Genomic DNA, 57,671 nt, shown 5'->3' with positions numbered 1-57,671 from the left:
TGCTCGCCGCCGCTCATTGTGCCAGCGGCCTGAGAATAGCGCTCTTTCAGACGCGGAAAACGCCCCAGAACCATTTCAAGCGTGTTGGCGATGTCTGCCTTTGCGGAGCGGGTGAAGGCGCCCATCAACAGATTGTCGCGCACGCTCATATAAGGGAAGACCCGTCGTCCTTCGGGTACCATTGCAATGCCCATTTCGACGATCCTATCCGAGCGTGTGCCATCAAGGCGGCTTCCCTCGAAGTAAATTTCACCCTTGCGCAATTTGTTGAGCCCGGTGATTGCCCGCAGAATGGACGATTTGCCTGCACCATTGGCACCAATCAGAGCAACAGTTTCTCCCTGATTGACGCTCAGAGACACGCCCTTCAACGCGTAGACGTGATCATAATAGAGTTCGGCATCGGTAACTTTCAGAAGCTCTGTCATGATCAGTATCCAATCGTTTCATCTTCTGCGCCGAGATAGGCTTCGATGACTTTTTCGTTCTCCTGGATCTCCTTCGGTGTGCCTTCTGCGATTTTCTGACCGAAATTGATCACGACGATCCGGTCCGAAATATTCATCACCGCAGGCATGTCATGTTCGACCAGAAGCACTGTGATGCCGCGTTCGCGAACTGCGCGCACCATTTCCACTGCCTTGACGGTCTCGTCATGGTTCATGCCTGCAAAGGGCTCATCCAGCAGCAGAACTTTGGGCTGTGTGGCAAGACCAATGGCAATACCGAGCGCGCGCAAGTGACCATGTGGAAGGTTTTGTGCAACCTCGTTACGCTGTAGTCCCAAACCGAGAAAATCCAGAATTTCGTCTGCCGAGCGTTCAAATGTTTGTTGGTCTTCCCGCGCAAGACTCGTTCCAATATAACAGCCGAGAAAGCTGGCCTTCGCGCGCAGGTGATGCGCGACGATGACATTTTCACGCACCGTCATGCCTTTGAAGATGGTGGTTTCCTGAAAGGTTCGAACCACGCCTTTCCGGGCAACGATATGCGGCGCAAGGCCGGATATGCGCGCACCCTTAAACAGAACCTCGCCTGTCGTTGGATTAAGGAAGGAGGCAATCAGCTTGAACAGCGTGGATTTGCCTGCACCATTGGGACCGATCACTGAAAGGATTTCTTTTTCTCTGACCGAAAACGAAACATCATTGACTGCGACCAACCCGCCGAAGCGCTTGGTAACGCCTTTGACTTCAAGAAGCGCACTCATGGCCGCGTTCCTTTCTTATTTGTCAGACGCAGGCTGAGCAGGCCATTTGGCAGGAACAGCATCAGGATGATCAGCAAGCTGGAGAAAATAAGGAGTTGGAATTTGCCGGTCTGGAAAAGAAAATCCCAGCCGAAATAGAGGACAAAAGTACCGATAATCGGTCCAAATACATAGCCAAGACCGCCAAGGAAGCAGTTAAGCATGAAGTTGACCGAGTCTGTCACCGTGAAGCTCGATGGATAGATCGACTGGGAGATGGCTACAAACATTGCGCCGCCCAGTCCTCCAAGGAAGGAGGAAATCGCATAGGCAAGCACCCGCAGATTGGTGATGTTGACACCAATGGAGGAGGCCAGCTCTTCATTTTGTTGCAAGGATTGGCACAAACCGCCGATGCGCGAATGGATGAGCCTGTAGAGCGCTGCAAAGCAGAGCACCATAAGAAAGACCGACACGAAGTAGAACGCGGCGCGCGGATTCTGCAATGTGGCGAAGTCCGGCAGGATTGTGAGGCCGAAGATCGAAATTCCACCGGGAGGCGGTATGTTGACCATGCCTTTAGCACCATTGGTGATGGGCAGTGCCATAGCAAGCAGGCGCGCAACTTCTGTGAGCACCAGCGTCACCATCGCAAAATAAACACCGCGAAGGCGCAGGATCGGCAGTCCGATCAAAACACTGGCAAAGGCGCAGAAAAGCCCCGCCAGCGGCAATGTCAGCCAGAAAGACACACCGTACTTGACCATGAGAATGGCCGACACATAGCCGCCCATCAGGGCATAGGCCCCTTGGCCGATATTGATACGGCCAATGTAAAAGGTGAGCCAAACACCCGCGCTGACAATGGAGAGCAATGCAACCGATGTCAGGGTGTAATAAAGATCGTTACGTCCTGTTATGCTGATCAGCAGTGGTATACCGATGAAAACCAGCGCGAGGAAAGCAACGACGCCGAGAAGTTTTGTTGTCTTTGTCATGTTTCCTCCCATCAACCCCAAGGTTTGCCCATAAGGCCGTTCGGACGCAGGCTGAGGAAGACCATCAGGCCGGCAAAGATTACGAGATAGGTGATGTCGCCGTAAGGTCTGAGCACCGTGAGGCCGACAGATTCCAGCATGCCGAGAATAAAGCCGCCGGCAATCGCGCCACTGACGACACCCGCGCCACCGATCATCACCATCATGAAGGCTTTGATCGATATTGCGCCACCTATGCCGGAATTGACCCCGGTAATGGCAACCAACAAACCACCAACCAGGCCTGCCAGCATTGCCCCCATTGCGAAGCCGATCATGGAGTATCGGTCGACATTCACGCCCATCAACTGCGCCGCTACGCGGTCTTGGGCGAGCGCGCGCATGGCGCGACCGGGTTTCGTGAATTGCATGAAAAGAACGAAGGCTGCGATGAAAACCACCGCCAATACGCCGATCAGAATACGATCATAAGGTATGATCAGCCAATCTGAGACGAAAACGCCATTTATGATCTTCGGCACACCGCGCTGCTTTTCGCCAAAAAGTAACAGTATGACAGCATCCAGAAAAAAGGCGACGGCAGCAGCAAGCAACATCGTACTTTCGTCGCGCAGACTGCGTTTGATAACGGGTCTGAACAAAAATTTTTCAATAAGTGCACCGACAATCATCAAAGTGAGCGCAGATGCAAACAGCGCCACCACGAAAGGCAGGCCTAGCTGGCCATAAATCGTGTAAGTGACAAACCCTCCGAGCACGTACATTTGGCCGTGTGCAAAATTGAGGACGTTCATCAGAGCAAAGATCAGTGTAAGACCCAGCGCAATCAGCGCATATTGTGATCCAAGATACAGCCCGTTGACTATGACTTGTTCCATGAAGGCAAACTCCCTCCTGCGGAGAGCGGCGCATGCCAAAGTCTCCGTGGCGATATATGACAATTGGGAGGCAGAAGCGGGCGCTTCATGCACCCGCTTCCCACAGTCTCAGGCTTAGTCGACCTGTCCGACGAATAAGGTTTCGAACTTGCCATCCTTATATTCGGTGACAACCATCGGAATGCCCAGCTGGCGCTTCTGTGTGAACGATGTCGTGCCAACATAATTCAACTTGGAATCGTCGCCTTTTACATAGGGGTTGGGTGCCGAGAATGTGTCGACGGTCTTCTTGAATTCTTCGACGTTATCGATTGCAGCAGGGTTAGCCTTCAATGTTTCGATAATGTATTCAAGTGCATAGACCTTGGTATTCGATTCATCATTATACTCGCCATAAGCTTTTGTATAACGATCAACGAATTCCTTCATGGTATCCGATGCAATCTCCGGCGTGGACGCGCCGCCCACAGAAATGAAGCCATTAGCGAGCTCTCCGGCACCTTCCTCCAGAACCTTCGCGTCTTGCGCCGTTTCCGTGGAAATGAGGCCTTCATAACCAAGTTCGCGTGCTGCGCGGATCAAGAGAGGTGCATTCCCCGGAGCAACACCTGAAAGAACCAGAAGGTCTGGTTTCTGCATAATGATCGGGGTGAGCACGGGCGTGAAGTCACGCGTATCGTTCTGATAGGCATCGCTTGTTGAAACCACGTCCAGACCGAGTGCCTTGGCGGCTTCAATACCGCTGTCGCGCTGACTCAAGGGGTCGGATTCATTGGCGGCAACAAAAGCGACAGTTTTAACGCCCTTGTTTTCCTTGAGGTATTTATAGATAGCTGGACCCGACTGATAATTGGCAATCATGCCAAGAATGGCATTGGATGCCGGCGGTGTATAAAGTTCTTTCGGGAAGGAATAAGGGAAATAGATGATCCCTTTGGCTTCGGCGACCGGACGCACGGCGGCTGCGCCATCATCGACATTTGGCCCGACGACATAATGGACACCTTCCTGCGCCATTTTCTCCATGCCAGCAATGGCGCGCTTCGGATCTTTTTGATCATCGAAGGTTACGATCTTAATTTTGTAATTGTCGTCGCCGATCTTTACGCCGCCCAGCTCGTTGAGCCAGTCAGCACGAACCTGCATGGATCGAACGTTGGATGTTCCCCATGCCGCTGCTGGACCACTTGTAACACCCACAAAGCCGATCTTGAGTTCTTTATCAGCCGCTTGGGAGGCATTTGCTGAGATAAGCGCAAAAAGTGAAACGGCGCCGAGCGCCGCAGTTTTTAAAACTGCGCGTCTGTTAAACATATCTATTCCCCTTGTTTGGTCACTGCTCCCTCGTTTGGTGGGGCGCAGCGAGCGGAATTGAACGCCAGATACATCGGATTGTCAACAATATTAATTTTTTTGGTTGACAATCGGAGGGTGCAGCCGCGTTCGTAAATGAATTGCTGACATGTCGCCGCGCGAAACTTATTGAGGGAATTGCCCTGAGCTATTGAATTTCAAGGAAAATCAGGGCAGTTTTCGAATATAGTAATAATCGATGAGTGATCATGTCTGTCCAGCGTGCGAGTTTTTATATCCTATTGGCATTGGTGACGGTCGCCTTTGCCTGGCTGCTGATACCTTATTATTCGGCAGTGCTCTGGGGCGTTATTCTCGCGCTTATTTTCTACCCGGTGCAACAACGATTGCTTCGTTCGTTGCGTGGGCGCAAAAATCTGGCGGCTTTCCTTTCGGTGCTGATGTGCCTTTGTCTGGTCATCCTGCCAGCGCTATTCATTTTTGGATTGTTGGCTCAGGAGGGAAATACCCTTTACCAGCGTCTGGCCACGCGTGAATTTGATCTCAACAGCTATCTCACACGTATTCTGGCAGCTTTGCCCGGCACTTTGGAAGAGTGGATGATACGCTTTGAGCTGGGAACTTTTGCGGAATGGCGCGCGCGCATTACTGGCGGGATACTGCAAGGCAGCCAGGTTTTCGCAAGTCGTTTGGTTAGCCTGGGGCAGAATACGCTTCAGTTCATTATCAGCTTCGGCATCATGATTTATCTGCTTTTCTTTTTGTTTCGCGATGGTGAGGAACTTGGAGAAAAGATTCGCCAGGCGATCCCTCTGAGCGAAGATTACAAAAATCAGTTTCTCGAGAAATTTGCTGCTGTTATTCGTGCAACAGTTAAGGGGAATATCATCATTGCGCTTATTCAGGGCACAATTGGCGGTGTCACATTTTGGTTGATCGGCATTGAAGCAGCATTGCTGTGGGGCGTTTTGATGACAATTTTTTCGCTGCTGCCAGTTGTCGGCGCATCTCTCGTCTGGGGGCCCGCTGCTATTTGGTTTGCCGTGAATGGAATGTGGTTCCAGACCTTTATACTGGTCTTTGTCGGTGTTCTGGTGATCGGGCTGATCGATAATTTGCTGCGTCCGCCGCTGGTGGGCAAGGGCACACGCATGCCGGACTTTGTCGTGTTGATTTCAACGATTGGCGGGATTTCTCTCGTCGGAATTAACGGGTTCGTTGTTGGCCCGATGATTGCCGCAATGTTTATTGCAGCATGGTCGCTTCTCGCGCAGGAGCAGAACAAGCAGCTCACGCCAAGCTCAAAACTCGATTAGAGCACTATCCAAAAAGTGTGAAACAGCTTTCGGACCAAGATGCGCGTCAAAACAAATATTTACAGCGCCGATCTGATTCAATCGGATCGAAAGCCGCTCGAAGCCGCGCTAATTTTCCAACGCTGAAAACAAGAACGCCCGCTGCACTGGGAGGAGGAGTGTGCAACGGGCGGATCTGGTAAGCGCGACTGGGAGGAGGAGTGCCGCGCTTCATGTTCAGTTTCTGGGAGGAGGAGTGAAACTGAACAACCTGAAAATAGGGTTGATGCTGGCGACTTACAAGGCATTATGCTGCAAGGCAGATATGCATTTTTGAATAGCTGAAATAAGAAACCGCCCCGCAGCGATAAACGCGCTGGGGCGGCTCTTTCCTCCTCCAAGTGGAGAAGAAAATAACCAGTCGTTTTTAAAAAGCAACCCCTCAATTGTCACAGTGAATTTTCAGTAATTACTGAAAAGAATGGATGATTATCACCCGATCACAGCAAGCGCTCAGCCGGAATACAAGTTGCGGTGATGATGAGGCGCTTGGTTTATTTCCAATGTCTTAAATTGCGTTAACGAATGAAATGAATATCCGAAAAATGGCTGATTTTATCTGACATCATACTTCGTTTTAAATCGATTATTTTCGACTGATCGGCTGCTGGAAAAAACCATAAAAAATTTCGTCATTTCCATGCTGTTAAAGTTGACTCTTAATATCATGATTAATATAGCCAGCAATTAATATGAGTCTTTTTGTCATCTTAATTATGCCGTTAATGCAGAATGGGGCTTGGAATGCTGTTGAGAACTGGACGCACGGGGTATCTGCTCGTGACAACAACGCTTGGTGGTGCTTTTTCTTTGATGCTGTTGGGAGCGGGATCCGCTCTTGCACAAACAGTCACCACCGAAAAGGCAGAAGATCAAGCAAAGCGCTCAGAGCAAGCATTGCAACTCGACACGATCACCATTTCACCCACGATTCAGAACCAGGCTGTCATAGATGCAATCGGATCGACCAGCATTATAACGCAGCGCGATATTGATCGTATTCAGGCAACAACTGCGGCAGGTCTTTTCAGGGCGACCCCCGGCGTTCACGCGTCCCTAAACGGTGACGATCCGGCAACCTCTATTAATATTCGTGGACTTCAGGAATATGGACGTGTTGCTGTCACGCTGGATGGTGCTCGTCAGGACTATTGGCGTGTGGGCCACGGTTCCGGTTCATTCTATATTGAACCGGAAATGCTCAAGCAGGTCACAGTCATTCGTGGCCCTGTTTCCAATGCATATGGTTCCGGTGGCATCGGTGGTCTGGTTGCCTTTGAAACGAAGGATGCCGGTGATTTCCTTCGCGACAATGAAACATGGGCTCTGAGTGAAAAACTGCGTTATGAAAGCAATGGCAAGGGCTGGATGACCAGCACTGTCGGTGCTTATCGCTTTCATGAAAATTTTGACGTGATTGGCAATCTGAATTATCGCGACAGCGATGCTTATAAGAATGGTGATGGTGATGTCGTTCGCTGGACGGGCGAGCGTGTCGTGAGCGGTTTGGGTAAAGTCACAATCCGTCCCGCCGAAGGGCATGAGTTGAAGGTTGGCTATTCACGCCAGAAATACAGCGATATCATGACTGGCAGCAGTGGATCGACGTCAGCAGTTCTGTCGCGCTACGACGCTGATACAATTGTGAGCAATTACACCGGCAATTATACCTACAAACCGGAAGACAACCCGTTCTGGAACTTGTCGGTCAATGCTTATTACACCGATACGGATAACGACCAGTACCAGATCTGGCCAAAAGCCAATATTGGCAAAACGCGTTATTATGATGTGTCGACGGCCGGGTTCCGTGCTTACAACAGCTCGCGATTTGAAACTGACGCCATGATACACACCATCACCTATGGTGTTGATTATTATAAGATGCGCGGCAAATCCGATACGGATAACTTTGGTAATGGCGATCAGCAGGCCTATGGCGGCGTCCTTCAGTGGCAGGGTGAGTACCAGAAGTGGCTGGAGCTGATCGGTGCACTGCGTTATGACGGCTACCGGCTTGATGGCACCACGAAGGCAACCAATCTGCTGCCGTCGGAAGACGTCAGCGCTGACGGTAATCGTCTCTCGCCGCGTCTAAGCGTCGGCATAACACCTTGGGATGGTGTGCAGTTTTACGGCCTTTATTCGCAGGGCTATCGGGTGCCGCATATGCAGGACATGTTCCGCCAAAATGGCGCGCATGGCTCTGGCTATGAGCCAAATCTGTTGCTGAAGCCAGAAGTCGCCACTTCCTTGGAAGCTGGTGTCAACCTTCGGCAGGACGGCATTCTGGATGCTGGTGATCAGGTGCGTGCCAAGCTGAATTTCTTCCATACCGATGTGAAAGACTACATCAATACCGTAAAGAACGGCAAAGTAACGACATCAGAGAATGTTGGCACAGCGCGTCTGCGCGGCGTAGAATTTGAAGGCACCTATGACAACTGGTGGGGATACGTCAATCTTGCCGCGTCTTATACTGACGCCGAGATGAAAGATGGTATCTACAAAGGGGATAGTCTGAGCAATACACCGCTTAATAATTTCAGCGCAACGCTGGGCCTGAAAGCTTTTGAAGAAAAGCTGGTTTACGGCGTAGAATATGAAAGCGTCGGCAAGGTTAATCGTGCTCTGACGACGGGTGGCGTGAAAGTCTATCCGCGTGTTGATCTGGTGAATGTATTCGCCAATTGGCAGGTGAACGATCATGTGAAGCTTGATTTCGGCGTCGATAATCTTTTCAACAAGGCTTACACGGACGCGCAAACGGGCTGGGCCACCAGCTCAGATATTGATCAGGCTAAAGGCAGAACCTTTAAGATCGCCATCACCGGCCGCATTGGCGGCTAATGTTCCGGATTGAAAGCAGACATGCTTTCAATCCTTTCTTGCACAAAGTTTTCCTTATTTAAAATTGACTGAGAAAGCCCGTGTCACAGCCATCTCCTGAAGTTTCCCGCGCATTATTGAGCCATGCAAGCATTCGATTGCAAAATGGCGGCATCTATTTGCCGAACATTATCGATCGTCTGAATTCCTACCAGGCGCAATATGATAACAGTGGCGACAACCACATATTCGAGTTCTCCTTTGGGCGGATTGAGATTGATAGTAAATTGCACGGCTACAGCGTCGCGCTGCATGCAGATGACGATACAGGTCTGCATCGATTAAAAGATATCGCAGCGGTTGCCATCGAACTCTACACAAAGGCGGAGGCCCCGAAGATTATTTGGCTGGGCGATAGGGCGGGAGAGCAGGCTCTTCCGCAGTTTCGCCTGATGCGCGTGCTTTCGTCCAATCTGTTCACGCCACATATGTTGCGGCTTCGTCTCATGGGAGAAGATCTCAAGCGTTTTGCATTGTTTGGAGCGATGCATATCCGTCTGCTTTTACCCACCAACGAGGTTCCGCAGCCCGTTTGGCCGATCATGGGGCCAAATGGATTGCCATTCTGGCCTGACGAGGCGCGCAAGCCCGCATCGCGTGCGTACACAGTCCGCAACCTTGACATTGAAGCCGGTTGGCTGGAGATTGATTTCTATCTCCACGACGTTGAAGGGCTTGCCTGCACATGGGCAAAAAACGTTAAGCCCGGTGATCAGGTTGGTTTGATGGGGCCGGTTGGCCGCCCTCTGCGCCATGCAAGCCGCTATCTTATGGGTGCCGATGCAACCGGTTTGCCAGCAATCGGGCGGATGCTCGAAGAGTTTTCAGCGGATGTGACAGGCCGTGTTGTGATTGCAGTCGATAGCGAAAAGGATGTGCAGCAACTCGTTCACCCAGAAGGGTTTTCGGTCGAGTGGATTATTGATGCCGATCAGAAACGCGCTGCCGAAACACTCACAAAAACTCTGTGTGAAGCGGAGTGGCCGAAAGGCCCTGACAGCTTTGGCTGGTTTGCGGGCGAGGCGGATCAGGCGAAAGTCATTCGCCAACATTGGCGCCAGAAGCTTGGAAAAAGCCGGGAAGAAACACTCGTTGCAGGCTACTGGCACAAGGATGCAATAGGCTTCATGGCTGGCTAGATAACAAGCTTTCTCTCAGAGAGATAAAATGAAAGCGGCCCGCGAAAAGCAGGCCGTTTTTTTGAAGGTGCTTTGAGTTGATTGAATCAGATTGTCACTCTAATCCTTTGTTTTAACGCGCATATATGTCCAAAAATGTTTCACCCTTTTCAGGGGGCGCTCTGTTTTTTATCTTCGATAGCCTTGCCCTGTGTGATCAGGCGGGCACTGTGTTGACCCGATATAAAGGTCCACAGCCAGCTCCATGCAACCGCCGCGCGGCTGCGTGTGCCAATCAGGAAAAAGATATGGGCAATGCCCCATACCCACCATGCCAGCGCGCCTTTCAGCTTGATCCGCCCCATGTCGACGACGGCCGCACCTCGGCCAATCGTTGCAAGATTACCCTGATGGCGATAGCGAAAGGGGGCCGGAGCGGTTTGGCCTGATATGCGGCTGCGAAGGACCTTAGCAACATAAGCGCCCTGCTGTTTGGCAGCCGGTGCAATACCGGGAACCGGCTTTCCGTCCTGCCCTTCGACCCAGGCGGTATCTCCGATCACAAACACATCCTCATGGCCGGGAACGGTGAGATTGGCCAGAACGCGTGCGCGACCTGCACGGTCGCTTTCAACGCCAAGCCAGGCTGCGGCAGGTGAAGCTGCAACACCCGCTGCCCATATGGCCGTTTTACAGGAAATAAATTCATCGCCAACAGTTACGCCATCTTCAGTGATTTCTTTTACCGGCATCCCAAGACGCACCTCAACACCAATCTTTTTCAAGGCATTTTGAGCGTAAGATGAAAGATCTTCCGGAAATGCAGACAGAATGCGTTGACCCGCTTCAATCAGCAGGATGCGCGCCTCCCTTGTGTCGATATTACGAAATTCCGGCCACATCGTATGTTTGGCCAGTTCACCAATAATACCCGCCAATTCAACGCCGGTTGGTCCTCCTCCCACCACAGAAAATGTGAGCAATGCCCGTCGTTTTGCGAAGTCTGTCTCGCGTTCGGCGCGTTCAAACGCCAAAAGAAGACGACGACGAATGGTCGTAGCGTCTTCCAGCGCCTTAAGACCGGGGGCAAGCTTTTCCCAGCGATCATTGCCGAAATAAGCGTGCCGTGCGCCGGTTGCGAGCACGAGCGTGTCGTAATCAAGTGTAGAGCCGTCTTCGAGCTTCACCTGTTTGTTGGACGTGTCCACATCGACAACAGTGGCGAGCAGGGTGGTTACATCTTTGCGATCGCGAAAAAGATGGCGAATTGGCCATGCAATTTCGGATGTCGCAAGGATTGTTGTCGCGACCTGATACAAAAGGGGCTGAAAGAGGTGATGATTACGCTGATCGACAAGCGTAATGCGAACATTTGCACCTTTTAGATCATGGATTAATTGCAGGCCACCAAAGCCTGCACCAACGACGAGGATATGGGGGGTATCCGTTTCGCTCATTGCAGTTATTCACCTGAGTTGGCGCGAAAAAACTCGCGCTCATCTAACGATCATTGCGCTTGGCAAACGAACGCTATCAGGTTGATCAACCAGAGCCTACTGATTATCGCACAGGGCTGGCTCCCACTTTTGGCACAGCTTTACCTCGCCAGGATGACCTAAAAGTCATCTCCGTGGCGCATATGCCGGAAATAGGCAAAAGCCGTTCCTGCCAGAACCGGCAGAATAACCAAGGCTATCCAGAATATAATATTGCTCATGTTTCCCTCCCATTTTTTGCCACAATAGCACATCTTTGAGGAAGAGCATAATCCGACGACACTCAAACAAGTGACGCTAAGATTATGCTTCCAGCAAAACGGGTTAGATCAACGATCTAATAGGGAAACGTCTGAACGGCCCGCTTGTTCCACTTGCAACAGAAGCGTCTGAACATGGAAAGGGCCACTTTTTCAGTTTCAGCCTCGCCTTATAAAAACTCTTCCAAACGGACCTATTGCCAGCGCCCGACTCTTTGAGTAGTAGTTATCTCACATCAAGAGTTGGGGCGACGCCCAACGCCAACCTGCCTTTCCGGGCAAGGTGGTACTTCCTTAAAGGAAGGATGTGGCCGACCGGCAAACATACGGACAAAGCCACATGCGTCTGCCTTGACATAACGAAGGACTGACACGCATGCCTATAAAAATTCCTGATGATCTGCCTGCAACCAGTGTTCTCGAAGCCGAGGGCGTTATGGTGATGCGTGAGGCAGATGCTGTGCGTCAGGATATCAGGCCGCTGAAGATCGGCCTTCTCAATCTGATGCCGAACAAGGTCACAACGGAAACACAGATTGCACGGCTGCTGGGGGCGACGCCCCTGCAACTGGAACTGACGCTTGTTCGCATTACCAATCACGTTGCGCGGCATACTCCAGCGGATCATATGCTTTCTTTTTATCAGCCATGGGAAGATATCCGCAATCAGCGCTTTGACGGCTTTGTCATCACAGGCGCGCCGGTTGAGCGCATGCCCTTTGAAGATGTGACCTATTGGGATGAAATGCAGAGGGTTTTCGATTGGACGCAAACTCATGTCCACCGTACGCTCAATATCTGCTGGGCAGCACAAGCCGCCGTCCACCATTTTCATGGTATGGGCAAATATGATCTGCAGAGCAAGGCATCCGGTGTCTTCAGCCAACAGAATCTCGCGCCGTCTTCACCCTATCTTCGCGGGTTTTCCGATGACTTCGCGATTCCAGTTTCCCGCTGGACAGAAGTGCGCAAGGACGACATTCCTCCACAAAGCGGCCTAAAAGTTCTCGTCGATAGCCCGGAAAGCGGCCTTTGCCTGCTGGAAGATCCAAAGCATCGTTCATTGCACATGTTCAACCATGTTGAATATGACACGACATCGCTTGCCGATGAGTATTTCCGTGACATTCAGCTTCAACCGGAAACACCGCTGCCTGCCAATTACTTTCCCAATGACGATGTCAGCAAGAAGCCGCAGAATTGCTGGCGCGGCCATGCACATCTGCTTTTTGGCAACTGGATCAATGAAATGTACCAGTCAACGCCTTATGATCTCGAAAATATCGGCAAATTCTGATGCGCAAAAAGCTGATCCCTGAAAAGGGATCAGCTGGCAAAACGTTGAACCCATTGATGCCACTGGTCTTCACTGCCTTGGAAGACATTAAGGTCAATCTTACCATCGACGCCCTGAGACAGACCTGAACCCGAATACTGCCAGAAAATCCAGCGACGCCCCGGATAAACCTTGGAGGGATGCTGTGCGACAGCGCGTAGCCAGAATGGGTAATCTGTGAATGCGCCCTTGAGGTTGTCGTCATAGAAATCAGGCGCGGTATAGATCACGGGACGCTTGCCGTAATGGCGTTCGAGCGCATCCATGAAAACCTGCATTTTTTCACGCACCTGCGCAGGCGATGGGCGTCGTTTGCATGACGAGTCGCCATTCCATTCCACATCGATCACTGGCGGCAATGCATCGGGATCAACCGGCACATTGCGAATAAACCAGTCAGCTTGCTGACTTGCCACGCGGCACCAATAAAAGAAGTGGTATGCGCCGCGCTTCAATCCCGCAGCTTTTGCATCGCGCCAGTTCTTTTTGAACATCGGGTCAAGGTGATCACCGCCATCTGTCGCTTTGATATAGGCAAAGTTTGCACCGTTCTTGCGCAGCGTCGCCCAGTCGATGTCTCCCTGCCAACGCGATACATCCACGCCATGCACGGCATGTTTGCGTGGCGAGATTTTTCCGAAGTTAATCGGTTTTGCATCGCGAAACCGCTGACTGTAAACGCGTAAGCGTTGTGCGGGCGCAAGACGCACTGGCGGGTAGGCTGCAACATCCGGCTTTGGAACGGAAATCGGCGTTGCAATGCTTTTTTGCACTGGCGGAGTTACGGGGGCGGGAGGCGAGGCCTTGAAAGGACCGGCATCGGGTACCGGTCCGGCCCAAGCCAGAACTTCTGCCTGCGGTGCGGCAGGCATAGACTGAGGCGCTCTCGCCGTTTCGGTTACAGGTGCCGAGGGCCTGATCACAGAACTGGTCAGCTCGGCAGAAGGTTGCGGCATCAGATTTTCGATGCCCGAACTCGACGTGCAACCCGCCAGCGCGGTACAGGCAAGGGCAATTGCTGACACAACTGAAAAACGCATGATACCCGTACACAAAACTCAGGCACTCTGCAGCCAGACACGATCGCAGAAATGCCATCAATCAACACCCGCAACGCTCACCTCAAGCTAATTGCTAACTAAAGATTACTGCATAAAGCTGAATCCAAAGTTTACAAAAGTCTTAAAGATGATGGCAGGCTATCTCGCACATTTTGAAATAATGCGTATAAAAACAATTGGTTATGGTGAAAATTTAAAAATAAGCTAAAGTCAGCACTTTGGCCGAATACAGAAGCTCACATTTTTTCGATTGCGTCAGGCAATTTTTATCTGTTCATCGAAACTCTGTACGAGAACCTGTTCGGCGAAAGGCTTCGGCTTCACACTTTCGATCTGCATCATAAGATCAGCGATCACCTGCGGATTTGAAACACCGCATTCGTAAATCTGAATGATCTCGCGCGCCATTTCATCTTTCTGAGGAGAGGTTATCGGACAACGCCCCAGGCGTTGACACGTTTCAACATATGCCGCCTGTAACTGTTCCAGTTCAGGAGGCTTGAAACGCTTGAAAAAATAATCTCTCGAAAAAGGCATCTTACTTCATTGCTGTTTGGTCATGGTTGACCGATTTTCATAAAATGAACTACATTTTAACGCTAGATTTTAGAAAATCCTAATGCTTATTAGCATAACTATAGATCGTTTACATACTGTAACTGCGCTTAAGGGCGCATTAATTCCAATTGCACTGCGATTTTTGCAATTTTATCCGGATCGGATTCACCTGTTTCGAATGTCTTGATGACTTCACGTGCGAGATCATTTTTTGATATATGCGTTTTCGGACAACGCTCCAGCAAGACACAGCTTTTGTTGTAAGCGGCTTGCATCACTTGCAAGTCCTCGGGCATGAACGTTCCTCGATACTGAGCGCCTCTGAATGGCATGGTGTTCTCCCCCCATCAATATTGTGATTGAAGCTCTAATTTCTTGGGAAAGCAACAGTATTTTGTGTGGCGTTCAATATACCAGTTTTGCATCACAATGGCTTGATGCCGAAATCTTCACAAGCTGGCGAGATATCGGTATAAGCGAAGAAAAAGCGCAATGAAAAGGATGTGACAGTGAAAATCGGCGTCGTTACTGTTTCTGACCGTGCAAGTTGCGGCGAATATGAAGATCTGAGTGGTCCGGCCATTGAATTGTGGCTGAAGAGCGCGATTGTCACACCCTATGAGACCGTCAGGCGCGTCATCCCGGATGGTATGGAATCCGTACGAGATACACTCATTGATCTTGCTGACACCGTTGGATGCGATTTGATTTTGACGACAGGTGGAACCGGTCCAAGCCCACGCGATGAAACGCCGGAAGCCATGCAGGTGGTATTGCATAAGGAATTGCCGGGCTTTGGCGAACAGATGCGTCGCGCAAGTCTGGAGCAGACCCCAACCGCTATTCTTTCGCGGCAGACTGCTGGCAGTCGCGGCAAGAGCTTTATTCTCAACTTGCCAGGTAAGCCGGCCTCCATTGCAATGACCTTGCAGGCTATTTTTCCGGCTGTACCTTATTGTCTTGATCTTATTGGTGCTGGCCGTATCGATACAGATCCTGCCTTTGTCAAAGCGTTTCGCCCATGCTGAAATGGCCATTTGGCGTAATTAGAAACGATGGCTGGGCGATTGTCGCGACGAAATTGCGCAACCCAGCTTTGCACTTTTGTATGGTTTGCACACTTGCATTTCCCTGATTTGAAGCTGACTATTAGCAAAAAAGAAGGGGAAGTAAGTGAAGCCATTTGATGAGATGCTCAATCATGGCGGGAATGTCCGCCAACCCTACGAATTTCTCAAGCAGTGGCTCGACCAACAGGATCAGCATAAACTTCTGCAAAAAACGCAGGACGCAGAAAGCGTCTTTCGCAAGACTGGCATCACTTTTGCAGTTTACGGTGATGAGGACGCAGCGGAGCGCCTGATCCCGTTCGACATTATTCCACGTATTATTTCCGGGCAGGAATGGCGAAGGCTTTCGCAAGGCATTGAACAGCGCGTGATGGCGCTGAATGCATTTCTCGATGATATTTACCATCGTCAGGAAATCGTCCGGGCAGGGCGCATTCCCAAGGACCTGATTGTCAACAATGAGGCGTTTTTGCCGGAGATGATTGGTTTCCGCCCACCGGGCAATGTTTACACGCATATTATCGGTGTCGATATCGTGCGTACGGCAGAAAATCAGTTTTACGTGCTGGAAGACAATGCCCGCACCCCGTCCGGCGTCTCTTACATGCTGGAAAATCGCGAGACTATGATGCAGCTTTTTCCTGAGCTGTTTCAGAATGTGAAGGTTCGTCCGGTTGAGAATTATCCGCAATTGCTGCGGCAATCACTGGCCAGTGTCGCACCGCCCGGAACGAAGGGCGTGCCAACGGTGGCTGTGCTTACACCGGGAATTTATAATTCTGCCTATTTCGAGCACGCATTTCTTGCGGATCAAATGGGCGTAGAACTGGTGGAAGGCAGCGATCTGCGCGTTGTCGACGGACGCGTTGCCATGCGCACAACCAAAGGCTACCGCGCGATTGATGTGCTTTATCGCCGGGTGGATGATGATTTTCTTGACCCGCTTACATTTCGGCCGGACTCAACGCTCGGCGTTGCAGGCATTATGGATGTTTATCGTGCCGGAAACATCACCATCGCCAACGCCCCGGGCACGGGTATTGCTGATGATAAGGCGATCTATTCCTATATGCCTGAAATCGTTGAGTTCTACACAGGCCGTAAGGCAATCCTCGAAAATGTACCGACATGGCGCTGTTCAGAGCCGGATAGTCTTAGCTATGTGCTCGACAATCTGGCCGAGCTCGTTGTTAAGGAAGTGCATGGTTCAGGTGGCTACGGCATGCTCGTTGGCCCCGCTGCAACCAAAGCGGAGCGCGATGCGTTTGCAATAAAGTTGAAGGCGCGCCCGCGTAATTACATTGCCCAGCCAACTTTAGCGCTTTCCACCACGCCGATCTTTACGGAAAGCGGTCTTGCGCCGCGGCATGTCGATCTCAGGCCATTCGTTCTGGTTTCAGACCGTATTCGTATTACGCCCGGTGGGTTGACGCGTGTGGCGCTCAAAGAAGGATCACTTGTGGTCAATTCCAGTCAGGGCGGTGGCACAAAGGATACTTGGGTGCTCGACGATTGAATTACAGAGCAGATTAGCATTGCGCTATAAGCCAGCAACAAGACTGGTGCGCAGAGAAGGGGAATATTTATGCTTCTTGGCCGTACGGCAAATGGTCTTTACTGGATGTTTCGCTACATCGAGCGTGCTGAAAATATGGCGCGGTTGGTGGATGCGGGATTGCGAATGGCGCTCACAAAGACATCGGATGCACCCGAAGAATGGTCGTCCGTCATTGTATCGGCAGGCGCCAGCCAGACATTTTCGCGAAAATATGATGCTTATAATGCCGCAAACGTGGCTGACTTTCTGCTGTGCGACATGGATAATCCATCCAGTGTCATGTCATGCATTGAAACGGCGCGTTCCAATGGGCGTATGGTGCGAACCGCATTGACACGAGAAGCATGGGAAAGCGTCAATGAAGCCTGGATGGTGCTCAAAAAATCACTGTGCAGACCGCTGAAGGAAGCAGATCTGCCGCCGCTTCTGGATCAGATCAAACGCGAGACAGCGCTTATTCGCGGTGCATTTCACGGCACGATGCTGCGTAATGAAATCTTTGATTTTGCAGGCCTTGGGACATTTATAGAGCGGGCAGACAACACAGCGCGTATTCTCGACGTAAAATATTATGTGCTGCTGCCAGCCGTTTCCTATGTCGGCACAACGCTCGACAATTATCAGTGGGAATCTATTTTACGTTCTGTATCGGCGCACAGGTCGTATCGCTGGGTCTATGATGGCGATTACCGCCCGGCGCATGTTGCAGATTATCTGATCTTGAATGGCCGTATGCCGCGCTCGCTTAATTATTGCTACCAGAGCATCAATGGGCATCTGAATTATCTGGCGAAGGATTATGGCGATAGCGCTGTTTGTCATCAGACAGGAGATGAAATATACGCCACGCTGCAAAATCAGGAAATTGGCGCAATTTTTGATATCGGATTGCATGAGTTTCTGACCGAATTTATCGCGCGGAATAACCGGCTCGGCAACGAGATCGCAGAAACCTATAATTTCTATTGAGGTGATCGCTTGTTGCTCAATATTCAGCACGTTTCCCATTATCGCTACGAAAACCCGGTGCCCTATGCGGTTCAGCGTCTGCGCTTGCGACCACCAACGCTTCCCGGACAGGTGGTCAAGCATTGGGAATTGAAAATCGAAGGCGGAGAGCCGGAAGTTTCCTATATTGATGGTTTTGGCAACAAGGTTGATCTGGTGCAGCACCATCGCAATATCAGTGAAATCATCATCACGGCCAGCGGCAGCGTCGAGGTGGAAGACCGTGTTGGTGTGCTGGGGCCGGTTTATGGTTATGCGCCGCTTTGGCTCTTTGAGCGGGAAACCCGCCTGACCAGCCCCGGCGAACGTATTCGTGCACTGGCAAACAGCCTGACAACTGTGGAGGATCCATTGGCATTGTTGCACGAGATGATGAATACCATTCATAACGAAGTGGCCTATATGCCGGGAACGACGAGCGTTTTTACAAATGCGGAAACGGCGCTGGCGGCGGGCAAGGGGGTTTGTCAGGATCACAGCCATATCTTTGTATCTGCTGCTCGGCTTCTTGGCATTCCGGCGCGTTATGTTTCCGGTTATCTGCTCATGGAGGGGGTCGAAGATCAGACCGCAAGCCACGCATGGGCAGAGGCACATGTCGCCGGTCTTGGCTGGATCGGCTTTGATGCGGCGAACAATGTTTGTCCCAATGACCGCTATGTGCGGATAGCAACTGGCCTTGATTATCGCGATGCTGCGCCAATTTCAGGGGTTCGGCTTGGCGGAACCATTGAAAGTCTTGCAGTCAATATTAATGTAGGGCAGTGATTGGTTCAGTTTTGAATCTGCCTGCCGGAAATTATCTATGACCTATTGCGTTGGAATAAAGATTGACCGTGGCCTGGTGTTCATGTCCGATACGCGGACAAATGCCGGTCTTGATAATATTTCTAAATTCTCGAAAATGCGCGTTTGGACCAAGCCCGGTGATCGCGTGATCGTGCTTTTGTCGGCTGGCAATCTGGCGACAACGCAAGCGGTCGCAAGCCTTCTTGAAGAACGCATGAAAGCGCCGGAAGATCGCCACGTCTCCCTGTTCGATGCGCCGTCGATGTTTCAGGTTGCACGCCTGATCGGTGACACTGTCAAGGAAGTCATTAAAAGTTCAGCAACGGGTGGACAGAATGCCGATGCTTTTGGCGCATCCTTTATTCTGGGTGGTCAGATCAAGCGCGGAGAACCGCGGCTGTTCTATATTTATCCAGAAGGCAATTTTATCGAAAGTTCGGACGATACGCCATTCTTTCAGATCGGTGAAAATAAATATGGCCGACCTATTCTGGTGCGTGCCTATCAGCAGGAAATGAGCTTTGAGGATACGGTGAAGCTGCTGCTGGTTTCGTTCGATTCAACGCTCAAAGCCAACCTGTCCGTCGGCTTGCCGCTGGATATGCAGATTTATGAAGCCAATAGTCTGGTCGCCGGTGAACACAGGCGCTTTGAAGCGACAGATCCCTATTATCAAACAGTTTCCGAAAGCTGGTCAGAGGCACTGAAATCAGCGTTAGAGCAGTTGCCGCCCTTCAGCTTCGAGAAATAAAAAACGGCTGGAATTTTCCAGCCGTTCCTTATTGTTGGCTTTGTTTAGCCAAAGACTTTGAAGCGTTCGGCGTCGTCCATGAATGCTTTGTCGCCAAAGGCCTGTTCATTGGAGCCAAACGGCATTTGCGCACGCAACTTCCAGGATGAAGGAACGCCAAAAACCTTGGCAACTTCTGCATCGATCAATGGATTATAATGCTGGAGGCTTGCACCGATATTTTCATTTGCAAGTGCAGACCAGACCGAAAGCTGCGCCATGCCGCTCGCCTGTTCCGACCAGATAGGGAAGTTATCGGCATAAAGCGCAAAATTTTCCTGAAGGCCTTTAATAACGTCCTGATCTTCAAAGAACAAAACGGTTCCTGCACCAGCTGCGAAGCTGTTGATCTTGGCTTCGGTGTCACCAAATGAATCGGCAGGAACGATTTTACGGAGTTCTTCCTTGGCGATATTCCACAGCTTGTCGCTCTCTGCGCCAAAAAGAATAACAGCGCGAGAACTCTGTGAATTAAAGGATGAAGGGGAGTGCTTGATCGCTTCTTTGATTAGTTCAGCGGTTGCTTCCTTGGAAAGTGGGAGGACCTTGCCAAGTGCATATTGTGTGCGACGCTGTTTGAGGGCGCCGATATAGCTATTGCTCATCTTCATTATCCTATTTAGGCACTGATTCTGCTCTGCGAACTTAATGCAGCAAATATGAAAAACTGATGCAAGATATTGCGATTTCAGGAAAAGAAGCCAGCCCGCGATTCTGAAACACACTGTCAACGAAAAGCATGTCTCCCAAAAGTGGAAACCGGTTTTGGGGGTAAAGACATGCGTGCAAACAACGCATGTCTCCCAAAAGTGGAAACCGGTTTGGGGGTAAAGACATGCGTGCAAACAGTGCATGTTTTAACGTGAGATTTTTATGCGTTAGGTTTTCATCTTCTTCAATCGATCCGTTGTCAAAAGAGGTTTCTCTTTTGTTTTTGTGCGAATCTGACAAAATTTGTAGGAGTTTGAGACGTCGTTGGAAATGTTCAGCCAGACCGGCGGGTGCCTGAAAGACGGCAGGGCAGGGAGGTAATATTCGTTTGAAGTCATTTATTATAATCGGCGGTGGTGCAAGCGGCGTTCTCATGGCCGCGCAATTGCTTGCACGATCAGCGGAGACAACGGTTCGCATTTTGGAGCGTTCGGGCGACATCGGAGCAGGGGTCGCATATTCCACGCTTAACCCCAATCACCTCTTAAATGTCCGCGCCAGCAATATGAGCGCTTTTCCAGATGACTCGAACCATTTCTTAAACTGGCTTCAAACCAATGCGAAGGCTGCAAATGCTGGCAATTGGCAGGCTCAATCCTTTGCGCCGCGCTGTCTGTATCGGCTCTACCTCAATGATTTGCTAAAGCCATATCTCGAAAGCACGCCCCGCCGCCTTTTTATCGAGCATGCTGAGGTTGCAAGCGTAGCATTTGAAAGATTGCGCCCCAAATTAACGACTTCTGCCGGGCAAAACTTCATTGCAGATGCTGTTATTGTGGCAACAGGCAATGAAGCAGCAATTTCGACGCCCGGAAATCTTGTAGCGGAATATTGGTCGAGCAACGGCTATTTTGACATTTCCCCCGATAGTTCCGTGGCAATTTTAGGCACAGGCCTGTCCATGGTGGACAGTGTCATTTCGCTGCTTGATAGAGGGCATAAGGGTAACATTCATGCGATTTCACGGCGTGGTTTACTTCCGGCACGGCATGAACCATCCGAGGCACTGACAATTGAAGCGGATCAACTGCGGATTGCCGATGGATTGCCTGAACTTCTTCATTGTGTTCGCAAGCTGATCAAACAACAGGAGAAGGAAGGCAAAGGATGGCGCAGCGTGATTGATGGGCTGCGGCCTCATACAAAAGCCATCTGGAGTCGATTGCCACTCCGGCAGCGTCAGAGCTTTCTGCGTCACTTGCGGCCATGGTGGGATGTGCATCGCCATCGTATGGCACCGGCGATTGATGAACGCATCAAAGCAGCCGAGCGGTCAGGACAACTCACGATCACCGCCGCGCATTTAGCTTCTGTGAAGAGCAAGGGCGCGCATATCGCCATTCACTATCGCAAAAGGCACAGTAATCTCGTTGATGAACTTGACGTGCAAGCAATCATTGATTGCCGTGGCGGGAGCCCCCGATTTTCCACGACGCGCAACCCGGCGCTGATGAGCCTATTGGAAGGTGGTTTTGCGAAGCCCGATGCTCTTGATCTTGGTCTGGATGTGGCAGCTGATCTACAGGTATTAAACGCCCACGGAGAGCCTTCAGGATCAATCTTCGCTGTCGGGCCGGTGACGAAGGGGATTTTTTGGGAGGTGACGGCAGTTCCAGACATTCGCGTTCAGACAGAAAAGCTCGCGAAAACTCTTTTGGATAATTAGGAGTGGCTTTTTTACCTGGGCGACAGAATTATTAGCCCCATTATCGGTTGCAGAAAATACGCGTCAATATGCCCAATAAAGAGTTCTTGTATGGATAACCGCGCCGAATAAGCACCATTTATCGGTCTTTCGCAGAATAAAATGATTCAAAATATCGCGATAAGCCATTGAAAGCTATTGCCATAATAAGTGCTAGCCGGTCATAATAATGACATCGGAATATATGATTCCTATCTTAAACTCACCAGAGCGTTCCTGTTGCTTTTTGCATAAGCAGTGCCTGCTTTGGATCAACCTTGATTGCGGAATGGAGGCCAGTGGCGCATGACGATGGACGGCAGGATGCTCTTTTTGCTGGTCCTTCTTCCATTTCTTGGCAGCGCTATAACAGGTCTGTTTCGGGGGGTTGATCGCAGCGGCTCAGCATGGTTTACGGCTGCAATTGCGCTTGTCGCCTTCGTCATCACAGCGAGTCTTTATCCCATCGTATCGAATGGTGGCGTTGTTCGCGGCTCGATCGATTGGCTGCCGAATTACGGCCTCAACATAACCTTCCGTATGGATGGCTTTGCGTGGCTTTTCGCGATGCTGATCACCGGCATTGGTTTGCTCGTGGTGATCTATGCGCGTTATTATATGTCGCCGGAGGATCCGGTTCCGCGCTTTTTCTCTTTTCTGCTGTCGTTCATGGGGGCGATGCTCGGTGTTGTTCTGTCGGGCAATATTGTGCTGCTCGCCGTGTTCTGGGAACTGACCAGCATTTTCTCCTTCCTGCTCATTGGCTACTGGTATCACAATGCCAGTGCGCGTGATGGCGCACGTATGGCCTTGACCGTGACAGGTATCGGCGGTTTTTGTCTGCTTGCAGGCGTTTTGCTGCTTGGTCATATCGTTGGCAGCTACGATCTTGATAAAGTTCTTGAGGCGGGGAATGTGGTTCGTTCCCATCCGCTTTATACGGTGACGCTTCTTCTCATTCTGATGGCCGCATTCACCAAATCAGCCCAGTTTCCGTTTCATTTCTGGCTGCCCAATGCAATGGCAGCCCCCACACCCGTGTCAGCCTATCTGCATTCCGCAACCATGGTCAAAGCGGGCGTGTTCCTGCTTGCGCGTCTTTGGCCGGTCTTTGCCGGCACCGAAGAATGGTTCTGGATTTTGGGCCTCGCGGGCCTCACAACGCTGCTCATCGGTAGCTTCTTTGCTGTGTTTCAGCAGGACCTTAAAGGCTTGCTGGCCTATTCAACCATCAGCAATCTTGGGCTTGTCACAGCACTGCTGAGCCTTGGCAGTCCGCTTGCGGCCGTTGCTGCCATTTTCCATATGGTCAATCACGCGATCTTCAAAGCATCGCTTTTTATGGCTGCTGGCATTATCGATCATGAAACCGGCACGCGGGACATGCGCAAGCTAAGCGGACTGGCGCGCGCTATGCCATATACCGCCACACTTGCGATGGTCGCAAGTGCATCCATGGCGGGCGTTCCGCTGCTTAATGGGTTTCTGTCCAAAGAGATGTTCTTTGCCGAAGCGGTTGAAACGCATATGGCATCGGCGCTTGATACGGTGACGCCTTATATTGCCACGCTTGCAGGCATATTCACGGTCGCCTATTCGGTTCGGTTTATTTACTCGACCTTCTTTGGTCCACCGCCGCATGATCTGCCAAAAACGCCGCATGAGCCGCCGCACTGGATGCGCCGTCCGATTGAACTTCTGGTTCTGCTCTGCCTGGTCATTGGCATCATTCCAAATATCGCAATCGGCTCCTTCCTGCATGCGGCTGTGGTATCCGTGCTGGGTGATGCGACACCACAATATAGTCTTTCGGTCTGGCATGGTTTCAATTTGCCGCTGATGATGAGTATTGTTGCAATGATTGGCGGGATCATTCTGTTCTGGGCGCTCAAAAATTATCTTGCGACAAGCGAGGACGGACCGCCGTTCTTCCGCCACTTGCAAGGGCAGCGTATTTTTGAACGCGTGCTGGTGACGGTGTCGTGGAACTGGGCGCGTAAGGCCGAAAATCTATTCAGTACACGCAGACTTCAGCCACAGCTTCGCCTTGTTGTTGTTTTTGCCATCGTTGCCGCAGCGTGGCCGCTCTTCGAAGACGGAATTCACGTGGGGGTGATGGGCGTACAGCCTGTTGACCCGATTTTTGCTGGTCTTTGGATTTTGGGCGGTGCCTGTGCCATTGGCGCAGCCTATCAGGCTAAATATCATCGCCTTGCGGCGCTCATATTGCTCGGCGGTGCAGGCCTTATCACTTGTATTACATTCGTGTGGCTGTCTGCTCCTGATCTTGCCGTGACGCAGTTGCTGGTCGAAATTGTTACGACTGTGCTGCTTCTGCTTGGCTTGCGCTGGCTGCCCAAGCGCTGGGAAGATCCAGACCCGGTTCCTGTTAAATTCGGGCCGAGAATTCGTCGCTATCGCGACTTCGCGCTGGCGATTGGAGCAGGCATTGGTGTGTTCATTGTCTCTTATGCGATGATGACGCGTCCATCACCGAAAGGTATTGGAGATTACTTCCTGGAAAATGCCTATTCGGGCGGCGGCGGTAAGAATGTCGTAAACGTCACTCTGGTCGATTTCCGCGCATTTGATACGTTTGGTGAAATTGCGGTTCTCGGCATTGTTGGGTTGACGGTCTTTGCGTTGCTGCGACGTTTCCGTCCGGCACCGGACAGCACCGGTTCAACAGCCCAGCAGAAGATTCAAGATGCTTATGATGAGGCAATGGATGATCGTGAAAAAGGGGAAACCCTGACCGATTATCTGGCTGTGCCGTCTGTTGTCATGAAATGGCTGTTCCCAGTCATTATCGTTCTTGCGGTGCATCTGATCCTGCGGGGGCACGACCTGCCGGGTGGTGGGTTTGCAGCCGGTATTACGTTAGCAATTGCGTTCATTCTGCAATATCTGGCGGCTGGTACGCGCTGGGTCGAAGATCATTTGCGTATCCTGCCCGTTCGATGGATCGGTTTTGGTTTGCTGATTGCAGCGGCCACCGGAGCAGGCGCGTGGTTGTTTGGCTATCCGTTCCTGACAACATTCTTCCAGTATGCAGATATACCGCATGTCGGAAAAATGCCTGTCGCAAGTGCGCTTCTGTTTGATATTGGCGTTTTCGCACTGGTCGTGGGTGCCACCGTTCTTATGTTGATTGCGCTCGCGCATCAGTCGATCCGTAAACACCGCGTCGAAAAACTTGCCGCTGCGAAGGAGGAGAACTGATGGAACTCGTTCTCGCTATAGCAATTGGCGTATTGATGTCATCTGGCGTGTGGCTGATCCTGCGTCCGCGCACGTTTCAGGTTGCCATTGGTCTGGCGCTTGTCTCTTATGCGGTCAATCTGTTTATCTTTTCGATGGGGCGCCTGCGCACCAATGCGCCGCCGGTGCTTGATACCGGCATCAATGTTCAGGCCGCGCAATATACCGACCCCGTGCCACAGGCACTCGTATTGACTGCTATCGTTATCGGCTTTGCAATGACTGCGCTTTTCCTTGTCGTGTTGCTCGCTTCACGCGGACTGACACGCACCGATCATGTCGACGGCAAGGAGAAGAGATGATGGATTGGAAATCGCACCTCATCGTAGCGCCCATTCTCCTGCCGCTTGTCACGGCCGCATTGCTGCTGTTGTTTGATGAACGCAAGCGCAAATTGAAGATGGTGATCAATACAGTCTCCATCATCGGCCTGATCTATATTGCTTTTACGCTTTTGGGGGTTGCGAGCGAAAAAGCGCCCGCGGCAGAGGTTTATCTGATTGGCAACTGGCCTGCGCCCTTTGGGATTGTGCTGGTTTTGGACAGACTTTCGGCGCTTATGCTGATGCTGACCAGCGTGCTGGCACTGGCTGCATTGAGCTTTGCATTGGCGCATTGGCACAAGGCGAGCCCGAATTTTCATACGATCTTCCAGCTTTTGTTGATGGGGCTGAATGGCGCGTTTTTGACGGGTGATCTGTTCAATCTTTTCGTCTTTTTTGAAGTCATGCTGGCTGCATCTTATGGTTTGGCGCTGCATGGCTCTGGCCCTGCACGTGTCAAGGCAGGCATGCATTATATCGCCGTCAATCTTGTCGCATCGTCACTGTTCCTGATCGGTGTCAGCCTGATTTACGGTGTAACAGGGACGCTCAATATGGCGGATCTGGCGCAAAAAATTTCACAGGTTGCAGCCGAAGATCGCATGTTGCTCGAAGCGGGTGCCGCTGTTCTCGCTGTCGCCTTTCTGGTGAAAGCTGGCATGTGGCCGCTTAATTTCTGGCTGGTGCCAACCTATACGGCAGCGGCGGCTCCGATTGCTGCGATCTTTGCCATCATGAGTAAAGTCGGCATTTACGTGCTGCTGCGCTTATCGCCATTGATGTTCGGTATCGGTGCCGGTGAATCCTATGGTTTTGGCAATGACTGGCTTTATTATGGCGGTATGGTCACGCTGGCTTTTGGGCTGATTGGCGTGGTGGCTTCACAGGCCATGGGGCGTCTGGCGAGCTATAGTATTCTGGTATCATCAGGCACTCTTCTTGCCGCAATCGGCAGCGGTAATACGGCGATGACGGGGGCCGCACTCTTCTACATGGTCAGTTCTACACTGACGATTGCAGCCTTCTTTTTGCTGATAGAGCTCGTGGAGCGGGGTCAGGATGCGGCAGCAAATGTTCTTGCCGTCACGATTGAAGCCTATGGTGACGATGAGGAAGAAGAAGAGGAAGAGGAAGTCGGCGTTGTTCTACCCGCTACCCTTGCTATTCTGGGCACATGTTTTGCCATTGTTGCGATTTTGTTGATTGGTTTGCCGCCATTCTCCGGCTTTATCGCAAAATTCCTTATTCTTGCTGCCATATTCAATGGAGACGGCGCGGCCCCGACGCTCGCCATGCCAGTGAGCCCTGCAAGCTGGGCGCTGATTGCGCTTATTCTGCTTTCGGGCCTTTCGGCACTTATTGCCATGACGCGCACAGGAATACGTACATTCTGGGCCTCACTTGAAGGAAATGTGCCGCGTGTGCTGGTACGTGAAGTGGTGCCGATAGCCGGTCTTCTAGGCGTCTGTCTGGCGCTTACAATCGCAGCCGGTCCGGCGATGCAATATATGGATGCAACGGCACGCTCGCTGCATAGTCCAAAGGACTACATCAATAGTGTTTTGAATGCGCCGCGTGTGGGTGGAGAAACGGTGGAGGTAAAATGAGAAAAATACTGCCTTACCCGCTTCTTTTCGTCTCTCTCATCCTGTTCTGGCTTTTATTGAATGGTTTCACGCGGGCGCAATTCTTATTGGGCATCGTGATATCACTGTTGGCCTGTTATGCGATGACTGCTTTGCAGCCGCAAAAAAACCATCTGCGCTCGCTCCCAACGATGATATGGTTGTTCTGCGTTGTCAGCATCGATATTATGATGTCGAATTTATCGGTTGTAAAATTGATCCTGTCGCCCAGAAAAGCGCACCATCCTGGCTTTGTGGTCATACCGTTGGAACTGGAAAACCGGTCTGCATTGGCCGTGCTTGCTTGTATTATTACCGCAGCACCCGGAACAGCATGGGTAGACTATAACGTTGCGCGAAAAGTGCTGACGATTCATGTGCTTGATCTTGACGATGCAAAAAGCTGGCGCGCCAAGATCAAGCAGCGCTACGAACAGCCGCTTATTCGTATATTTGGCGCGACGGATGTGGTGAAAGAGGAGCAGTCAGCATGAGTGCAGTTATTCTTTTCTGGTCACTGCTGGCAGCTCAGGTCATGCTGGTTGCTGCGATGGGTTGTGTTGTTTATCGTTTGCTTATAGGGCCACGCGCGCAAGACCGTGTGCTGGCAACAGATGCTCTATATCTCAATGCACTGCTACTTCTGCTTACATTTGGCATGCGCACGGGCAGCGTCATTTACTATGAAGCAGCCCTTATTATTTCGCTGCTCGGTTTTGTTGCAACAGTTGCACTTGCCAAATTCCTGATGCGCGGGGAGGTGATCGAATGATCGGAGCTGCAGATCTGCCCGTATGGGCCGCTATCATTGTTTCGTTCTTTCTTGTTGGCGGTGCCTTTCTGACGCTTGTCGGCTGCATCGGATTGGTTCGTTTGAAGAGTTTTTATGAACGCATTCATACGCCAACGATTGGTTCGTCCTTCGGTGCCGGTGGAATCCTGATTGCTTCGGTCCTGTTTTTCTCCATCTTGCAATCCAAGCCGATTCTGCATGAAGTGTTGATTGCCGTCTTTGTGGTCATCACAACGCCGGTAACGCTCATGTTGCTGAGCCGCGCAGTGATTCATCGTGATCAAACGCAGGACAGTAAAGAGCTTCCTTCATCTTCCGACAAAAAATAGCTGTCGGAAGCGTTGGCTTGAAGCATTTGGAGGAGTGCTGAGGGCTGCGGCTAATTGTCTATATGCCCTCGCATCAAGGCATGCGGATTGAAGGTTCAGGCAATTTGAATTATCTGAATTTCAGTAATTTCTGAAAATTCAGAATTTACGGGAGAGAGAACTTGGAATTATCGCCAATTGTTCAGTCGTTTGTGCTCCACTTTGGAGAGATGGGTAGCCGCTGGGGTATCAACCGCACGGTTGGTCAGATTTATGCGTTGCTCTATCTTTCATCCGAGCCTCTTTGTGCTGACGATATTGTAGATGCGCTTGGCGTCTCACGATCCAATGTCTCAATGGGTATTCGCGAGTTACAGGGTTGGAACCTTGTGCTGCTCAAGCATATACCAGGTGATCGTCGCGACTTTTTCACAACGCCCGGTGATGTTTGGGTGATCTTACGCACTTTGGCGGAAGAACGTAAGAAACGCGAAATCGATCCAACGCTTTCGGTGTTGCGGGAAGTGCTGATGGAGCAACCGCAAGATGCAAATGACCGTTTTGCGCAAGAGCGCATGAAGGACATGTATGCGCTGATCGAGCGCCTCACCAATTGGTATGACGACGTTAAGAAGCTCGACACGGACCGATTAACCAGCCTTCTGGCGCTTGGTGCCAAGGTGACCCGTTTCCTTGAAACGACAGACAGAATTGTCGCTCTTGGACGCGGTAGAACAGCGGCCAAAAAGGAGCCTAAACGAGAGTGACAACCGTTGCCCCCAGAACGGAAGACGCAACACAGGAAGACGGTCAAGCAACAGGCGATAAACGCCGTTCAAGCCGTCGTGCAGTTCCGTCTGCTCTGAAAAAGGGGGCAAGGCTTCAGGCTGTGGCAGCGCTTTTGTGGCTGCCACAGGCTGCACTTATCGCCTATGGCATCGGCCAACTCGCCAGTGTTGGTTTTGACGCGACAATTTATTATCTGGCAGCAGGTTTGTTTGTTCTTGGCTCTCTTCGCAGCATGCTTGACGCGCGCGGTGCAGCGCAGGCTTATGATGCAGCACGTTCAGAGCTGAGCAACCTGCGCGAAAAGGCAGTTTTCGCGTTATCGCAACGCTCCCCTCTCGACACCTCTCGATCATCGTCCGGTGAGGCGGCAAGCATCTTGGCAGAGCAGGCCGAAATGGTCGTGCCCTATATGTCGCGCTTTGTACCTGTGCGCATTCGCGTGATGTTGGTGCCGCTGGCAATATTTTTTGCAGTTTTTTGGTTTTCATGGGCTGCTGCCCTTGTTCTGCTGATTGCAGCACCTTTGATCCCGATCTTCATGGCGTTGATCGGCTGGCGCGCAAAAGCTGCAAGCGAGAAGCAGCTTGTTGCACTGGGTGACATGAATGGCTTTTTGCTTGATCGTCTGCGCGGACTTGCAACGATCCGTAGTTTTCATGCGGTCGATATGACGGCCACCCGGCTGCGTGACAACGCCGAGACGCTGCGCAGAAAAACGATGATCGTTTTGCGTATTGCTTTTCTGTCATCAGCTGTTCTTGAACTTTTTGCGGCGATAGGCGTTGCCATGGTGGCCGTTTATATTGGCTTTCATCTGCTCGGCCAGCTGAATTTCGGCGCCTGGGGCCACAAGCTCACGCTTGCTGAAGGCTTGTTCGTTCTCCTGCTTTCACCGGCATTTTTTGAGCCGCTGCGTGATCTCTCTGCCGTTTGGCATGATCGCGCTTCAGGCGAAGCGGCAATTGATGCTTTGGAAGATATAGCAAAGTATGAAATGCCGGTTGTGGGCGGCATCAAGTCCACAGACAGTCCCGAGAACTTGATTGAAACCGAGCCTTCGTTGGTGTTGCGCGATATCGGATTTCACTACGCTACCGGTGCAGGCGTGTTTGAGCACTTCAATCTGGATATAGAGCCAGGCGAAAATATAGCGCTTCTTGCACCAAGCGGTTATGGAAAATCAACATTGCTGGCGTTGATCGCTGGACTTGCATCTCCCCAACAAGGTGAAATTCGAATTGGCGGTGCTGTCCTTAACAATGAGACGGCTCAGGCCCTTCGCGCAAGAATGCGATGGGTGGGGCAGAGGCCGCATATTTTTGCTGGCAGTGCACGGCAAAACATTACGCTGGGCCGCGCCCTTGATGTAAAAAAGACAGCAACGATCATCGAACAAATGGCGTTGAGCCACGTCACGGGTGTTACCGGTTCCGGGGCGATCGGCGAAAATGGGGCAGGTCTTTCCGGTGGCGAAGCGCTGCGACTGGCGCTTGCGCGCATCGCCGTTGATCAACAGGCCGACATTATCCTTGCCGATGAGCCGACTGCGCATCTCGACCATGAAACGGCCGATCGCATAGCGGAGAGCCTTATCAGCCTCGCCAAGGGAAAAACACTTATCATAGCCACCCATGACGAGAAGCTTGCGAGCCGTATGGATCGGATTGTTCGGCTTGATGACGAGAATGCCAATACGCAACTCTTCCAGAGGAGGGCTGCGGAATGAACGGATTTCAAGCACTCCGCCCCATTTTCAATCTGTTTTTCAAGACCAAAGGCAAGCTTCTTTACGCGGGTATCCTTAGTGCAACCATGACTGTTCTGGCAGGGATTGCACTGCTTGGACTTTCTGGATGGTTTATCACGGCGACTGCGATTGCTGGATTGAGCGCGTCAACCGCAATCATATTTGATGTGTTCATGCCTGCCGCCGGCATCCGGTTTTTTGCGATCCTTCGTACCGGAACGCGTTATCTGGAGCGGCTTGTCACGCATGAAGCCACATTGGCCATCCTTGCAGCGTTACGCGAAAAGCTGTTTAGAAGCTGGGCGCGTCCGGCAGCTGCCAGCGCTCTGCTTAAACGTCCAGCGCGGCTACTATTCCGGCTGACCGCCGACATCGATGCGCTGGATTCACTGTATTTGCGGGTTCTGGTGCCTGCAGGAGCAGCTCTTGCAACCGCACTTGTTGCGGGTTTCGCGCTTGGATTGATGCATCCGCTTTTCGGGTTGACCGTGGCTTTGACGCTGCTTTTTGTGGGGCTTGGCTTACCGCTTATTGCATCCCGACGCTCTGAAAAGCCAATGCGGCAGCGTGCAAAAGGCACCGAAGCGTTGCGGGCGCGAACGATTGATCTGGTCGCCGGTCAAACTGAACTTATCATGGCTGGCCGTATGGATGCCCAGAATTCGAGCGTCATGCACGCCGATGGCTACATTGCAACAAGTGACCGTATTCTCAATCGAATTGAGATTTTGACAGGAGCAGGTCTTGGCATTTTGCATGCTGGCCTTCTGGCGGGTGGGTTGATCGGGGTTGGGTTGCTTATGCAGGCGGACCTGATCAACGCGCCGGTTGCAGCCCTTGGCGTTCTCATTATCCTTGGTGCGATGGAACCGTTCGTTGCCCTGCGTCGCGGCGCGATGGAACTGGGCCGCACAATACTTGCTGCGCGTCGCGTCGGGCCTGCACTTGAAGCATCAGAGGCGCTGACAACGCTTCCATTGCCTGAGCCGGGAAATGCGGTTGTTCTCAATCACGTTACAGTCTGCCATGAAGGTTCAACCGTAAATGCGCTCGAAGATATCGATCTCATTATCAAAGCCGGTGCACATGTCGCAATCATCGGCACAAGCGGTGCGGGTAAATCAACTCTCTTCAATGTTCTGGCCGGTGAAATCGCTGCAAAAAGCGGTGCGGTTGCAGTTATGCCTGTACGCCTTCTGACGCAGAGAACGGAACTTTTCAAAGACAGTCTGCGCAATAATCTCAAGCTTGCAAAACCCGATGCAACCGACGCGCAACTGCTTGCCGCATTGGAAGCTGCCGGACTTGCCGATTTTATGAAAGCCCAGGCCGATGGGCTCGATACGATTTTGGGCGAAGGGGGACTTGGCGTTTCCGGCGGTCAGGCGAGACGCTTGGCGCTTGCTCGCTTGTTCCTGACCGATGCACCTTTATGGCTCCTTGATGAGCCGACCGAGGGGCTAGATGAGGCGACCGCCAAAGACGTGCTTTCTCGTCTCAATGAACAGGCCAAAGGACGCACATTGTTGATTGCAACACATATTCAGCGTGAAGCACGAATTTGTGATCAGGCGATTGTTTTGGATCAAGGCGCTCTTGTTCAAACGGTGTCCAAAGGAGAGGCGTCTTTTAAAGAAATACTCAAGTCATTGAGGTGAAGTTTGCGTAGGGGGCTGTGTTCGCATTTGAGAGCCGGGCGCAGCTATTAACATCAGGAGGGCCGGGGGTTCCGGCTTAAAGAGATGGAATTCGATATTGTCTCCCTGTCGCGATTGCAATTTGCAATCACGGCACTTTATCACTTCCTCTTCGTACCACTGACATTAGGACTTTCCGTGCTGCTTGCCATCATGGAAACCGTCTATGTCATGACCGGAAGACTCATCTGGCGGCAGATGACCAAGTTCTGGGGTACGCTGTTTGGTATCAATTTTGTTATGGGCGTTGCGACCGGCATTGTGATGGAGTTTCAGTTCGGCATGAACTGGAGCTATTACAGCCATTATGTCGGCGATATTTTCGGAGCGCCGCTGGCGATTGAAGGTCTGATGGCCTTCTTCCTTGAGGCGACTTTTGTAGGCCTGTTCTTCTTCGGCTGGGATCGACTGTCAAAGGTTGGCCATCTTATGGCAACTTATGCTGTTGCGGCCGGTTCCAATTTTTCGGCACTGTGGATTTTGATTGCGAATGGCTGGATGCAAAATCCGGTCGGTTCAGCCTTCAACCCCGAAACCATGCGCATGGAAATCACTGATTTCTTTGCGGTTCTGATGAACCCGGTTGCGCAGGCGAAATTCGTGCATACGGTTTCGGCTGGCTATGTGACCGCATCAATCTTTGTGCTTGGTGTTTCGGCCTGGTATCTGCTCAAAGGTCGGTCTACTGAACTCGCAAAGCGTTCAATGACGGTCGCTGCTTCTTTTGGTTTAGCAGCCTCTCTCTCTGTGGTGGTTCTGGGTGACGAAAGCGGCTACCTGACAAATGAACACCAGAAAATGAAGATCGCAGCAATCGAAGCGATGTGGGAAACAGAGCCTGCACCTGCATCGTTTACTGCCTTCGGTTTCCCGGATCAGGAAACGCGCGAAACACACTATGCTGTGCATATTCCATGGGTTATGGGCCTGATTGGTACGCGCTCGCTCACGACGCCTATCGAGGGCATTGATCAGCTTGTTGAAAATGCGGAAGGCAATATTCGTAAAGGCCTTCTTGCTTACGATGCTTTGCAAAAGATCCGTGCTGCACAGGACACCAGTGCTGTGCCACAAGATGTCAAGGATACATTCGCTGACAACAGTCAATGGATGGGCTATGCGCTCCTTCTGAAGCGCTATGTGGATGATCCGCGTCAGGCAACTGATGCACAGATCACACAGGCTGCAAACGATACAGTACCAGGCGTGCTGCCGCTGTTCTGGGCGTTCCGCATCATGGTCGGTATCGGCTTCTTCCTGATCCTGCTGACCGGAACATTCTTTGTGCTGTCCGCGCGCCGTAAGCTGGATCATTATCCGTTCCTGCTTAAAGTTGCGGTCTTTGCGATCCCTCTGCCTTGGCTTGCAGCTGAGATGGGCTGGGTTGTTGCTGAGTTCGGTCGTCAGCCTTGGATTATTGAAGGTATTCTGCCGACCGCAGTTGCAGTCTCCAATCTTGGTGCTTCGACGGTTCTGATGACGATTGTTGGCTTTGTTGCAATCTACACGGTCCTGTTCATCATCGAAATGGGCCTGATGCTGCGGGCAATCAAAGCCGGACCGGAGCCTGACAGCAAACCAGAAGCATTGCTCGCTCCTGCAAGCATTGCACCAGTGGAGTAAGGATCATGGTACTCAGCGATTTGTTGGACTATCAAACATTACGCGTCATCTGGTGGGTGCTGCTCGGCGTTCTGCTGATCGGATTTGCCGCGATGGATGGTTTTGATCTTGGCGTTGGCACTTTGCTGCCATTTGTCGGAAAAACCGATATCGAGCGTCGTATCGTCATCAACACGATTGGGCCGGTCTGGGAAGGCAATCAGGTTTGGTTGATCCTTGGCGGCGGTGCCATCTTTGCAGCATGGCCACCACTTTATGCGGTGTCATTCTCCGGTTTTTATCTGGCGATGTTTGCCATATTGTTCGCTCTCATCCTGCGTCCGGTTGGCTTCAAATACCGCTCCAAGCGCGACAGCGTGGCATGGCGTACCGGCTGGGACTGGGCATTGTTCATCGGTGGATTCGTGCCGTCGCTTATTTTCGGCGTTGCTGTGGGCAATGTGTTGCAAGGGGTTCCGTTCCGCTTCAACAGTGATCTCCAGATTTTCTATGATGGAACATTCTTCGGACTGCTCAATCCATTCGCACTTCTTTGCGGGCTGCTGTCGGTTTCGATGCTCACCATGCATGGTGCCTCATGGCTGGTGCTCAAAACGACGGGAGTTGTTCAGGCAAGGGCTCGCTCTTATGGCAGTATCGCAGCAATTATAACCACAGTGCTTTATGTGCTTGCGGGTGTTATCAGCTGGATGTGGGTTTCCGGCTATAAGATCACCAGTGTAATTGTCACTGATGGTCCTTCAAATCCGATGCGTAAGGTGGTCGAACTCGACCATTCTGCGTGGTTCGATAATTACATGAACTATCCGGTGCTTTTGATCGCTCCCGCACTGGGTATTCTCGGACCGCTGCTTGTGCTTCTGACTCTGCGGATGGGAAGAGAACTTGCTCCAATTCTGTTTGGCGCAGTCTCGATCTTTGGGATCATTTCATCTGTCGGCGTTTCAATGTTCCCGTTCATTCTGCCATCTTCGATCAATCCAACGTCGAGTCTGACAGTATGGGATGCATCATCGAGCCATATGACACTGTTCATCATGCTCGTGGTCACGCTGATCTTCCTTCCGATGATCCTTGCCTACACGTCATGGGTTTACAAAGTGCTGTGGGGCAAGGTCGAAAAACGCGATATCGAAGACGAAAGCAACCACGCTTATTAAATCATTGGCGGGCGCGTGCCGCCCGCACGAATTCAATCAGGAAAGGAGAGCAAGATGTGGTATTTTTCATGGCTTTTGGGCCTTCCACTCGCAGCCGCTTTCGCCGTTCTCAATGCCATGTGGTATGAGTTAATGGACGACAGGGCGCGCAAACGCCTCGCTGGAGACCCAACCGCCGCACTGGCGCGTGAAGGCACCAAGCATCATTAAAATTGAAAGCGGCCCCAAAACGGGCCGCTTTTTTTGTACTGGACCGCGCGCTTTGCATAATTCAAGACAGCTTGCTCCTGTGGACAAAATGCCTCATGGAGCGGTTTGATAATTTCAAACGGATCCATTAAACCCGAAATAGTACCAACAGGTACTGACTCTTCGGTCAATTCGAAGTAATAATATTACGTACTGCCGGTTCATTCTTTTCATATAATTTGTATTCAAAAACAATCCTATAAGCTTATTTCGAATGATCGCTTATGTCGCCATAGCTGTCAGAATTGACGCATTGGATTTTTTCGTGGCGCTTTCCTGAAAGAATAATCTTGCTTTATTCTTAAACCCGATCCACCCTTACACACGTGAAATCGGAGGAGGAACCCGGCTTCACGTCGTATGGGAGGAAATGAAGCCGATCCGATCAGGACTGGCTTCAGGCTGTTGCTAAGTCCAGCAGCTGGAACAAAACCGAAAGTCTCCCGTTCGACATTTTGTGCACGTTTGCGAGGAACACCTGCATGAGTGATGATGTCGTACTTTCTCTGCATGTCCCTGAACCTGAATGGAGGCCCGGCGATGCGCCGGATTTCTCGCACGTCAAAATTCCGCGTGCAGGAAGCGTCAGGCGCCCGGAGATAGACGAAAAGCCGGAAGCCATGCGTGATTTGGCTTTCAGCATTATCCGCGTGCTCAACCGGGAAGGCGAGGCGGTCGGCCCCTGGGCTGGCACGCTGAGCGATGATGAGCTGAACGATGGCCTTCGGCACATGATGATCCTGCGTGCTTATGATGCCCGCATGATGATGGCGCAGCGGCAGGGAAAAACCTCGTTCTATATGCAGCATCTGGGTGAAGAGGCAGTCAGTTGCGCGTTTCGCAAAGCGTTGCGCAAGGGCGACATGAACTTCCCTACTTATCGGCAGGCTGGGCTTCTCATCGCTGACGACTATCCGCTCGTCACCATGATGAACCAGATTTTCTCCAATGAGCAGGACCCGCTTAAGGGCCGCCAGTTGCCTGTCATGTATTCTTCAAAAGAGCATGGCTTTTTTACTATTTCTGGCAATCTTGCCACGCAATATACGCAAGCTGTGGGTTGGGCGATGGCGTCCGCCATAAGCCATGACACAAAAATCGCCGCTGCATGGATTGGCGATGGCTCGACGGCTGAAAGCGATTTCCATGCGGCCCTTGTATTTGCGTCGACTTATAAAGCCCCGGTGGTGATGAATATCGTCAACAACCAATGGGCAATCTCAACGTTTCAGGGCATTGCGCGCGGTGGTTCCGGTACTTTTGCTGCACGAGGGCATGGCTTTGGAATCCCGTCACTTCGCGTCGATGGAAACGACTATCTTGCCGTTCATGCGGTTGCGAAATGGGCCACCGAGCGCGCACGCCGAAATCTTGGTCCGACCATCATTGAATATGTCACCTACCGTGCTGGCGGACATTCGACCTCTGACGATCCATCCGCTTATCGTCCAAAAGCCGAAAGCGATGCATGGCCGCTGGGTGATCCTGTCCTGCGGCTCAAAAACCACCTTATCCAGCGCGGCGTGTGGTCTGACGAACGGCACAAGCAGGCAGAAGCGGAAATTCTCGATCTCGTGGTCAGCGCACAGCGCGAAGCAGAGGCGATCGGCACGCTTCATGATGGTCGCAAGCCGTCTATGCGCGATATGTTTGAAGATGTTTATGCTGAAACACCGCCGCATCTTATTCGCCAGCGTCAGGAGGCAGGGTTTTGAGCATTTCCAGGAAAAGTGTGAAATGGTTTTCCGTTCGGAAATGCGGAGGAAATAACGCATGACAAAGCTAACGATGATTGAGGCGATCCAGAACGCCCACGATATTGCCATGGAGCGCGACCAGAAAGTGGTCGTGTTTGGCGAAGACGTTGGCTATTTCGGCGGTGTTTTCCGCTGCACTGCCGGGTTGCAGAAGAAATACGGCAAAGAACGCTGTTTCGATGCACCAATCAGCGAGCTTGGTATTGTCGGCACTGCGATTGGCATGGCGGCTTACGGCTTGCGCCCCTGCATCGAAGTGCAATTCGCAGACTATGTCTATCCTGCCTATGACCAGATTGTTTCGGAAGCCGCACGCCTTCGTTATCGTTCTGCCGGAGAATTTACCTGTCCCATCGTTATCCGCATGCCTTCAGGAGGTGGCATTTATGGTGGGCAGACGCACAGCCAAAGCCCCGAAGCGCTTTTCACCCATGTGTCGGGTCTCAAAACCGTTATGCCGTCTACGCCAGCGGATGCCAAGGGCCTGTTGCTGGCCGCGATTGAAGACCCCGATCCGGTCATCATGTTTGAGCCAAAGCGCCTTTATAACGGACCTTTTGACGGCCACCACGACAAGCCCGTTACTTCATGGAAAAAGCATGCATTGGGCGAAGTGCCTGAGGGATATTATACGGTGCCGCTTGGCAAGGCCGCGATCCGTCGTGAAGGCAGCGGTGTGACAGTTTTGGCCTACGGCACGATGGTTCATGTGGCACTGGCTGCGGCGGAGGAAACTGGCGTCGATGCCGAAGTGATTGATCTGCGCACGCTGCTCCCGCTTGATACTGAAACAATTATGGCTTCCGTCAGGAAGACCGGACGTTGCGTGATCGTTCATGAAGCAACATTAACCTGTGGTTACGGCGCAGAACTTGTGGCACTCGTTCAGCGCGAATGCTTCTATCATCTCGAAGCACCGATCATCCGCGTGACCGGGTGGGATACGCCATATCCACACGCGCAGGAATGGGCCTATTTTCCGGGGCCAGATCGTGTCGGTCGTGCACTTGTTTCAATCATGGAGGCTTAAATGGCTCATTTTGCAATCAAGCTTCCTGATGTTGGCGAAGGCGTTGCAGAGGCTGAACTCGTCGAATGGCATGTAAAGGTTGGTGACATTGTCCGGGAGGATGATCTGCTGGCTGCTGTGATGACCGATAAGGCAACAGTCGAGATCCCTTCTTCGCGCAGCGGTAAAGTCATCGCGGTAAATGGTGAAATCGGCGAGAAAATTGCTGTTGGCTCCGAACTGGTTCGTCTCGAAATAGAAGGTGGGAACGGCGAGGAGCAATTGGACGCACCTGAACCTGATCCGCAACCCGTCAGCGTGGAAACGCCTGTCCTGTTGCAGACGCCCGTTCCGCCTAAACCTGCTGCACAGAAAAAAGAAAGCTTAAGCCGGGCCTTCGCCGGAGCAGGGCCAGTGCGCGCAGAAGGTGAAAAACCGCTGGCAACACCATCGGTCCGGTTGCGCGCACGTGATGCAGGCATTGATCTACGACGTGTCAAAGGCAGTGGCCCCGCTGGCCGTATCACCCATGAAGATCTGGATGCCTTTTTTCAGACTGAAAGCGGTGCTGCAGCTGCTGTCTCGGGTTATGTCGCAGACACCTCGATCAACGAGATCAAAGTCATCGGTCTGCGGCGCAAAATTGCCGAGCGCATGGCCGAAGCAAAACGCCACATTCCGCACATTACTATCGTTGAAGAAGTGGATGTGACACAGCTTGAAGACCTTCGCACGGGGCTTAACAACGAGAAAAAGGAAGGGCGTCCGCGCCTGACCCTGCTGCCATTCGTTATCCGTTCAATCGTCAAGGCAGTTAAAGAACAGCCGGGACTCAATGCACATTTCGATGATGAATCAGACATTATTCGCCAGTTTGGCGGTGTGCATGTGGGTATTGCCACACAGACGCCAAACGGTCTTATCGTGCCGGTGGTGCGTCATGCGGAAAGCCTGTCTGTATTTGCAGCCGCCTCGGAACTTGTCCGAGTGACGGAAGCAGCGCGCAACGGTACAGCCAAGCGCGAAGAACTGACAGGCTCGACCATAACTATCACATCATTGGGGCCACTTGGCGCTATCGCAACCACGCCGATTATTAATCGGCCGGAAGTGGCGATTGTCGGCATCAACAAGATTGCCGTGCGTCCGATGTGGGACGGCACACAATTTGTGCCGCGCAAAATGATGAACCTTTCCTGCAGCTTCGACCATCGCGTCATCGATGGCTGGGATGCGGCAGTCTTCGTGCAGAAGCTAAAAAGCCTGCTTGAAACGCCTGCGATGATTTTTGTAGAGGGCTGATCGGATGAGTGAGATTTCCTGCAAACTTTTGATCATCGGTGGCGGTCCCGGCGGTTATGTCTGCGGTATCCGTGCCGGGCAACTCGGCATCGATACTGTACTTGTCGAGAAAAAGCGGCTGGGTGGTACTTGTCTCAATGTCGGCTGCATACCATCAAAAGCAGTTATCCATGCGGCCGATGAGTTTCATCGTCTCACGACATTTGCGTCTAAAGGCGCGCTTGGCATCACCGCTGAAAGCCCGAAGATCGATTTTGCCAAGACACTTGAATGGAAAGATGGCATCGTCAATCGCCTGAACAGCGGTGTTGCAGGGCTTCTGAAACGCTCCCATGTCCGGATGTTTCAGGGGCAGGCGCGTTTTATGGATGGCAAAACGGTGCTGGTCGATACCGATACGGGTCGCCAGACCATCCATGCCGAGAACATCGTGATCGCAACAGGATCGGTGCCGGTTGAAATTCAGTCTCTGCCTTTTGGCGGCAATGTTATTTCTTCAACGGAAGCGCTTTCACTTGATCCAATACCGGAAAAGCTTGCCATTGTTGGCGGTGGTTATATCGGGCTCGAAATCGGTACGGCCTTTGCCAAGCTTGGTGCAAAAGTCACCGTCGTTGAAGCTACTGATCGCATCCTGCCGCAATATGATGCAGAACTGACACGCCCGATCATGGCACGGCTGAAAGCACTCGGTGTAGACGTGTTGACGAACACGTCTGCCAAAGGCTTATCCGCTGATGGAAAAGCGCTGTATGTGTTGTTGGCTGATGGCAAAACACACTCGATCCCCGCTCACAAAATTCTCGTCACGGTTGGCCGCAAGCCACAAACCGATGGCTGGGGATTAAGCGAAATCCGGCTTGATATGGACGGCCGCTTTATCCGCATTGATGATAAATGCCGCACATCCATGCGCGGTATTTATGCCATAGGCGATGTAACGGGCGAGCCCATGCTTGCACATCGGGCGATTGCGCAGGGTGAAATGGTTGCTGAAATTATCGCGGGCGGCAAACAGGCGTGGGATAAGCGCTGCATCCCGGCAGTCTGTTTTACTGATCCTGAGATCGTAACAGTCGGCCTATCTCCTGATGAAGCGCGCAAGGCAGGGCATAATATCCAGACCGGAATTTTCCCGTTTCAGGCTAACGGACGCGCAATGACTATCGAGCGCGAGGATGGCTTTATCCGGGTTGTCGCCCGCGCTGATAACCACCTGATACTTGGCATTCAGGCTGTTGGCGTAGGGATTTCTGAGCTGTCATCGGCCTTCGCGCTTGCTGTTGAAACAGGCGCACGCCTTGAAGATATAGCAGGGACGATCCATGCGCATCCGACCCTTGGAGAAGGCTTTGCCGAGGCCAGCATGAAAGCACTCGGCCACGCCCTCCATGCTTAGTTCTTTGGTTTACGCTCGTGCCGCCAGACGAAAATGGCGGCACCGGCAATCATGGCTGCAAGCGCAAACCATGTGATTGCATAAGACAGATGGTTGTTACGGAAGGTAACAACCGTCAGCCCACCAATTGGTACATTGCCAGGATTGGATTTGGCGTCAGCATCTATGAAATATGGCGCGACTGTCCCCAAGCCCTCCTTTTCGGCGAAAGCTTTGACATCGCGCGAATTCCACTCGTTGCGGGCAGGGTCGTTGGGACGCAGGAAGAAGCCATCCGGCTCCGGCATACGCAGAAGCCCGGTCACGGTTGTTTCGCCAGCGATCTGCGTCTCAACGCGTGAAGACGGATCGCGCTTGGCATCCGGAATGAAACCACGATTGATGAAGGTCAGTGTACCATCATCTGAACGCAACGGCGTCAGCACCCAAAATCCTGAACCGCGTTCGGTCAGCGCACGAACCAGCACTTCCTTGTCATTGAGATAAGAGCCGGTGAGTGTGACATGCCGATATTCGTCATCGGCCTGATTAACATTGGCCCAGTCGTCCTTACCTGGAGCAGCAACCGGTTCTGCATGAACGCGCGCATCAACACGGGCAATCAGGTCGAGCTTCCACTGCAGGCGCTCCACTTGCCAGATGCCGAGGCTGAGAAACAGCGCAAAAAACAGCACCCCCATCACAGCCATGAAGCCAAGGAAGAAACGAGATTTCTTCTTTTGCGGTGTAGAGTTAGCTTCGGCGGGCGTTGTCATGTTACATCCTGATGGTGGGGAGCAGCGTTTGAAATACTCCAGATGCGTGCCGCAATAAAGGGTAAGAAGGGCAAAAGAATGTGATTGAACTATAAATAAATAGCGCCGGTGTCCCTCTGACCGGACACGGCGCTCTTATGTTCTGGGTATAGTAATAATTTAAGCGCTTTTATGGGCTTTGCGTCTGCGATGCGAGTAACCGCCCTTCGATAACCTCAAAATATTGCATACTTGTGTCTTGTCTTCGGAAGGCTTTGACATCTGTGTTTGCGCATTTTGTAACATCTGCTGTGTCACTGGCCTGTCTTTTGCAGCGGGGCCAATAATAATGCTTCTCATCGATCATTCTCCCTGTTTTTGGGCGGGCCAACCACTTTCGGAGCTACCCCAACCGTTGATCAAGAATGTGCGAATGAACGAAGTATTAACCTTATTGGCGAGCTTGACAAGCACCAAATACAACCATGCGTAAGCCGTTGACTATCATATAAAAAGCCGGATCGCTCGCGCGACCCGGCTTTTAAGATTTGAACTTTTTCTATCAGTCGCGGTTGCCGGTCAGGATTTCACGCTTGCCGACATGGTTAGCCGCGCCGACAAGGCCTTCCTGTTCCATGCGCTCGACAAGTGAGGCCGCGCGGTTGTAACCAATGCCGAGGCGACGCTGAATATACGAAGTCGAGCACTTCTTGTCGCGCATGACGACTTTCACAGCCTGCTCATAAACATCATCGCCGTCTTCCGAGCCCATGGCCGAAGCGTCGAAGACTGCTGTGTCCTGTACGGCATCTTCGTCTTCTTCATCTTCCGTCACAGTCGCCAGATAATCCGGGCGTCCCTGTTCTTTGAGATGATTAACGACCTTTTCGACTTCTTCATCTGACACGAATGGGCCATGGACGCGGACGATACGGCCACCACCAGCCATGTGCAGCATGTCGCCCTGACCAAGAAGCTGTTCGGCCCCCATTTCGCCGAGAATGGTGCGGCTGTCGATCTTCGAGGTAACCTGGAACGAGATACGGGTCGGGAAGTTGGCCTTGATCGTACCCGTGATAACGTCGACCGATGGACGCTGCGTTGCCATGATAAGGTGGATACCAGCGGCGCGCGCCATCTGTGCAAGACGCTGCACAGCACCTTCGATGTCCTTGCCGGCAACCATCATCAGGTCGGCCATTTCGTCGATAATCACGACGATATATGGCATTGGCGTCAGGTCGAGTTCTTCCTGAACATAAGTAGGCTCGCCGGTTTCCTTGTCAAAGCCGGACTGCACCGTGCACATCACGGTTTCGCCCTTGCCCTTGGCAGACGCTGCACGCTGATTGAAGCCTTCGATGTTGCGAACGCCCAGACGTGCCATCTTGCGATAGCGGTCTTCCATTTCGCGCACGGCCCACTTCAAGGCAACAACCGCCTTCTTCGGATCGGTCACAACCGGCGTCAGCAAGTGCGGAATGCCATCATAGATGGAGAGTTCCAACATCTTCGGATCAACCATGATCAGGCGGCATTCTTCCGGCTTGAAGCGGTAGAGCAGCGACAGGATCATCGTATTGATAGCAACAGACTTACCCGAACCGGTGGTGCCGGCAACGAGCAGATGAGGCATCTTTGCAAGTTCCGCGATGATCGGCTCACCACCGATGCCTTTGCCAAGGCAAAGCGGCAGGCGATAGTTCGAGGATTCGAACGTGCGCGAGTCGATCATTTCACGCAGATAGACGGTTTCGCGGTTGGCATTTGGCAATTCGATGCCAATGACATTGCGACCCGGAACCACGGCAACGCGCGCAGAGAGTGCCGACATGGAGCGGGCAATATCATCAGCAAGGCCAATCACACGTGACGACTTAACGCCGGGAGCCGGTTCAAATTCATAAAGGGTGACGACTGGGCCGGGGCGAACATGGATGATTTCACCGCGTACGCCAAAGTCTTCCAGCACGCTTTCGAGAAGGCCAGCGCTGCGCTCAAGCATTTCCTGCGTGATGACATTGCCATCCAGCGAAGGTGGCTCCTGTAACAGATCACGCGGCGGAAATTCATAGTCGCCATGCATGACGATAGTTTCCGTGCGGGGGAGGGGCTGCGGCTGATAAAGAGCGACCGGAGGGGGCGCCTTCACAGGGGTTTCGAGCTTGGGCGCTTCTGCAACAGGCGCAGGTGCTGCAACGTCTTCAACGACATGCTCCGTTGCTTCAGCAACGATAGGAACGGTTTCGACTTCAACTTCTTCGCCAGCGATATCAGCGGCGGCTTCAACAGTTGCCTGCGGTGCAGCTTCTTCTACAACCACGGGCGCCTCAACTTTCACTTCTGAAACGGGGGCGGCAACGGGCTGTGGCGCTGGAGCGACCTGAACCGGCTGAACAGCTTCGGCAACAGGAGCAGGCTGTTCTACGACAGCAGCAGGCGCTTCCTGTGGTTTTGCCTTGTTCCATTCAACAGTGCGAAACTGTGCGATGATCGATTCTACAGTCGGCGCTACACGTTTTGGCGCTGCAACTTCTGTAACGACTGAAACAGGCTGAACAGGTGCAGAGTCAAAGTCAAAGCTTTCCCAAAAGGCAAAATCTGACAGATTTGCAAATGCCAAGATCGCTGCCGTCACATCGCCAGCAGGTTCGGTTGCGATTTCGGGGGCGTTATCAACAGGTGCGGATGCCACAGGCTGTGCGATAATTTCTGCGGGGGCAGTCGCCAGCATAGGTGGTACGGGTGCTACGGGCGTGCGAACCATATTTTGCGAAACAGACTGCTGAAGGGCTGCAACAGCCATGGGCTGAGCTTCAGCAACTTTCGCAATCTCTACAGGTGCTGGAGCAGCTTCGACGACCGCAGCTTTAGCGCGACCATGAATGTCTGGGAGATCTTCGCCGCGACGTCGAACCAGATCAATCTCAGGTGTGCGTGTAAAGCGTACATTTTCACCAAGTGAAAAATACGATTTCCAAGTGCTGTCGGAGTTTGGCGAATGCGCTCCCAACGGGTCGCGCTGCGGCTTCTGCTCAGGAGCGGACTCTGCACGATTGCCTTCAGTCTGGGGAAAATTTTCTCTTAAATTACGCATGATACCTGAACCATAGATATGTCGCCCGAATGAGCCTTAGTAATAAAAAATGAAGGTTAACAACCCCCTTCATAATTTGCTCAAAATCGACAATTTTCTCAGGCTGAATTGAAGGTGTCAGTGTTTTAAAGTTATAGTTTTATCCGTATAAAACACTTATTTATCAGCGACATATGGATTAAGTTTAAACTTAAATGTTATAAATTGCAGCTATTCCTGTCATATTTACCAGTTGCTAACATACGCGCCCGGGCCATGCCGGGCGTTTTTCATCAAGACTCAGTGAATCTTAGCCAGTCGGCCAGCGATGGGCGGCTTTTACCGCCTCGGCCAATAAATGCTTCCGCAGCACACATGGAGTTCAGAACTGATTCCTGTGCGGCTTCTGCTGCTGCGCGAAACAGCACATCAATCCGGTTTTCGTTAAGGGCGCTGAACGCAATGAGGTCATTTGGCTCATCGTGGTCGAATGTAACAGCCGTTGAGAAGCCAAGTGCAATATCGCCACTGCCGTTGCCCCAGAATGCTCCAAGCCGCGCGAGGCCTGCACCACAACGTTTCACAACGCGTTGGAGCTGACGATGCTCTAATGGAACGTTGGTTGCCAATATCAGGATAACCGACCCTTTTTCGGGTTGTGGTTTGGTTTTGGGCGAAGGCATCCGACCGTCAGGCAGTATCAGGTCGCCGGCACGGCCAAAATTGGTTAATGCCAGAATGCCAAGATGGAATTCAGTGTCATCAAGTCTAATCCGTCGCGAGGCGCTGCCGATACCGCCTTTAAAGCCAAAGCAGGTCATACCGGTGCCCGCGCCAACATTGCCTTGTTCAGCATCTGCCCCCGCGCTCTCAAGCGCCATTAAAGCGTGATGCTCGGTAATTGCCATCGCTTGAATATCGCTTAAAGGCCCATCATTACACTCAAGCACAACAGGATTCACCGTTGCCGTGGTCCGGCCAATATCTGGATTGTTCGCGATAGCGTGTCGGATCAACATATTGGCACAAGTGCCGACACCGAACGTATTGGTCAGAAGAATTGGCGTTTCGAGATTGCCTAGCTCGCCGACCTGCATCAATCCGATGCTTTTGCCAAAGCCATTGATGACATCGCACGCGGCCAGCACCTTGCGCCGATAAAGGTTACCATCATGCGGCACAATAGCGGTGACGCCCGTATGAATATCACCTTCGCATAAAGTGTGATGCCCCACCAGCACGCCCGGCACATCAGTAATCGCATTTTTTGCACCGGTTGGCATGTTTCCGCAAATGATACCAAAGTCACGTGCTGTCTGCTTCATTTTGATATCCTACCTTGTTTTGAATCGGTCATAGACACTTTGAATGACTTGCGAAACACCTATTGAGCACTTTCCAGCAGTGGCATCAAAACCACACTAAAACATACTTATGCTCAATTTAAGCAAAAGTACCGTGCTATTCGTGAATTCATCATTGACTTGCGTTGTTCTGAGGCGCAGCAAAAGCAGCGTTATGAAATTTCGGCCGGACAAGGGGATCTAAGCGGCATGAAAATTACTATCGAACAAACGCTCGATCAGGCTGGAACCGGCCCTTTTCAGCGTAATCTCTTGGGCGTTTTTGGTTTGGTCTGGGCAGCCGATGCCATGCAGGTGCTTGCCGTTGGCTTTACGGCGGCATCAATTGCCATGACGTTCGGGCTCACCGTTCCGCAAGCATTACAGACGGGCACACTCTTCTTCTTAGGTATGCTGATTGGTGCCGCAGTTTTTGGCAGACTGGCCGACAAATACGGTCGCCGTCGTGTGTTGCTCATAACGGTTGGCTGCGATGCTGTCTTTGGTCTGTTGTCGGCGTTCTCTCCGAATTTTGCCATTCTGCTCGGCCTTCGCTTTCTCACAGGCGTTGCGGTTGGTGGCACATTGCCCGTCGATTACGCGATGATGGCAGAATTTCTGCCCTCTAAAAATCGTGGACGCTGGCTGGTTATGCTTGAAGGCTTTTGGGCTGTTGGCACGGTCATCATTGCTCTGGCTGCATGGGCTGCGAGCCTTGCTGGTGTCGCCGATGCGTGGCGTTACATTTTTGTGGTTACGGCTGCTCCTGCTCTCATTGGTATCTGGCTGCGTTTTTGGGTGCCAGAATCGCCAATGCATCTGCTCAAGATGGGCCAAGCCAAAGAAGCGAAAACCGTGATGAATCGTGTACTGCGCAAGAACGGCAAACCGGAACTGTCCCCGAAAGTGGTGCTTGATGCGCCACTTTTGGTCACAGATGAAAAGCTCCTTTCGCCAAATCTGCGCCAGCGCACTCTCTCAACCTTGGCGATATGGTTTCTGGTTTCTGTATCCTATTATGGCGTCTTCGCATGGATACCGGCCAAACTGGCTGGCGACGGCTTTGGTTTCGTGCGCGGTTACGGCTTTCTGGTTATCATCGCTCTCGCGCAGTTGCCGGGTTATGCGCTCGCAGCTTATGGCGTGGAAGCTTGGGGGCGGCGCAAGACACTCATCACCTTCCTGTTCATCAGCGCTGCGGCCTGTGTGCTCTTCACAGTTGCAGGCAATTCGGTTCTGATCGGCGCGTCACTTCTGATCATGAGCTTTGCACTGCTCGGCACTTGGGGCGCGCTCTACGCGTTTACTCCAGAGCTTTATCCAACGGCCTTGCGCGCAAGCGGTATGGGAGCGGCGGGTGCCATGGCGCGTCTTGGTGGCTTGCTCGCACCTTCGGCTCTTGCTCTGGTCATCAGCCAAAGCTTTAACATTGCTGTCGCAATGTTCGCAGGCCTGCTGGCTCTAGCCGGTATCATTGCTTTCTTTATCAATGTGGAAACACGGGATAAAGCGCTCAACTGATGCAAAAGTGCCCGGATTTCAAACCAGAAATCCGGGCATCTTTTTTATAAATTACTTTATTAAATAATTTCGATTTGCCTTTGTTTTTTATAAGCTTTGTAGAGTTTATTTTGTGTATTAAATCTTTGCTTGGCCCTAGGGAGTTGAAAACTCCCAGCATCTAATTGGAGCTATTTAGCTTTTCTGAATGTAAGATTGAAGCGGTTTCGACCCAGTTGCGGATGCTCGCCATCCTTCAATGGCAGGATACCATGATAGAAGAGCCTTGATGGTCCGCCCCAAACGACCACATCGCCATGGTGCAGCACGAATTTGCGCACCGGATCACTGCGCTGCAATCCGCCGAATTGAAACGTCGCGGGCAATCCGAGTGATACAGAAACAATCGGATTGGTGAAATCCTTCTCGTCCTTATCCTGATGCAAAGACATTTTTGCACCGGGTTCATAACGATTGATGAGACAGGCATCGGGTGAAAAATCAAAATAACCGGCTTCTGCTGACGCGCGTTCTGCTAGATCACGAAATGCCTCCGGCATAGAAGGCCACGGCTTTTCTGTTTCAGGATCAGTGGCGCTGTAACGATATCCCTTGCGGTCTGTCACCCAGCCAAAAGCACCACAATTTGTCATAGCGACCGACATGCGAAAACCGCCGGGCGTTGTCATATTCCGAAAAGACGCATCATTCTCAACATCTTGCATGGCGTTGAGAATCTTGGCTTCGTTTGCGCGCGCAAATCCCCGCAAAAGAACGGCACCGTCGGCAAGCTTTTCTCGAGCTTCGAGCTGGGAAAACAGATCAATCATAAGGCCATTCTAACACAAAGCCGCACAAGAATGTCCCGAAAACTGCTTTCAGATTATAGCCTCTCTTGACAGAGCTGAAGACTCGTAACATATAAAGTTACATGAAAAAAGATAGCAAACTTTCGGGCGTCCTCCACGTTCTCCTTCACATGGCTGAGTATAATAAGCCCGTGACCTCCGAAGTCCTCGCAAAAGCGATGGGCACCAATCCCGTTGTCGTTCGTCGGGTCATGAGCGGTCTGCGAGAGCAGGGTTACGTGCGCTCCGAAAAAGGTCATGGTGGTGGATGGGAGATCGCTTGCGATCTTAGCAAAGTCACGCTGCATGACGTTTACAACGCCATCGGCAAACCATCGCTGCTTGCGATAAGCAATCGCACGGAAATGCCGGGTTGCCTCGTCGAGCAGGCCGTCAACGCTTCGCTCAACAAGGCGTTCAACGATGCAGAAGAGCTTTTATTGAAACGTTTTGGCGAAGTGACACTCGCCATGTTGAGCGCAGATTTTCATCAGCGCGCGATTGAACGCGGCGCAACTTTCGACTTGGAGACAGCCCATGACGCATCATGATGTGATTATTATCGGTGGCAGCTTTGCCGGACTTTCGGCGGCAACCTATGTGGCGCGCGGCAGACGCTCGGTTCACGTGATCGATGCAGGCAAGCCACGCAACCGCTTTGCCGAACATTCACATGGTTTCTTCGCTCAGGATGGAAGCAGCCCGGCAGCGATGCTCGAAACGGCAAAAGAGCAGGTTAAAGCCCATCCGGCTGTAAGAGTAACGGAGGGGAAAGCTGTAAACGGAACCGGGCAGATTGATGACTTCTCGATTGAACTGGATACAGGCGAAGTCGTCAGTGGGCGCAGACTGATCTTCGCCTTCGGCATTTCTGACGTTTTGCCAGATTTAACGGGGTTGGCTGAACGTTGGGGCAAATCGGTTATTCATTGCCCCTATTGCCATGGCTACGAGTTCAGCGGCAAAAAACTCGGCGTGTTGAACCTATCGCCAATGTCGTCTCATCAAGCCATGCTTATCTCCGAATGGGGACCGACCACATTCTATCTGAATGGCGGTGAAGAGCCTGATGCTGCAACTTTGGCAGAACTAGAAAAGCGCGGCGTCACTATTGAAGCAAAACCAGTTGCAGGCATAAGAGGTGAGGGAACGTCCATCTCCGAGATCGAACTTGCTGACGGTCGCCTGCTGCAAGCTGACGCATTATTCATTGGACCATCCAATCGCCTAAACAGCCCGCTCGCTGAGCAATTCGGCTGCACATTGGAAGATATGCCGCTTGGAAAAGCCATCAAAACTGATGAGATGAAAGCGACAAGCATTCAGGGTATCTATGCCGCTGGCGACATATCAAGGGGCGCACATAGTGTTGCATGGTCCGTTGCGGATGGTGTTTCGGCTGGCGTTTCCGCCCATCGGTCTTTGGTATTTTAGATTTATATCACTTTATAAGAAAACGGGGACAAGGCCCCGTTTTTATTGTTTTAATTGCTTGTTCCAAAGCGCTCTTCGCTCAATGCAGCAGCCATAAGAGCCTTCGTATAATCCTCATGCGGATTATCGAAAACCTGTTCTGTATCGCCCTGTTCGACAATCTTTCCGTTCTTCATCACGATTACATAATCCGACACTGCGCGGACCACTGCCATGTCATGGCTGATGAAGAGATAGGAAAGGCCGTGTTCCTTCTGCAGATCACGCAGGAGCGTCACAATCTGCTTTTGGACAGAACGATCCAGTGCACTTGTCGGCTCATCAAGCACGATCACCTTTGGCTTCAGGATCATTGTGCGTGCAATGGCGATACGCTGGCGCTGGCCACCAGAGAACTCGTGCGGGTAGCGATTGCGCATGATAGGGTCCATGCCAACTTCACGAAGCGCTTCCTGTGCACGGCGGTCGCGTTCTTTGGCGGAAAGGTTTGGTTCGTGGATCAGAAGTCCTTCGGTGATGATCCGACCCACAGTCATGCGAGGACTTAACGAACCGAACGGATCCTGAAACACCAGTTGCAACTCGCGCCGCTTTGGTCGCATGGCTTGCGGGTCGGTCGGCAGCTCCTTGCCAAGATAGGCAATCCGCCCCTCGGAGCCGAGAAGGCGCAGGATCGCGCGTCCAAGCGTGGATTTACCAGAACCGGATTCACCCACGATGCCGATGGTCTGCCCTTCCTTCAATGTCAGCGAAACATCGTTCACTGCGGTCATATAGATGGGCGCCCCAATCCATGGCTTATTGATAAGGAAGTTTACCTTCACATTGTCGGCACGGATCAAGACGGGTGCTTCAGCAGGGGGCGACTGTTTTTCGCCTTCTGGTTCTGCATCAAGAAGCATCTTGGTGTAAGGATGCTCCGGCTCTGCGAAAAGCTGCTCGGTCGGTTTGGTTTCCACCACTTCGCCAGACCGCATCACATAAACACGGTCGGCAAAGCGGCGAACGATGCCCAGATCATGCGTGATAAACACCACCGCCATACCAAGACGCTTCTGCAAGTCGGCCAACAGATCAAGAATCTGCGCTTGAATGGTAACATCCAATGCCGTTGTCGGCTCATCTGCAATGAGGATATCCGGCTCATTGGCAAGCGCCATGGCGATCATAACACGCTGGCGCTGGCCACCAGAAAGCTCATAGGGATAGCTGTCGATACGGCGTTCCGGTTCGGGAATACCGACCAGTTTCAACAGTTCAAGGATGCGTGGGCGTGCCTGCTTTTTGCTCATACCGCCGTGATAACGCAGTGGCTCTGCCAGCTGATCGCCGATCCGATACAGTGGATCGAGCGAGGTCATCGGCTCCTGAAAGATCATGGTAATCTTCGCACCACGAATTTTGTTAAGCGCGCGATGGGACATTCCGATCAGGTCCTGACCGCGATAAAGCGCCTGTCCGCTCGCTCTGCCGTTCTGAGCCAGAAGCCCCATCATCGCCATGGTGGTCTGGCTCTTGCCGGAACCGGATTCACCGACGATTGCGATTGTTTCGCCAGCTTTAACATCAAGATTGATGCCGCGCACGGCATCGACCGGGCCATCATGTGTATCGAAGGTTACACGCAGATCGCGAACGCTCAGAATAGTTTCTTTTGTCATCTCAGCGATCCTTCGGGTCAAGGCTGTCGCGCAGGCCGTCGCCAAGGAAGTTCAGCGCAAACAGTATGATGGTGAGGGTTAGGGCAGGCCAGATAAGAAGCCAGCTTGCGCCGCGCATGTTCTGAGCACCTTCCGAGATAAGAAGCCCGAGCGAGGTGAGGGGATCTTGCACACCCAATCCAAGGAACGAGAGTAGGCTTTCAAGCAGAATAGCCTTTGGAACAAGCAATGTAACAAAGACGATCACCGGACCGAGCGCATTGGGAATGATGTGACGCGTAATGATGCCGCGCCGTGTTGCGCCCAAAGCTTCGGCTGCCTGCACAAACTCCTGCCGCTTGAGACTAAGCGTTTGCCCACGCACGATACGCGCCATATCCAGCCACTCTGTCGCGCCAATAGCGATAAAGATGATGAAGATCGATCGCCCAAAGAAGACAAGCAGCAATATCACGAAGAAAATGAATGGAAGCGAATAGAGAATGTCGACAAGCCGCATCATGACATTATCGATACGACCACCGAGATACCCCGAAATCGCACCATAACCGACGCCAAGCACCAGCGCCATTGCCGAAGCGAGCAGGCCAATGGCAAGCGAAATACGCACACCAATAAAAATGCGCGTCATCAAATCGCGGCCAAGATTATCCGTCCCGAGCACAAAATAATTGCGCGCCACATTGAGCGTCAGCTTGCCCGAAAGACCATCGCTTGCAAGTTCAATCTTCGGATTGCTGAACAGATCGGAGCGTTGGAAATAACGCAGTACACGCTCATCAGTTGGGCGCTGCGCTGTGAAATCGACAACGACACTGTTGCCGGTCAGTTCCGGTTCACCGGTAGGCTGAAGCCTTGCACGCGCAAGTTCGCGCTCCAGTCCGGGCATAATTGTATCCGCGCGCGGATAGGCTTCAAGACTTGGAGCCACACGCACAAATTGCGGGTAAATTTTATCATAGGGATGTGGGCTGACCATCGGTCCGAAGATGCCTACAAGTGCAAGAACGATCAGCACGACGGCGCTCGTAACCGCCGCTTTGTTCTTGCGAAGACGAAGCCATGCATCCTGCCAGAGTGAACGGCCTTGGATAGAGCCGAGTTTTTCGGTTTCTACTGCTGCTGTAAAATCAGTCATAGCGTACCCTCGGATCAAGCCATGCATAAAGAAGATCGACGATCAGGTTGAACACCACAACAAAAATCGAGATGACGACAACCGTGCCCATGACGAGGGTATAATCGCGGCTCAGAGCGCCTTGCACAAAATAACGTCCAATGCCGGGAATGCCGAAAATGGTTTCGACCACAACAGAGCCGGTGAGCAAACCGGCAGCCGTCGGCCCAAGATAAGATACAGCGGGCAACATGGCCGCACGCAAAGCATGGACACCAACCACCACACGTGCCGGAAGGCCATAAGCACGTGCTGTACGGACGTGATTGGCGCGCAACGCCTCAATGGTTGCACCGCGTACAAGACGAGCAATAACGCCAACCTGCGGCAGCGCCAATGTCAGAACCGGCAATATCCAATAGAGGACATTGGCCGACGACCAGCCACCAGCCGGAACCCATCCAAGAATAACACCAAAAAGCAGGCTTAGAAGAGGGGCAACGACGAAATTAGGCGTTGTAATACCGAAAGTGGCTAATGCCACAACGAAATAGTCAATGCTTGAGTTCTGTCTCAGTGCTGCCATCGTGCCCAGAAAGGTGCCAAGAATGGCAGCCAGAATGAGACCGAGCGAACCAAGCATGACCGATACTGGAAGACCAGACGCAAACAGGTCATTCACGGTAAAGTCACGTCGCGTGAAGCTCGGGCCCAAATCCCCCTGCACAAGATTGCCAAGATAAATAAGGTACTGCTGCCAGAGCGGCGCATCCATATTATAGGCTTTTTTGAGGTTTTCGAGGATCAAGGGATCAATCGGGCGTTCAAGATCGAACGGGCCGCCCGGCGCAAGCCGGATAAGAAAGAAAGTCAGTGTGACGATGATAAAGATAGTTGGTATTGCACTACCCAATCGTCGGAGCGTGTAGCCCAGCATTTTTATTTTCCCTTCTTTGCCGAGCCACGCGTGCAGCCCGGCAAATCCCATTAAGGGCGTTGTTTTTATTTAGCCTTTTATCGATAGCCAGCGTGTGGCATGCGAATTGATCAGGTTGTTGTCGTAGCCTTTGACTTTGTCGGCAACCAACGCCGTAGATGAATAATAAAGCAGAGGAATAGAAGCCCCTTGCTGAAGCAAAATATTCTCCGCATCGGCAAGGATTTTGGCTCGCTCGCCTAAATCTGTTGTGATCGCCGATTTCTTCATTAGCGCGTCATAGTCCTTGTTCGACCATTGCGCATAATTGAAGAAACTGTCGGTCGTGAAGAGTGAGAGGAACGAGTTTGGATCGTTGTAGTCACCAATCCAGCCATCACGCGCGATATCGAACATGCCTTTCTGCTCAAGATAATTAAAATAAGTCGTACTATCGGCCTCATCAAGCGTAGCGCTGATGCCGATATCCTTGAGCATGTCGGCAATGGCCGCCATGGTGTTCTTATGGTTTTCCGATGTGCTATATTTTAGCACTACCGATAGGCTTCCCGGCGTGACACCCGCTTCTTCAAGCAGTTTTTTTGCCTCGTCTTCCCGATCAAGGATGTCCGTTTTCGCGTAACTGAGTTGCGGCCCATTTTTGACGTAATTGTTGATGCCAGGAGGCACCATTGAGTGAGCTGGCAGCATTGTTCCGCGCCACACTTCCTGTGCCAGAAAATCGCGGTCAATCGTCATGCCAATAGCTTGCCTGACGCGCGGATCGCGCAACTTGCTGGAAGGCTCACCTTTGATGTCGATATAATAGATGCCAAGCAAGGGGGCCTGACGGAAAGCGGTACCAAAATTGGCTTTCACATAATCCATTTGCTCGGCGGCAACATCAGAGCAGATATCGACTTCTTTTGCCTCGAAACGACGCATGCAACTGGAGCGATCCTGAAACGGCATCCAGTTTACCTGATCGATCTGAACATGGTCGGCGTCCCAATAATAGGGATTTTTCTTCATGACGATCTTGTCGTTGGGATTGAAGCTGACAAGCTGATAAGCGCCATTGCTGATCATATGGCCCGGCTGGCTAAACTTTGCTCCAAATTCCTTTACGGCTTTTGGATTGACCGGCAATGCGGTGTTATGCGTCAGCAATTGAATAAAATACGGAGTAGGGGCGTTCAGCGTGATCTGGAGCGTTTTGTCATCTAGCGCTTTCACGCCGAGCTGATCGACATCGGCATGACCGGTAGCAACTTGCTCGGCGTTCTTGATTGAATAAAAGATGCTGGCATAGCCTGCAGCCGTTTTGGGGTCCATCAGACGGCGAAAAGAAAACTCAAAATCACCTGCCGTTACGGGATCGCCGTTTGACCATTTGGCATTTTCACGCATATGAAACGTGTAGGTGAGGCCATCGGGCGAAATTTCCCATGATGTTGCGGCACCGGGTATTGCTCTGCCATTGCTGTCCTGCGCGACCAAACCCTCATAAAGATCTATTAAAACACGATTTTCCTGAACTGTTGTTATGAGTTGCTGATCCAAAGTCGAAGGATCCATATCATTGCCACGGTTAAGCACAATTGCAGCAGACGCGGCGCTGCCGAGCGAAATCAGGCAAACGCCTGCCAATAAAATTCCGCGAACCATCGAAAACTCCCATAAAGCTTTAAAAATATCTGCCCCATGAAAAGAGGGGCCCTCCGACCCTCCCAGGTCGAAAGAAAAAGAAGGCCGCGCCCGAAGGCGCAGCCCAAACTGAAAATTTATTGTTTGAACGAGAGCCAGCGGGTCTTGTGGCTGTCCATAAGATTATCGTTCCAGCCGTCGAGCTTGTCAGAAACGAGCGCGCGGGAAGAATAATAAAGGATTGGAATATTGCTCATATCGTCGAGCTTGAGCTGCTCGGCTTCAGCCAGCACCTTTGCGCGTGCATCAAGGTCAAGAATCTTGGCCGCTTCAGCCATCTTCGCATCATATTCCGGGTTTTTCACCTTGGAATAATTGAAGCTGACATCGCTCTGAGCAATATAGAGGAAATTCTGCGGGTCGTTATAGTCACCGATCCAGCCGGCACGGGCAATATCGAACGGGCCATCTTCACGCAGGAAGTTGAAGTAAGTTGCGCCTTCTGTTTCGTTCAACGATGCCTTGATGCCGATATTGCTGAGCTGGTCAGCAATTGCTGCCATCGTATTTTTATTATTTTCCGACGTGTTGTAGAGCAATTCAATCGAAAGCGTATTCGGCTCAACGCCTGCTTCTTTCAAAAGCTCTTTTGCCTTGTCTTCACGATCCAGCATGTCGTCGGAATAGTCGAGCTTCGGCGCATCCTTGACGTAATGGTTGATACCCGGAGGAACCAGCGAATAGCCCGGAAGCATAGTGCCTTGCCAAACCTGATCAGCAATGAAGTCACGGTCAATTGCCATGGAAATAGCCTGACGAACGCGTGGGTCTTTCAGCTTGCTGTCGGCGGTCTTGCCTTTGACAGGCAGATAATAAACGCCGAGATAAGGTGCCATACGGAATTCGCTGGCGAGGTTCTTCTTCACATAATCCATTTGTTCGGCTGGAACGTCCGAGCAGACCTGAACTTCCTTGGCCTCAAAACGGCGCATGCAGCTGGCGCGATCTTCGAACGGAATCCAGTTGATGGTGTCGATCTTGACCTGATCCGCTTCGTAGTAATTCGGGTTCTTCTTCATGACGATCTTGTCATTCGGCGTGAAGCTGATCAGCTGATAAGCGCCATTTGTCACCATCTTGCCCGCTGTCGTAAACTTGTCGCCATTCTCTTCAACGCTCTTCTTATGGAGCGGAAAGCTCGTTTGATGCGTCAGAAGCTCAAGGAAATATGGAGCAGGGGAGTTCAGTGTCACCTTCAGCGTATGATCATCAACCGCTTCAACACCAAGTTCATCGCCGGGCTTTTTGCCGCTGGCAACATCTTCAGCATTTTTAATCACGAACAACATGCTGGCATAGCCGGCAGCAGTCTTAGGGTCCATCAGACGGTGAAAAGCAAAGTTGAAGTCTTCAGCCGTCACTGGATCGCCATTTGACCATTTTGCATCGTCGCGAAGATGGAAGGTGTAAACCAGACCATCATCGGAAATATCCCATGATTTCGCAACTCCCGGAACAGCCTCCCCATTGGCATTCTGGATCGTCAATCCGTCATAAAGGTCACGCAGGACATTACTTTCAGAAACCGAGGACGTTCGATGATGATCAAGCGTTGCCGGATCGGTGTCATTGCCACGGTTCAGAACAACTTCAGCGGAAGCTGCACCCATAAGCACGGCGAGGCATACGCCTGTCAGTAAGGTTTTGCGGAACACGAAGAACTCCTCCTGAGTAATATTCGAAATGCCATGCATCTTATGGATAAGATTTTCTCTTGCAAGAGAAGTTATCAACTTGCTGAATAATCAACTTTATTCCCAGCTTAAATGCTAATTTAGATCGCAAAAAACCAGTACGCTGGTGTTTAATTTAGCAAGCGAAACGTAGCATTTCATATCTGATGATAAAAAGAAAACCCCACATATTTGGTGTTTTTGGGCAACGCGCGACCACCACGGCTTACTCAAGAGGAAAATAATTCGCCTAAGTTTTGATCATTGCCATCACGCTGTGGAAAACTAACCTGTGATGCGATGTCCGGGCGAGATTTGGGGTGCTGGCAAACAGCGCTTCATATATCGGTCGCAGTCGGCACGGATGTTTCGTGCTCTTGTGGTAAATCAAATCTCACTTTATGACACCGCTACTAGTTCCATAACCTATCTTATGCCATTCAATCTTATAACGGCGATATACAGATGCGACACATGGGCAATTTAGAGATGCGACATTTTTTGTATCTCTTGCCCTTTTCAAATCGAACGCGGAAAGGAAGACTAGGTTTTCAGCTG

The 57,671-nt window shown here is 51.7% G+C and carries 49 protein-coding genes and 1 riboswitch (1 of these 50 running past the window's edge); of the genes, 29 read left to right on the top strand and 20 right to left on the bottom strand.

All coding sequences use genetic code 11. From position 1 onward, the window contains the following. From ABE527_RS08985 to ABE527_RS08965, 5 genes are all read right to left on the bottom strand, one after another. Window positions 1–428: the 5' portion of an ABC transporter ATP-binding protein gene (locus tag ABE527_RS08985; RefSeq protein WP_265984215.1), read on the bottom strand. 295 nt of this gene lie to the left of the window's left edge; only the first 428 of its 723 coding nucleotides appear in the window; the start codon lies at window positions 426–428; its stop codon lies off the left edge, out of view. Window positions 429–430: 2 nt separating this feature from the next. Continuing rightward, window positions 431–1,210, bottom strand: a complete 780-nt coding sequence (locus ABE527_RS08980; protein ID WP_499696707.1) for an ABC transporter ATP-binding protein — start codon at window positions 1,208–1,210, stop codon at window positions 431–433. After that, window positions 1,207–2,187: a branched-chain amino acid ABC transporter permease gene (locus ABE527_RS08975; protein ID WP_265984217.1), complete on the bottom strand. Its 981-nt coding sequence runs from the start codon at window positions 2,185–2,187 to the stop codon at window positions 1,207–1,209. Before ABE527_RS08975 ends, ABE527_RS08980 begins: the two co-directional genes overlap by 4 nt. Before the next feature lie 11 nt (window positions 2,188–2,198). Then, window positions 2,199–3,065, bottom strand: a complete 867-nt coding sequence (locus ABE527_RS08970; protein WP_265984218.1) for a branched-chain amino acid ABC transporter permease — start codon at window positions 3,063–3,065, stop codon at window positions 2,199–2,201. Window positions 3,066–3,179: 114 nt separating this feature from the next. Beyond that, window positions 3,180–4,379: an ABC transporter substrate-binding protein gene (locus tag ABE527_RS08965; RefSeq protein ID WP_499694271.1), complete on the bottom strand. Its 1,200-nt coding sequence runs from the start codon at window positions 4,377–4,379 to the stop codon at window positions 3,180–3,182. A 248-nt stretch (window positions 4,380–4,627) separates the two neighbouring features. Here ABE527_RS08965 and ABE527_RS08960 point away from each other — a divergent pair, with 248 nt between their 5' ends. The 3 genes from ABE527_RS08960 (at window position 4,628) to ABE527_RS08950 (ending at window position 9,762) form a co-directional block, all read left to right on the top strand. Continuing rightward, on the top strand, window positions 4,628–5,695 hold the full coding sequence (locus ABE527_RS08960) for an AI-2E family transporter (protein WP_265984220.1): 1,068 nt from the start codon (window positions 4,628–4,630) through the stop codon (window positions 5,693–5,695). A 783-nt stretch (window positions 5,696–6,478) separates the two neighbouring features. After that, window positions 6,479–8,584, top strand: coding sequence for a TonB-dependent receptor domain-containing protein (locus tag ABE527_RS08955; RefSeq protein ID WP_499696706.1), 2,106 nt, complete (start codon window positions 6,479–6,481; stop codon window positions 8,582–8,584). Window positions 8,585–8,664: 80 nt separating this feature from the next. After that, a complete protein-coding gene (locus tag ABE527_RS08950; protein WP_499696705.1) occupies window positions 8,665–9,762 on the top strand; it encodes a siderophore-interacting protein in 1,098 nt (365 codons plus the stop codon). Between the two features lie 149 nt (window positions 9,763–9,911). Here ABE527_RS08950 and ABE527_RS08945 read toward each other — a convergent pair whose 3' ends face one another. Beyond that, window positions 9,912–11,198: an NAD(P)/FAD-dependent oxidoreductase gene (locus ABE527_RS08945; protein WP_499696704.1), complete on the bottom strand. Its 1,287-nt coding sequence runs from the start codon at window positions 11,196–11,198 to the stop codon at window positions 9,912–9,914. Between the two features lie 527 nt (window positions 11,199–11,725). Continuing rightward, window positions 11,726–11,833: riboswitch (SAM-I-IV-variant riboswitch) on the top strand. 40 nt (window positions 11,834–11,873) lie between these two features. On the opposite strand from ABE527_RS08945, the gene ABE527_RS08940 reads away from it, so the two are divergent. Then, window positions 11,874–12,794 carry a homoserine O-succinyltransferase gene (locus ABE527_RS08940; RefSeq protein WP_265984224.1) on the top strand — a complete coding sequence of 307 codons (921 nt, stop codon included), beginning with the start codon at window positions 11,874–11,876 and terminating at the stop codon, window positions 12,792–12,794. Window positions 12,795–12,823: 29 nt separating this feature from the next. On the opposite strand, the gene ABE527_RS08935 is transcribed toward ABE527_RS08940, so the two are convergent. The 3 genes from ABE527_RS08935 to ABE527_RS08925 form a co-directional block, all read right to left on the bottom strand. Then, window positions 12,824–13,873: a glycoside hydrolase family 25 protein gene (locus ABE527_RS08935; RefSeq protein ID WP_499694267.1), complete on the bottom strand. Its 1,050-nt coding sequence runs from the start codon at window positions 13,871–13,873 to the stop codon at window positions 12,824–12,826. Window positions 13,874–14,149: 276 nt separating this feature from the next. Further along, window positions 14,150–14,431: a hypothetical protein gene (locus ABE527_RS08930; RefSeq protein WP_265984226.1), complete on the bottom strand. Its 282-nt coding sequence runs from the start codon at window positions 14,429–14,431 to the stop codon at window positions 14,150–14,152. Window positions 14,432–14,559: 128 nt separating this feature from the next. Beyond that, window positions 14,560–14,784 (bottom strand): hypothetical protein, encoded by a 225-nt coding sequence (locus ABE527_RS08925; protein ID WP_396996360.1) that lies wholly within the window; start codon window positions 14,782–14,784, stop codon window positions 14,560–14,562. Window positions 14,785–14,961: 177 nt separating this feature from the next. On the opposite strand from ABE527_RS08925, the gene mog reads away from it, so the two are divergent. From mog to ABE527_RS08900, 5 genes are all read left to right on the top strand, one after another. Continuing rightward, window positions 14,962–15,480, top strand: a complete 519-nt coding sequence (gene mog, locus ABE527_RS08920) for a molybdopterin adenylyltransferase (RefSeq protein ID WP_499696702.1) — start codon at window positions 14,962–14,964, stop codon at window positions 15,478–15,480. Between the two features lie 145 nt (window positions 15,481–15,625). Beyond that, window positions 15,626–17,038 carry a circularly permuted type 2 ATP-grasp protein gene (locus tag ABE527_RS08915; RefSeq protein ID WP_499696701.1) on the top strand — a complete coding sequence of 471 codons (1,413 nt, stop codon included), beginning with the start codon at window positions 15,626–15,628 and terminating at the stop codon, window positions 17,036–17,038. A gap of 69 nt (window positions 17,039–17,107) precedes the next feature. Continuing rightward, window positions 17,108–18,049: an alpha-E domain-containing protein gene (locus ABE527_RS08910; protein WP_499696700.1), complete on the top strand. Its 942-nt coding sequence runs from the start codon at window positions 17,108–17,110 to the stop codon at window positions 18,047–18,049. Between the two features lie 9 nt (window positions 18,050–18,058). Further along, window positions 18,059–18,856, top strand: coding sequence for a transglutaminase family protein (locus tag ABE527_RS08905; RefSeq protein WP_499696699.1), 798 nt, complete (start codon window positions 18,059–18,061; stop codon window positions 18,854–18,856). Window positions 18,857–18,893: 37 nt separating this feature from the next. Further along, window positions 18,894–19,628 (top strand): proteasome-type protease, encoded by a 735-nt coding sequence (locus tag ABE527_RS08900; protein WP_499696698.1) that lies wholly within the window; start codon window positions 18,894–18,896, stop codon window positions 19,626–19,628. Window positions 19,629–19,672: 44 nt separating this feature from the next. Here the strand turns inward: ABE527_RS08900 and ABE527_RS08895 are convergent, their stop codons facing one another. After that, window positions 19,673–20,272, bottom strand: coding sequence for a nitroreductase family protein (locus tag ABE527_RS08895; protein ID WP_499694265.1), 600 nt, complete (start codon window positions 20,270–20,272; stop codon window positions 19,673–19,675). 434 nt (window positions 20,273–20,706) lie between these two features. On the opposite strand from ABE527_RS08895, the gene ABE527_RS08890 reads away from it, so the two are divergent. The 17 genes from ABE527_RS08890 to lpdA all read left to right on the top strand — a co-directional run bounded on the left by ABE527_RS08890 (window position 20,707) and on the right by lpdA (window position 41,104). Next, window positions 20,707–22,044, top strand: a complete 1,338-nt coding sequence (locus tag ABE527_RS08890) for an FAD/NAD(P)-binding protein (RefSeq protein WP_499696697.1) — start codon at window positions 20,707–20,709, stop codon at window positions 22,042–22,044. Between the two features lie 324 nt (window positions 22,045–22,368). Then, window positions 22,369–25,284: a monovalent cation/H+ antiporter subunit A gene (locus ABE527_RS08885; protein WP_265984235.1), complete on the top strand. Its 2,916-nt coding sequence runs from the start codon at window positions 22,369–22,371 to the stop codon at window positions 25,282–25,284. Continuing rightward, complete coding sequence (locus tag ABE527_RS08880; RefSeq protein ID WP_265984236.1) at window positions 25,284–25,625, top strand: Na+/H+ antiporter subunit C; 342 nt, start codon at window positions 25,284–25,286, stop codon at window positions 25,623–25,625. Before ABE527_RS08885 ends, ABE527_RS08880 begins: the two co-directional genes overlap by 1 nt. Then, window positions 25,625–27,253, top strand: a complete 1,629-nt coding sequence (locus ABE527_RS08875) for a monovalent cation/H+ antiporter subunit D (RefSeq protein ID WP_265984483.1) — start codon at window positions 25,625–25,627, stop codon at window positions 27,251–27,253. Before ABE527_RS08880 ends, ABE527_RS08875 begins: the two co-directional genes overlap by 1 nt. Continuing rightward, the gene (locus tag ABE527_RS08870; RefSeq protein WP_265984237.1) at window positions 27,250–27,765 is read left to right on the top strand and encodes a Na+/H+ antiporter subunit E; all 516 of its coding nucleotides are present in this window, start codon (window positions 27,250–27,252) and stop codon (window positions 27,763–27,765) included. Before ABE527_RS08875 ends, ABE527_RS08870 begins: the two co-directional genes overlap by 4 nt. Next, window positions 27,762–28,043, top strand: a complete 282-nt coding sequence (locus ABE527_RS08865) for a K+/H+ antiporter subunit F (RefSeq protein ID WP_265984238.1) — start codon at window positions 27,762–27,764, stop codon at window positions 28,041–28,043. Before ABE527_RS08870 ends, ABE527_RS08865 begins: the two co-directional genes overlap by 4 nt. Further along, complete coding sequence (mnhG, locus tag ABE527_RS08860) at window positions 28,040–28,393, top strand: monovalent cation/H(+) antiporter subunit G (protein ID WP_265984239.1); 354 nt, start codon at window positions 28,040–28,042, stop codon at window positions 28,391–28,393. The genes ABE527_RS08865 and mnhG overlap by 4 nt, the downstream gene beginning before the upstream one ends. Window positions 28,394–28,554: 161 nt before the next feature. Beyond that, window positions 28,555–29,139: a GbsR/MarR family transcriptional regulator gene (locus tag ABE527_RS08855; protein ID WP_265984240.1), complete on the top strand. Its 585-nt coding sequence runs from the start codon at window positions 28,555–28,557 to the stop codon at window positions 29,137–29,139. Next, complete coding sequence (gene cydD, locus ABE527_RS08850) at window positions 29,136–30,887, top strand: thiol reductant ABC exporter subunit CydD (protein WP_499696696.1); 1,752 nt, start codon at window positions 29,136–29,138, stop codon at window positions 30,885–30,887. Before ABE527_RS08855 ends, cydD begins: the two co-directional genes overlap by 4 nt. Continuing rightward, entirely contained in the window at window positions 30,884–32,566 is a 1,683-nt protein-coding gene (cydC, locus tag ABE527_RS08845) for a thiol reductant ABC exporter subunit CydC (RefSeq protein ID WP_499696695.1), read from the top strand. Before cydD ends, cydC begins: the two co-directional genes overlap by 4 nt. A gap of 84 nt (window positions 32,567–32,650) precedes the next feature. Next, window positions 32,651–34,228 (top strand): cytochrome ubiquinol oxidase subunit I, encoded by a 1,578-nt coding sequence (locus tag ABE527_RS08840; RefSeq protein WP_499696694.1) that lies wholly within the window; start codon window positions 32,651–32,653, stop codon window positions 34,226–34,228. Between the two features lie 5 nt (window positions 34,229–34,233). Then, window positions 34,234–35,388, top strand: coding sequence for a cytochrome d ubiquinol oxidase subunit II (cydB, locus tag ABE527_RS08835; protein ID WP_499696693.1), 1,155 nt, complete (start codon window positions 34,234–34,236; stop codon window positions 35,386–35,388). A 54-nt stretch (window positions 35,389–35,442) separates the two neighbouring features. Next, window positions 35,443–35,598 (top strand): cytochrome bd-I oxidase subunit CydX, encoded by a 156-nt coding sequence (cydX, locus tag ABE527_RS08830; protein WP_265984245.1) that lies wholly within the window; start codon window positions 35,443–35,445, stop codon window positions 35,596–35,598. 521 nt (window positions 35,599–36,119) lie between these two features. Then, on the top strand, window positions 36,120–37,352 hold the full coding sequence (locus tag ABE527_RS08825) for a 3-methyl-2-oxobutanoate dehydrogenase (2-methylpropanoyl-transferring) subunit alpha (RefSeq protein ID WP_499696692.1): 1,233 nt from the start codon (window positions 36,120–36,122) through the stop codon (window positions 37,350–37,352). Window positions 37,353–37,410: 58 nt separating this feature from the next. Then, window positions 37,411–38,424 (top strand): alpha-ketoacid dehydrogenase subunit beta, encoded by a 1,014-nt coding sequence (locus ABE527_RS08820; protein ID WP_499696691.1) that lies wholly within the window; start codon window positions 37,411–37,413, stop codon window positions 38,422–38,424. Continuing rightward, on the top strand, window positions 38,425–39,705 hold the full coding sequence (locus ABE527_RS08815; RefSeq protein WP_499696690.1) for a dihydrolipoamide acetyltransferase family protein: 1,281 nt from the start codon (window positions 38,425–38,427) through the stop codon (window positions 39,703–39,705). It begins immediately after the preceding gene. A gap of 4 nt (window positions 39,706–39,709) precedes the next feature. Continuing rightward, complete coding sequence (lpdA, locus tag ABE527_RS08810; RefSeq protein ID WP_499696689.1) at window positions 39,710–41,104, top strand: dihydrolipoyl dehydrogenase; 1,395 nt, start codon at window positions 39,710–39,712, stop codon at window positions 41,102–41,104. Here the strand turns inward: lpdA and ABE527_RS08805 are convergent. The 4 genes from ABE527_RS08805 to ABE527_RS08790 all read right to left on the bottom strand — a co-directional run bounded on the left by ABE527_RS08805 (window position 41,101) and on the right by ABE527_RS08790 (window position 46,239). Next, on the bottom strand, window positions 41,101–41,859 hold the full coding sequence (locus ABE527_RS08805; protein WP_265984250.1) for an SURF1 family protein: 759 nt from the start codon (window positions 41,857–41,859) through the stop codon (window positions 41,101–41,103). The two genes, lpdA and ABE527_RS08805, sit on opposite strands and share 4 nt — an antisense overlap. A gap of 159 nt (window positions 41,860–42,018) precedes the next feature. Beyond that, window positions 42,019–42,198 (bottom strand): hypothetical protein, encoded by a 180-nt coding sequence (locus ABE527_RS08800; RefSeq protein ID WP_265984251.1) that lies wholly within the window; start codon window positions 42,196–42,198, stop codon window positions 42,019–42,021. Between the two features lie 202 nt (window positions 42,199–42,400). Then, window positions 42,401–44,935, bottom strand: coding sequence for a DNA translocase FtsK (locus tag ABE527_RS08795; RefSeq protein WP_499696688.1), 2,535 nt, complete (start codon window positions 44,933–44,935; stop codon window positions 42,401–42,403). A 272-nt stretch (window positions 44,936–45,207) separates the two neighbouring features. After that, entirely contained in the window at window positions 45,208–46,239 is a 1,032-nt protein-coding gene (locus ABE527_RS08790; RefSeq protein ID WP_499696687.1) for a DmpA family aminopeptidase, read from the bottom strand. A 228-nt stretch (window positions 46,240–46,467) separates the two neighbouring features. On the opposite strand from ABE527_RS08790, the gene ABE527_RS08785 reads away from it, so the two are divergent. Then, on the top strand, window positions 46,468–47,778 hold the full coding sequence (locus tag ABE527_RS08785; protein WP_499694253.1) for an MFS transporter: 1,311 nt from the start codon (window positions 46,468–46,470) through the stop codon (window positions 47,776–47,778). Between the two features lie 170 nt (window positions 47,779–47,948). Here the strand turns inward: ABE527_RS08785 and alkB are convergent, their stop codons facing one another. Continuing rightward, window positions 47,949–48,587, bottom strand: coding sequence for a DNA oxidative demethylase AlkB (gene alkB, locus ABE527_RS08780; protein WP_499696686.1), 639 nt, complete (start codon window positions 48,585–48,587; stop codon window positions 47,949–47,951). Between the two features lie 101 nt (window positions 48,588–48,688). On the opposite strand from alkB, the gene ABE527_RS08775 reads away from it, so the two are divergent. Together ABE527_RS08775 and ABE527_RS08770 are read left to right on the top strand one after the other, a co-directional pair. Further along, entirely contained in the window at window positions 48,689–49,156 is a 468-nt protein-coding gene (locus ABE527_RS08775; protein ID WP_265984256.1) for an Rrf2 family transcriptional regulator, read from the top strand. Further along, window positions 49,143–50,039: an NAD(P)/FAD-dependent oxidoreductase gene (locus ABE527_RS08770; protein WP_499696685.1), complete on the top strand. Its 897-nt coding sequence runs from the start codon at window positions 49,143–49,145 to the stop codon at window positions 50,037–50,039. Before ABE527_RS08775 ends, ABE527_RS08770 begins: the two co-directional genes overlap by 14 nt. Before the next feature lie 50 nt (window positions 50,040–50,089). Here the strand turns inward: ABE527_RS08770 and ABE527_RS08765 are convergent, their stop codons facing one another. From ABE527_RS08765 to ABE527_RS08745, 5 genes are all read right to left on the bottom strand, one after another. Next, window positions 50,090–51,700 (bottom strand): ABC transporter ATP-binding protein, encoded by a 1,611-nt coding sequence (locus tag ABE527_RS08765; protein ID WP_499696684.1) that lies wholly within the window; start codon window positions 51,698–51,700, stop codon window positions 50,090–50,092. 1 nt (window position 51,701) lies between these two features. After that, the gene (locus ABE527_RS08760) at window positions 51,702–52,838 is read right to left on the bottom strand and encodes an ABC transporter permease (RefSeq protein ID WP_265984260.1); all 1,137 of its coding nucleotides are present in this window, start codon (window positions 52,836–52,838) and stop codon (window positions 51,702–51,704) included. Further along, the gene (locus tag ABE527_RS08755) at window positions 52,831–53,754 is read right to left on the bottom strand and encodes an ABC transporter permease subunit (protein WP_265984262.1); all 924 of its coding nucleotides are present in this window, start codon (window positions 53,752–53,754) and stop codon (window positions 52,831–52,833) included. Before ABE527_RS08755 ends, ABE527_RS08760 begins: the two co-directional genes overlap by 8 nt. Before the next feature lie 69 nt (window positions 53,755–53,823). Beyond that, window positions 53,824–55,401, bottom strand: coding sequence for a peptide ABC transporter substrate-binding protein (locus ABE527_RS08750; RefSeq protein WP_499696683.1), 1,578 nt, complete (start codon window positions 55,399–55,401; stop codon window positions 53,824–53,826). 116 nt (window positions 55,402–55,517) lie between these two features. Further along, window positions 55,518–57,095: a peptide ABC transporter substrate-binding protein gene (locus ABE527_RS08745; RefSeq protein WP_499696682.1), complete on the bottom strand. Its 1,578-nt coding sequence runs from the start codon at window positions 57,093–57,095 to the stop codon at window positions 55,518–55,520. Between the last annotated feature and the right edge of the window lie 576 nt (window positions 57,096–57,671).

The sequence above is a fragment of the Brucella sp. TWI432 genome, assembly GCF_039674445.1.
GTDB lineage: Bacteria > Pseudomonadota > Alphaproteobacteria > Rhizobiales > Rhizobiaceae > Brucella > Brucella chromiisoli.
This window is presented reverse-complemented; position numbering and strand designations above follow the sequence as displayed.

Excerpts from the sequence above, each read along its gene's own strand:
- ABE527_RS08840 (WP_499696694.1), top strand. The coding sequence starts at position 32,651 with ATGGAATTCGATATTGTCTCCCTGTCGCGATTGCAATTTGCAATCACG.
- ABE527_RS08875 (WP_265984483.1), top strand. The coding sequence starts at position 25,625 with ATGGATTGGAAATCGCACCTCATCGTAGCGCCCATTCTCCTGCCGCTT.
- ABE527_RS08955 (WP_499696706.1), top strand. The coding sequence starts at position 6,479 with ATGCTGTTGAGAACTGGACGCACGGGGTATCTGCTCGTGACAACAACG.
- ABE527_RS08940 (WP_265984224.1), top strand. The coding sequence starts at position 11,874 with ATGCCTATAAAAATTCCTGATGATCTGCCTGCAACCAGTGTTCTCGAA.
- ABE527_RS08960 (WP_265984220.1), top strand. The coding sequence starts at position 4,628 with ATGTCTGTCCAGCGTGCGAGTTTTTATATCCTATTGGCATTGGTGACG.
- ABE527_RS08790 (WP_499696687.1), bottom strand. The coding sequence starts at position 46,239 with ATGAAGCAGACAGCACGTGACTTTGGTATCATTTGCGGAAACATGCCA.
- ABE527_RS08935 (WP_499694267.1), bottom strand. The coding sequence starts at position 13,873 with ATGCGTTTTTCAGTTGTGTCAGCAATTGCCCTTGCCTGTACCGCGCTG.
- ABE527_RS08760 (WP_265984260.1), bottom strand. The coding sequence starts at position 52,838 with ATGACTGATTTTACAGCAGCAGTAGAAACCGAAAAACTCGGCTCTATC.
- ABE527_RS08865 (WP_265984238.1), top strand. The coding sequence starts at position 27,762 with ATGAGTGCAGTTATTCTTTTCTGGTCACTGCTGGCAGCTCAGGTCATG.
- ABE527_RS08980 (WP_499696707.1), bottom strand. The coding sequence starts at position 1,210 with ATGAGTGCGCTTCTTGAAGTCAAAGGCGTTACCAAGCGCTTCGGCGGG.
- ABE527_RS08885 (WP_265984235.1), top strand. The coding sequence starts at position 22,369 with ATGACGATGGACGGCAGGATGCTCTTTTTGCTGGTCCTTCTTCCATTT.
- ABE527_RS08910 (WP_499696700.1), top strand. The coding sequence starts at position 17,108 with ATGCTTCTTGGCCGTACGGCAAATGGTCTTTACTGGATGTTTCGCTAC.
- ABE527_RS08975 (WP_265984217.1), bottom strand. The coding sequence starts at position 2,187 with ATGACAAAGACAACAAAACTTCTCGGCGTCGTTGCTTTCCTCGCGCTG.
- mnhG (WP_265984239.1), top strand. The coding sequence starts at position 28,040 with ATGATCGGAGCTGCAGATCTGCCCGTATGGGCCGCTATCATTGTTTCG.
- ABE527_RS08765 (WP_499696684.1), bottom strand. The coding sequence starts at position 51,700 with ATGACAAAAGAAACTATTCTGAGCGTTCGCGATCTGCGTGTAACCTTC.
- ABE527_RS08820 (WP_499696691.1), top strand. The coding sequence starts at position 37,411 with ATGACAAAGCTAACGATGATTGAGGCGATCCAGAACGCCCACGATATT.
- ABE527_RS08755 (WP_265984262.1), bottom strand. The coding sequence starts at position 53,754 with ATGCTGGGCTACACGCTCCGACGATTGGGTAGTGCAATACCAACTATC.
- cydX (WP_265984245.1), top strand. The coding sequence starts at position 35,443 with ATGTGGTATTTTTCATGGCTTTTGGGCCTTCCACTCGCAGCCGCTTTC.
- ABE527_RS08770 (WP_499696685.1), top strand. The coding sequence starts at position 49,143 with ATGACGCATCATGATGTGATTATTATCGGTGGCAGCTTTGCCGGACTT.
- ABE527_RS08900 (WP_499696698.1), top strand. The coding sequence starts at position 18,894 with ATGACCTATTGCGTTGGAATAAAGATTGACCGTGGCCTGGTGTTCATG.
- ABE527_RS08825 (WP_499696692.1), top strand. The coding sequence starts at position 36,120 with ATGAGTGATGATGTCGTACTTTCTCTGCATGTCCCTGAACCTGAATGG.
- ABE527_RS08945 (WP_499696704.1), bottom strand. The coding sequence starts at position 11,198 with ATGAGCGAAACGGATACCCCCCATATCCTCGTCGTTGGTGCAGGCTTT.
- ABE527_RS08970 (WP_265984218.1), bottom strand. The coding sequence starts at position 3,065 with ATGGAACAAGTCATAGTCAACGGGCTGTATCTTGGATCACAATATGCG.
- ABE527_RS08815 (WP_499696690.1), top strand. The coding sequence starts at position 38,425 with ATGGCTCATTTTGCAATCAAGCTTCCTGATGTTGGCGAAGGCGTTGCA.
- ABE527_RS08870 (WP_265984237.1), top strand. The coding sequence starts at position 27,250 with ATGAGAAAAATACTGCCTTACCCGCTTCTTTTCGTCTCTCTCATCCTG.
- cydC (WP_499696695.1), top strand. The coding sequence starts at position 30,884 with ATGAACGGATTTCAAGCACTCCGCCCCATTTTCAATCTGTTTTTCAAG.
- ABE527_RS08805 (WP_265984250.1), bottom strand. The coding sequence starts at position 41,859 with ATGACAACGCCCGCCGAAGCTAACTCTACACCGCAAAAGAAGAAATCT.
- ABE527_RS08800 (WP_265984251.1), bottom strand. The coding sequence starts at position 42,198 with ATGAGAAGCATTATTATTGGCCCCGCTGCAAAAGACAGGCCAGTGACA.
- ABE527_RS08750 (WP_499696683.1), bottom strand. The coding sequence starts at position 55,401 with ATGGTTCGCGGAATTTTATTGGCAGGCGTTTGCCTGATTTCGCTCGGC.
- alkB (WP_499696686.1), bottom strand. The coding sequence starts at position 48,587 with ATGATTGATCTGTTTTCCCAGCTCGAAGCTCGAGAAAAGCTTGCCGAC.
- ABE527_RS08785 (WP_499694253.1), top strand. The coding sequence starts at position 46,468 with ATGAAAATTACTATCGAACAAACGCTCGATCAGGCTGGAACCGGCCCT.
- ABE527_RS08965 (WP_499694271.1), bottom strand. The coding sequence starts at position 4,379 with ATGTTTAACAGACGCGCAGTTTTAAAAACTGCGGCGCTCGGCGCCGTT.
- ABE527_RS08795 (WP_499696688.1), bottom strand. The coding sequence starts at position 44,935 with ATGCGTAATTTAAGAGAAAATTTTCCCCAGACTGAAGGCAATCGTGCA.
- ABE527_RS08930 (WP_265984226.1), bottom strand. The coding sequence starts at position 14,431 with ATGCCTTTTTCGAGAGATTATTTTTTCAAGCGTTTCAAGCCTCCTGAA.
- lpdA (WP_499696689.1), top strand. The coding sequence starts at position 39,710 with ATGAGTGAGATTTCCTGCAAACTTTTGATCATCGGTGGCGGTCCCGGC.
- ABE527_RS08895 (WP_499694265.1), bottom strand. The coding sequence starts at position 20,272 with ATGAGCAATAGCTATATCGGCGCCCTCAAACAGCGTCGCACACAATAT.
- cydB (WP_499696693.1), top strand. The coding sequence starts at position 34,234 with ATGGTACTCAGCGATTTGTTGGACTATCAAACATTACGCGTCATCTGG.
- ABE527_RS08880 (WP_265984236.1), top strand. The coding sequence starts at position 25,284 with ATGGAACTCGTTCTCGCTATAGCAATTGGCGTATTGATGTCATCTGGC.
- ABE527_RS08925 (WP_396996360.1), bottom strand. The coding sequence starts at position 14,784 with ATGCCATTCAGAGGCGCTCAGTATCGAGGAACGTTCATGCCCGAGGAC.
- ABE527_RS08775 (WP_265984256.1), top strand. The coding sequence starts at position 48,689 with ATGAAAAAAGATAGCAAACTTTCGGGCGTCCTCCACGTTCTCCTTCAC.